Origin of the sequence: Streptomyces sp. NPDC052109 (assembly GCF_040680195.1) — a bacterium.
GTDB lineage: Bacteria > Actinomycetota > Actinomycetes > Streptomycetales > Streptomycetaceae > Streptomyces.
In genome coordinates this window covers 115344-167790 of sequence record NZ_JBFAWF010000020.1, presented here as the reverse complement: position 1 = coordinate 167790, position 52447 = coordinate 115344, and the positions used below count along the sequence as shown (strand labels likewise).

General features: G+C 71.3%; 50 protein-coding genes, 1 pseudogene and 1 riboswitch (1 of these 52 running past the window's edge). Of the genes and pseudogenes, 18 read left to right on the top strand and 33 right to left on the bottom strand.

Annotated features, from left to right (window positions below; genetic code table 11):
* Positions 1-93: 93 nt before the first annotated feature.
* Positions 94-228 (top strand): annotated as a pseudogene (locus AB0L59_RS32095) (IS30 family transposase); the annotation flags it as partial.
* Positions 229-300: 72 nt separating this feature from the next.
* Here AB0L59_RS32095 and AB0L59_RS32090 read toward each other — a convergent pair.
* The 4 genes from AB0L59_RS32090 to AB0L59_RS32075 all read right to left on the bottom strand — a co-directional run bounded on the left by AB0L59_RS32090 (position 301) and on the right by AB0L59_RS32075 (position 3131).
* Positions 301-627 carry an SCO5918 family protein gene (locus tag AB0L59_RS32090; protein ID WP_365590146.1) on the bottom strand — a complete coding sequence of 109 codons (327 nt, stop codon included), beginning with the start codon at positions 625-627 and terminating at the stop codon, positions 301-303.
* A gap of 51 nt (positions 628-678) precedes the next feature.
* Positions 679-1083, bottom strand: coding sequence for a CBS domain-containing protein (locus AB0L59_RS32085; protein ID WP_365590145.1), 405 nt, complete (start codon positions 1081-1083; stop codon positions 679-681).
* Positions 1084-1128: 45 nt separating this feature from the next.
* Positions 1129-2628 (bottom strand): DEAD/DEAH box helicase, encoded by a 1500-nt coding sequence (locus tag AB0L59_RS32080; protein ID WP_365590144.1) that lies wholly within the window; start codon positions 2626-2628, stop codon positions 1129-1131.
* A 299-nt stretch (positions 2629-2927) separates the two neighbouring features.
* On the bottom strand, positions 2928-3131 hold the full coding sequence (locus AB0L59_RS32075; protein ID WP_365590143.1) for a cold-shock protein: 204 nt from the start codon (positions 3129-3131) through the stop codon (positions 2928-2930).
* A gap of 510 nt (positions 3132-3641) precedes the next feature.
* On the opposite strand from AB0L59_RS32075, the gene AB0L59_RS32070 reads away from it, so the two are divergent.
* The 3 genes from AB0L59_RS32070 (at position 3642) to AB0L59_RS32060 (ending at position 4827) form a co-directional block, all read left to right on the top strand.
* Positions 3642-3893, top strand: coding sequence for a hypothetical protein (locus tag AB0L59_RS32070; protein WP_365590142.1), 252 nt, complete (start codon positions 3642-3644; stop codon positions 3891-3893).
* A 151-nt stretch (positions 3894-4044) separates the two neighbouring features.
* The gene (locus AB0L59_RS32065) at positions 4045-4287 is read left to right on the top strand and encodes a leucine zipper domain-containing protein (RefSeq protein WP_365590151.1); all 243 of its coding nucleotides are present in this window, start codon (positions 4045-4047) and stop codon (positions 4285-4287) included.
* Between the two features lie 144 nt (positions 4288-4431).
* Positions 4432-4827 carry an integrase core domain-containing protein gene (locus tag AB0L59_RS32060; protein ID WP_365590141.1) on the top strand — a complete coding sequence of 132 codons (396 nt, stop codon included), beginning with the start codon at positions 4432-4434 and terminating at the stop codon, positions 4825-4827.
* Positions 4828-5170: 343 nt separating this feature from the next.
* Here AB0L59_RS32060 and AB0L59_RS32055 read toward each other — a convergent pair whose 3' ends face one another.
* Together AB0L59_RS32055 and AB0L59_RS32050 are read right to left on the bottom strand one after the other, a co-directional pair.
* On the bottom strand, positions 5171-6499 hold the full coding sequence (locus tag AB0L59_RS32055) for a TRAM domain-containing protein (RefSeq protein WP_365590140.1): 1329 nt from the start codon (positions 6497-6499) through the stop codon (positions 5171-5173).
* A 98-nt stretch (positions 6500-6597) separates the two neighbouring features.
* Positions 6598-8649, bottom strand: coding sequence for an APC family permease (locus tag AB0L59_RS32050; RefSeq protein ID WP_365590139.1), 2052 nt, complete (start codon positions 8647-8649; stop codon positions 6598-6600).
* Positions 8650-8810: 161 nt separating this feature from the next.
* Between AB0L59_RS32050 and AB0L59_RS32045 the strand changes: the two genes are divergently transcribed.
* The 3 genes from AB0L59_RS32045 (at position 8811) to AB0L59_RS32035 (ending at position 10459) form a co-directional block, all read left to right on the top strand.
* Positions 8811-8939, top strand: coding sequence for a hypothetical protein (locus tag AB0L59_RS32045; protein WP_365590152.1), 129 nt, complete (start codon positions 8811-8813; stop codon positions 8937-8939).
* A 177-nt stretch (positions 8940-9116) separates the two neighbouring features.
* The gene (locus tag AB0L59_RS32040) at positions 9117-9788 is read left to right on the top strand and encodes a TrkA family potassium uptake protein (protein ID WP_365590138.1); all 672 of its coding nucleotides are present in this window, start codon (positions 9117-9119) and stop codon (positions 9786-9788) included.
* Positions 9788-10459, top strand: coding sequence for a TrkA family potassium uptake protein (locus AB0L59_RS32035; RefSeq protein WP_365590137.1), 672 nt, complete (start codon positions 9788-9790; stop codon positions 10457-10459). Before AB0L59_RS32040 ends, AB0L59_RS32035 begins: the two co-directional genes overlap by 1 nt.
* Positions 10460-10519: 60 nt before the next feature.
* Here AB0L59_RS32035 and AB0L59_RS32030 read toward each other — a convergent pair whose 3' ends face one another.
* From AB0L59_RS32030 to AB0L59_RS31995, 8 genes are all read right to left on the bottom strand, one after another.
* Positions 10520-11296 carry a DUF3159 domain-containing protein gene (locus AB0L59_RS32030; protein ID WP_365590136.1) on the bottom strand — a complete coding sequence of 259 codons (777 nt, stop codon included), beginning with the start codon at positions 11294-11296 and terminating at the stop codon, positions 10520-10522.
* Between the two features lie 3 nt (positions 11297-11299).
* Entirely contained in the window at positions 11300-11698 is a 399-nt protein-coding gene (locus tag AB0L59_RS32025) for an OB-fold nucleic acid binding domain-containing protein (RefSeq protein ID WP_076095565.1), read from the bottom strand.
* 43 nt (positions 11699-11741) lie between these two features.
* Positions 11742-12428 carry a response regulator gene (locus AB0L59_RS32020; RefSeq protein ID WP_365590135.1) on the bottom strand — a complete coding sequence of 229 codons (687 nt, stop codon included), beginning with the start codon at positions 12426-12428 and terminating at the stop codon, positions 11742-11744.
* Positions 12425-14980, bottom strand: a complete 2556-nt coding sequence (locus AB0L59_RS32015; protein WP_365590134.1) for a sensor histidine kinase KdpD — start codon at positions 14978-14980, stop codon at positions 12425-12427. The genes AB0L59_RS32020 and AB0L59_RS32015 overlap by 4 nt, the downstream gene beginning before the upstream one ends.
* Before the next feature lie 134 nt (positions 14981-15114).
* Positions 15115-15810, bottom strand: coding sequence for an ABC transporter ATP-binding protein (locus AB0L59_RS32010; protein ID WP_365590133.1), 696 nt, complete (start codon positions 15808-15810; stop codon positions 15115-15117).
* Between the two features lie 196 nt (positions 15811-16006).
* Positions 16007-16771 (bottom strand): DUF3710 domain-containing protein, encoded by a 765-nt coding sequence (locus AB0L59_RS32005; RefSeq protein ID WP_365590132.1) that lies wholly within the window; start codon positions 16769-16771, stop codon positions 16007-16009.
* 1 nt (position 16772) lies between these two features.
* Positions 16773-17324 (bottom strand): dUTP diphosphatase, encoded by a 552-nt coding sequence (dut, locus tag AB0L59_RS32000; RefSeq protein ID WP_365590131.1) that lies wholly within the window; start codon positions 17322-17324, stop codon positions 16773-16775.
* Positions 17321-17905 carry a PaaI family thioesterase gene (locus AB0L59_RS31995; protein WP_365590130.1) on the bottom strand — a complete coding sequence of 195 codons (585 nt, stop codon included), beginning with the start codon at positions 17903-17905 and terminating at the stop codon, positions 17321-17323. The genes dut and AB0L59_RS31995 overlap by 4 nt, the downstream gene beginning before the upstream one ends.
* Before the next feature lie 58 nt (positions 17906-17963).
* Here AB0L59_RS31995 and AB0L59_RS31990 point away from each other — a divergent pair, with 58 nt between their 5' ends.
* Positions 17964-18428 carry a DUF3093 domain-containing protein gene (locus AB0L59_RS31990; protein WP_365590129.1) on the top strand — a complete coding sequence of 155 codons (465 nt, stop codon included), beginning with the start codon at positions 17964-17966 and terminating at the stop codon, positions 18426-18428.
* A 15-nt stretch (positions 18429-18443) separates the two neighbouring features.
* Here the strand turns inward: AB0L59_RS31990 and AB0L59_RS31985 are convergent, their stop codons facing one another.
* The 4 genes from AB0L59_RS31985 to AB0L59_RS31970 form a co-directional block, all read right to left on the bottom strand.
* A complete protein-coding gene (locus tag AB0L59_RS31985) occupies positions 18444-19358 on the bottom strand; it encodes a hypothetical protein (RefSeq protein WP_365590128.1) in 915 nt (304 codons plus the stop codon).
* A 13-nt stretch (positions 19359-19371) separates the two neighbouring features.
* Positions 19372-19668, bottom strand: coding sequence for a DUF4193 domain-containing protein (locus tag AB0L59_RS31980; RefSeq protein WP_003997302.1), 297 nt, complete (start codon positions 19666-19668; stop codon positions 19372-19374).
* Positions 19669-20061: 393 nt separating this feature from the next.
* Positions 20062-21309: a HAMP domain-containing sensor histidine kinase gene (locus tag AB0L59_RS31975; RefSeq protein WP_365590127.1), complete on the bottom strand. Its 1248-nt coding sequence runs from the start codon at positions 21307-21309 to the stop codon at positions 20062-20064.
* A gap of 5 nt (positions 21310-21314) precedes the next feature.
* The gene (locus AB0L59_RS31970; RefSeq protein WP_360148195.1) at positions 21315-21968 is read right to left on the bottom strand and encodes a response regulator transcription factor; all 654 of its coding nucleotides are present in this window, start codon (positions 21966-21968) and stop codon (positions 21315-21317) included.
* A gap of 415 nt (positions 21969-22383) precedes the next feature.
* Here AB0L59_RS31970 and AB0L59_RS31965 point away from each other — a divergent pair, with 415 nt between their 5' ends.
* Positions 22384-22557, top strand: coding sequence for a hypothetical protein (locus AB0L59_RS31965; protein WP_023546087.1), 174 nt, complete (start codon positions 22384-22386; stop codon positions 22555-22557).
* A 183-nt stretch (positions 22558-22740) separates the two neighbouring features.
* Here the strand turns inward: AB0L59_RS31965 and AB0L59_RS31960 are convergent, their stop codons facing one another.
* Both AB0L59_RS31960 and AB0L59_RS31955 read right to left on the bottom strand, forming a co-directional pair.
* On the bottom strand, positions 22741-23556 hold the full coding sequence (locus tag AB0L59_RS31960) for an inositol monophosphatase family protein (RefSeq protein ID WP_365590126.1): 816 nt from the start codon (positions 23554-23556) through the stop codon (positions 22741-22743).
* Between the two features lie 8 nt (positions 23557-23564).
* The gene (locus tag AB0L59_RS31955) at positions 23565-24692 is read right to left on the bottom strand and encodes a ferrochelatase (RefSeq protein ID WP_365590125.1); all 1128 of its coding nucleotides are present in this window, start codon (positions 24690-24692) and stop codon (positions 23565-23567) included.
* Positions 24693-24862: 170 nt separating this feature from the next.
* On the opposite strand from AB0L59_RS31955, the gene AB0L59_RS31950 reads away from it, so the two are divergent.
* Positions 24863-26101, top strand: a complete 1239-nt coding sequence (locus AB0L59_RS31950) for an MFS transporter (RefSeq protein ID WP_365590124.1) — start codon at positions 24863-24865, stop codon at positions 26099-26101.
* Entirely contained in the window at positions 26061-27380 is a 1320-nt protein-coding gene (locus AB0L59_RS31945; protein ID WP_365590123.1) for a D-arabinono-1,4-lactone oxidase, read from the top strand. Before AB0L59_RS31950 ends, AB0L59_RS31945 begins: the two co-directional genes overlap by 41 nt.
* On the opposite strand, the gene AB0L59_RS31940 is transcribed toward AB0L59_RS31945, so the two are convergent.
* On the bottom strand, positions 27304-28032 hold the full coding sequence (locus AB0L59_RS31940; protein ID WP_365590122.1) for a hypothetical protein: 729 nt from the start codon (positions 28030-28032) through the stop codon (positions 27304-27306). The two genes, AB0L59_RS31945 and AB0L59_RS31940, sit on opposite strands and share 77 nt — an antisense overlap.
* A gap of 481 nt (positions 28033-28513) precedes the next feature.
* Here AB0L59_RS31940 and sepH point away from each other — a divergent pair, with 481 nt between their 5' ends.
* Positions 28514-29554 carry a septation protein SepH gene (sepH, locus tag AB0L59_RS31935; protein WP_365590121.1) on the top strand — a complete coding sequence of 347 codons (1041 nt, stop codon included), beginning with the start codon at positions 28514-28516 and terminating at the stop codon, positions 29552-29554.
* Positions 29555-29697: 143 nt separating this feature from the next.
* Here sepH and AB0L59_RS31930 read toward each other — a convergent pair whose 3' ends face one another.
* Positions 29698-30549 carry a sulfurtransferase gene (locus AB0L59_RS31930; protein WP_365590120.1) on the bottom strand — a complete coding sequence of 284 codons (852 nt, stop codon included), beginning with the start codon at positions 30547-30549 and terminating at the stop codon, positions 29698-29700.
* Positions 30550-30872: 323 nt separating this feature from the next.
* Here AB0L59_RS31930 and AB0L59_RS31925 point away from each other — a divergent pair, with 323 nt between their 5' ends.
* Positions 30873-31664 carry a VOC family protein gene (locus tag AB0L59_RS31925; RefSeq protein ID WP_365590119.1) on the top strand — a complete coding sequence of 264 codons (792 nt, stop codon included), beginning with the start codon at positions 30873-30875 and terminating at the stop codon, positions 31662-31664.
* Positions 31665-31828: 164 nt separating this feature from the next.
* Here AB0L59_RS31925 and AB0L59_RS31920 read toward each other — a convergent pair whose 3' ends face one another.
* From AB0L59_RS31920 to AB0L59_RS31900, 5 genes are read right to left on the bottom strand one after another with little or no spacing between them, the layout of a single operon-like run.
* Positions 31829-32479: a thymidine kinase gene (locus AB0L59_RS31920; protein WP_365590118.1), complete on the bottom strand. Its 651-nt coding sequence runs from the start codon at positions 32477-32479 to the stop codon at positions 31829-31831.
* Positions 32480-32519: 40 nt separating this feature from the next.
* The gene (locus AB0L59_RS31915) at positions 32520-33710 is read right to left on the bottom strand and encodes a nucleotide pyrophosphatase/phosphodiesterase family protein (RefSeq protein ID WP_365590117.1); all 1191 of its coding nucleotides are present in this window, start codon (positions 33708-33710) and stop codon (positions 32520-32522) included.
* On the bottom strand, positions 33710-34306 hold the full coding sequence (locus AB0L59_RS31910; RefSeq protein ID WP_365590116.1) for a DUF5998 family protein: 597 nt from the start codon (positions 34304-34306) through the stop codon (positions 33710-33712). The genes AB0L59_RS31915 and AB0L59_RS31910 overlap by 1 nt, the downstream gene beginning before the upstream one ends.
* Before the next feature lies 1 nt (position 34307).
* Positions 34308-34721, bottom strand: a complete 414-nt coding sequence (locus tag AB0L59_RS31905) for a hypothetical protein (RefSeq protein ID WP_365590115.1) — start codon at positions 34719-34721, stop codon at positions 34308-34310.
* Between the two features lie 17 nt (positions 34722-34738).
* The gene (locus AB0L59_RS31900) at positions 34739-37561 is read right to left on the bottom strand and encodes a GNAT family N-acetyltransferase (protein ID WP_365590114.1); all 2823 of its coding nucleotides are present in this window, start codon (positions 37559-37561) and stop codon (positions 34739-34741) included.
* A 178-nt stretch (positions 37562-37739) separates the two neighbouring features.
* On the opposite strand from AB0L59_RS31900, the gene AB0L59_RS31895 reads away from it, so the two are divergent.
* The gene (locus AB0L59_RS31895; RefSeq protein WP_365590113.1) at positions 37740-38021 is read left to right on the top strand and encodes an HPr family phosphocarrier protein; all 282 of its coding nucleotides are present in this window, start codon (positions 37740-37742) and stop codon (positions 38019-38021) included.
* Positions 38022-38166: 145 nt separating this feature from the next.
* On the opposite strand, the gene AB0L59_RS31890 is transcribed toward AB0L59_RS31895, so the two are convergent.
* From AB0L59_RS31890 to AB0L59_RS31875, 4 genes are all read right to left on the bottom strand, one after another.
* Positions 38167-38853 carry a GntR family transcriptional regulator gene (locus AB0L59_RS31890; protein WP_365590112.1) on the bottom strand — a complete coding sequence of 229 codons (687 nt, stop codon included), beginning with the start codon at positions 38851-38853 and terminating at the stop codon, positions 38167-38169.
* Positions 38854-39058: 205 nt separating this feature from the next.
* Positions 39059-39802 (bottom strand): M23 family metallopeptidase, encoded by a 744-nt coding sequence (locus AB0L59_RS31885; RefSeq protein WP_365590111.1) that lies wholly within the window; start codon positions 39800-39802, stop codon positions 39059-39061.
* Between the two features lie 12 nt (positions 39803-39814).
* A riboswitch (cyclic di-AMP (ydaO/yuaA leader) is annotated at positions 39815-39978 on the bottom strand.
* Between the two features lie 242 nt (positions 39979-40220).
* Complete coding sequence (locus AB0L59_RS31880; protein WP_365590110.1) at positions 40221-41609, bottom strand: pitrilysin family protein; 1389 nt, start codon at positions 41607-41609, stop codon at positions 40221-40223.
* Positions 41606-43000, bottom strand: coding sequence for a pitrilysin family protein (locus AB0L59_RS31875; protein WP_365590109.1), 1395 nt, complete (start codon positions 42998-43000; stop codon positions 41606-41608). The genes AB0L59_RS31880 and AB0L59_RS31875 overlap by 4 nt, the downstream gene beginning before the upstream one ends.
* Before the next feature lie 260 nt (positions 43001-43260).
* On the opposite strand from AB0L59_RS31875, the gene AB0L59_RS31870 reads away from it, so the two are divergent.
* Positions 43261-45720 (top strand): DNA topoisomerase IV subunit A, encoded by a 2460-nt coding sequence (locus tag AB0L59_RS31870; RefSeq protein WP_365590108.1) that lies wholly within the window; start codon positions 43261-43263, stop codon positions 45718-45720.
* Here AB0L59_RS31870 and AB0L59_RS31865 read toward each other — a convergent pair.
* Together AB0L59_RS31865 and AB0L59_RS31860 are read right to left on the bottom strand one after the other, a co-directional pair.
* The gene (locus AB0L59_RS31865; RefSeq protein ID WP_365590150.1) at positions 45717-46781 is read right to left on the bottom strand and encodes a GTP-binding protein; all 1065 of its coding nucleotides are present in this window, start codon (positions 46779-46781) and stop codon (positions 45717-45719) included. The genes AB0L59_RS31870 and AB0L59_RS31865 overlap by 4 nt on opposite strands.
* 603 nt (positions 46782-47384) lie before the next feature.
* A complete protein-coding gene (locus AB0L59_RS31860; protein WP_365590149.1) occupies positions 47385-48548 on the bottom strand; it encodes a citrate synthase/methylcitrate synthase in 1164 nt (387 codons plus the stop codon).
* Between the two features lie 115 nt (positions 48549-48663).
* On the opposite strand from AB0L59_RS31860, the gene AB0L59_RS31855 reads away from it, so the two are divergent.
* From AB0L59_RS31855 to AB0L59_RS31845, 3 genes are all read left to right on the top strand, one after another.
* Positions 48664-49920, top strand: coding sequence for a citrate synthase (locus AB0L59_RS31855; protein WP_365590107.1), 1257 nt, complete (start codon positions 48664-48666; stop codon positions 49918-49920).
* Positions 49921-50057: 137 nt separating this feature from the next.
* A complete protein-coding gene (locus AB0L59_RS31850) occupies positions 50058-50999 on the top strand; it encodes a sucrase ferredoxin (RefSeq protein ID WP_365590106.1) in 942 nt (313 codons plus the stop codon).
* A 159-nt stretch (positions 51000-51158) separates the two neighbouring features.
* Positions 51159-52447: the 5' portion of a sensor histidine kinase gene (locus AB0L59_RS31845; protein ID WP_365590105.1), read on the top strand. The gene runs 388 nt beyond the window's last position; the window shows 1289 of its 1677 coding nt (coding positions 1-1289); its start codon is at positions 51159-51161; its stop codon lies beyond the right edge, outside the window.

Sequence of the window (52447 nt, the reverse complement as noted above, 5' to 3'; positions counted from 1 at the left end):
CCGACGGCCGACTCTTCGGACAAGTCACTTCCCGGACCCGCCGAAACCGAGCCTACGCCACCGCACCAGACACCTTGACAAACACAGAGGCACCCCCAGGGCACCGACCTGTCCCGCCACACCCGCGAGGCCCTGGACGCAGTCGCCACCGAACTCAACAGCCGCCCACGTAAAAGGCTCGGCTGGGAGACCCCAGCCGAGCGTCTGGCCAAACTGCTCGCGGCTTGATCAACTCACCGCGGTGTTGCTGCGACCCCTGGTATTCGCCCACGCCGGTGGGGCCTCACTGCTCTGTTCGGCTCACACCTGTCCGTAAGTCAGGCGGACACGGGGAGTGCCGAGCGCTGCGGAAGCCGACTCGTACGGGCCGGCCAGGGGCGCAGATGCGGCGGTAGGGCGGGTGCGGCAGGTGAAACCGAGTTGGGTCATGGCCCTGAGGACTTCGCCGGTGCTGAAATCGCGGCGGTCCTGGCGGGTGACGACCTGGCCGACCTGCTTGGCGGGGTAGTGGCGTCGTCCGATGATGACGAACTCACCGGTGACCGGCTCAGGTGTGACGCCCTTCATCGATTCCACCACGCCGCTCTTCGTCAGGTCGAACGGGAAGCGGGCGATGACACAGCGCATGATGCCTCCAGGGAGAAGAGAAGACGAGGGCCGGGTAGGGGTGAGGGCGGTTCAGCGGGAGAGGGCGACGACGCCCAGAGCGTTGCCGTGTCCGTCGACCACGGGCGGGGCCCCGAGCCGGCGGCGGCGCATCGCACGCTCGGCTTCGGCCCTCGGGGCCAGCGGCGCGGCGAAGGGCCCGATGACGTCGGCGATGTCACGCAGGCGGATCCGGTCCGTGTATCCGGAACCGTCACGAACGGCCGTGAGCCGGTCCCGGGTGACCAGGCCGGTGCCCATACCGTCCTCGTCGCAGACGACCAGATGACCTGTACGGGCGGCGGCCATCACGGACAGTGCCACCTCCACGGTCATGTCCTCCCAGACCTGCGGTCCGGCCGCGTCCATGGTGTCGGCCACCGTGCTGTGCGCGGGGTGGGCGCTCGCCGGGCGGAACTGCGAATGGTCCAGCGTCAAAGGGTGCCTCCTGCGGAGTTGGGCCGGCTTCCTGATCACAAGGTTCTATGCCGCCGCACCGGCGGTGGACTGCCGTACGGGCGCGCGGCGGGCCGCCGAGACGTGGCGGCGTCGGCCGCGTGAGGTGGCGACGCGCTTCTTGGGGCGTTCGACCACCGGTGCGGTGATGACGACCGGGATGCCGGAGGGGGCCTGGGCGCCGGTGATGCGGTGCAGGGCCTCTTCGCCGACGCGGACCTGGGTGGTCTGCGGGACGATGCCGGCCGCTGCCATGAGGCGGGTCATGCTGCGGCGCTGGTTGGGGGTGACCAGGGTGACGACGCTGCCGGACTCTCCTGCGCGGGCGGTACGGCCGCCGCGGTGGAGGTAGTCCTTGTGGTCGGTCGGCGGGTCGACATTGACGACGAGGTCGAGGTTGTCGACGTGGATGCCGCGCGCCGCGACGTTGGTCGCTACCAGCACGTTGACGTGTCCGGTCTTGAACTGTGCCAGCGTGCGGGTGCGCTGTGGCTGTGACTTCCCGCCGTGCAGGGCGGCGGCCCGTACCCCGCTGTTCAGGAGGTGCTCGGTGAGGCCGTCGACGGCGTGCTTGGTGTCGAGGAACATGATCACGCGGCCGTCGCGTGCGGCGATCTGGGTGGTTGCCGTGTGCTTGTCCGCGCCGTGAACGTGGAGCACGTGGTGCTCCATCGTCGTGACCGCGCCGGCCGAGGGGTCGACGGAGTGCACGACGGGGTCGCTGAGGTAGCGGCGCACGAGCAGGTCGACGTTGCGGTCGAGAGTGGCGGAGAACAGCATGCGCTGGCCTTCGGGGCGGACCTGGTCGAGAAGGGCGGTGACCTGCGGCATGAAGCCCATGTCGGCCATCTGGTCGGCCTCGTCGAGGACGGTGATGGAAACCTGGTTCAGCCGGCAGTCGCCGCGGTCGATGAGATCTTTGAGGCGTCCCGGTGTGGCGACGACGACCTCGGCGCCACCGCGCAGCGCGCTCGCCTGCCGGCCGATCGGCATTCCGCCCACCACCGTGGCCAGCCGCAGCCTCACGGAGCGGGCGTACGGGGCGAGCGCGTCGGTGACCTGCTGCGCCAGCTCACGCGTGGGTACGAGGATCAGCCCCAGCGGCTGCCTGGCCTCGGCGCGCTGCCCGGCCGTACGGGCCAGCAACGCCAGCCCGAATGCGAGGGTCTTGCCGGAGCCGGTGCGGCCACGGCCCAGTACGTCGCGGCCGGCGAGGGAATTCGGCAAGGTCGCGGCCTGGATCGGGAAGGGTACGGTCACGCCTTGCGAGCTGAGCGCGCCGAGCAGCGCCCCGGGCATGTCGAGATCGGCGAAGCCCTCCACGGCGGGGAGCGCGGGAGTGATCGTCCTGGGCAGCGCGAACTCCCCCTGGACCGCGGCGGGCCGGCGGCCGTAACCACCGGAACGGCTCGACCCGGCGGAGCGGCTCCTGGCCGACGAACCGAATCGGCTGCTGCCACCCCTTCCGGATTCGGCACTGCCGTTACGGGTGCGGGTGAAGCGGTCGTTCGTGCGTGTGCGGTTCATGCGGAACCTTCCTCGATGCGGCACATATCAGGGAATTCCCGCAGCGATCAGCAGCACAGAGAATTGCAAGAATGGACCGGTGGAATGCGAAAGCGAATCTGCCCGACGAAAAATCCATGCGGGCACAGGAGATGGAATGAGTGGCGCGAAGCGGACGCAATGTTCGGGAGTCCACCGCGCTGAGCCTACGGGTTTCCTGGTTGTCGTCCGCAGGCGAAACCACTGCGGGAAAATGCGAGTAGCTGAGGCCCGCACCCCGAAGGACGCGGGCCCCAGCTACAAGTACGCGACAGTCAGCGTCAGGCGGGAACGATGTTCTCGGCCGTCGGGCCCTTCTGGCCCTGCGCGATGTCGAAGGTCACCTTCTGGCCCTCCAGCAGTTCGCGGAAGCCCTGGGCGGCAATGTTCGAGTAGTGGGCGAACACATCAGCGCCGCCGCCGTCCTGCTCGATGAAGCCGAAGCCCTTTTCCGCGTTGAACCACTTCACGGTACCAACAGCCATGTCATTTCTCCTTTGGGGCAGTGCATCGGGATCCGCACTGCGCGGTCCCCGTGTCGCCGCGATGATCACCCCGCCCGGAAAAAGAACCGGATAACAAGCGCTTCCAGTGGCACAGATGCCGACCGGAGGGCACTTGAAGTATTGGGAACCACAACTGCAACTGACATCGACAGTAGCACGCCGCAGCGGCCTGTGTACGGTGAAGAATCCCGCTCCACTTAATGCGATAGAGAATCTGTCTGCCTCTTCCGTTGAAATCTCAGCTCGCGGGCACAGATATTGACCCAGCCGGAGGGTAACGTTTCGGGAAGCATTGGGGGCGCGCCGAGCGTATGAGCTGGTCTTCAGCCATGCCTTCGCGGGAGAGACGGTGCTGTGGCCCGCCGTACGAGCCTCAGTACCGGATGGCGAGGAACTGACGACCCGGTCGAGGAAGAACATCAGCAGATCAACGATGTCGTCGCGGACATCGAACGCCTTCGTGCCAGCGATCCCGGGCGGGAGGAAAGGGTGCAGCGGGCCTTCGCGCTGATACGGCAGGACATCAGGGGCGAGGAAGACCTCCTCCTCTCCCGGCTGCAGGACACGATGGACACCGGCCGGCTACGCACACTCGGCACCACCTGGGCGGCGGTACGACAGACCGCCGCGATGCATCCGCACCCCGTCATCCCCCGGCGGCCTCCCGGGAACGCCCTGCTGGGTGTACCGCTGAGCGACGCCCTGGGCATCGGCAGCTCCGCCTCACGACGCAGGTTGTGATCGCGGCCTGGCCTGGATGCTCGCTACCGCTTTCGTGGCCGTCGCGGCACAGCGCCCCAAGCGGAACTGAGCGCCCGGAACCGTGGCCAAGAGGTTGGTGACTCGCGTCGATAGTTGATCAAGAGAAGACCTCCGGGCGTAGTGGAGATGCCTGTCCAAGGAGCTGGGAGCGTCGCACCAGTGCGCACACCGATGGGAGGCGCGTTCCCGGGCCGAGGGATGGGACGGCCTGCACGACCGATCCAGCCGGCCCCCGCACCTGCCTGAGGCGTACTGCCGAGCACGTCGGGGCCACGGTGCTCGACGCGCGGCGCGATCACCGGGGGCCAGGCTGCCTCGCCGCGGACACCGGCGTCCCCGCACAGACCGTCACTCGCATCCTGCGCCGCCATGAGATCCCGCACCTGGCATCCTGCGACCCGCTGAGCGGACACCCCATCCGTGCCGAACGCCGCAGTCATGCCCGCTACGTACGCGACCGGTCCGGCGACCTCGTCCACGACGTCAAGAAGATCGGACGGAGCCCGGACGGCGAAGGATGGCGAGCCCATGGCCGGGAAGCCGGGAAACGTACGCGCAAAAGCAGGCCCGGATCGGCTACGACTACGTACATGGGGCTGTCGATGATCACTCCCGCCGGGCCTATGCCGAGATCGATGCCGATGAGAGCATCACCGACAATGCCTGGACCTACCCCAAGAGCACTGCCTTCCGCCAGGCTGTAGCCGACCTGGGCGCCGAGCACGGGTTCATCCGCCCGCACTGCCCCTGGACAAACGGCAAGGTCGAACGCTTCAACCCCACTCTGCAAACGGAATGGGCCTACCGCCAGGTGTTCACCAGCAACACCGAACGCGACCACTCGCTGGCGCCGTGCCGTCAGTACGCCTGGGTAGCGGGGCAAGCGGTGAAAAGGGCCTCGTCAGCGCTCTGATCGGAGAGCACCGCCTCGGCGATGCCGCACTCGGAGGCCCGGAGTCTCTCATCAGCGTGGCCGGCTCTGGTCCGGTCGCCGCCCGACTCGACGCACGAACCGCACAGTCCACCCCCTCACCCACAACCTGACGCACCATCAGAGCGAGCGTCACATGAGCGTCGGCACTGCCTGGCGCGGACCCTGCGAAGGCCGGGAGCACCACGCGCCCACTTTCCTCGTCACTGATCGAAGCCGCAGGTCAGGGGCGTACCTCCGGCTTGCGACCTGCTTCACGTCATGCGCCCACCGAAACATGTCGACGCGACCGGCCCGGATCCTGGGAAATCAAGAAAACAGCAGGTCAGAGGCCCTTTGCAGCAGGCTCAAGGATCGCCACGCACTCCACGTGATGCGTCATGGGAAACAGATCGAACGCCCGAAGCGTCCGCACCCGGTACCCGCCCTCCCTGAAGTACGCCAGGTCACGTGCCAGCGCGGCGGGGTCGCAGGCGACGTAGGCGATGCGGCGGGCGCCCAGGGAGGTGAGGTGGGAGACCGTCTGGCGGCCGGCGCCGGCGCGGGGTGGGTCCAGGACGATCAGGTCGACCTCGGTGATGCCCGTGCGCGGCAGGACCGACTCGACCTTGCCCTGTTCGATGCGGACCCGGGGGAAGTCGGCGAGGTTGTGCCGGGCGTCCTCCACCGCCCGCTTGCCGGACTCGATGCCGAGGACCGCGCCCTGCTCACCGAGGCGGTCGGCCAACGCCCCCGCGAACAACCCCACTCCGCAGTAGAGGTCCAGTGCCATCTCGCCCTTGCGGGGCAGCAGGCCCTGCATGACCGCCGTCACCAGGGTGTCCGCGGCCTTCGGATGGACCTGCCAGAAACCGCCGCCGCCGACCCGGTGCGTACGGCCGTCGGCGCGTTCGCGGACGAAGGGGCGGCCGTGGACACGGTGCACCCCGCCGGACTTCTCGTCGACCCTCAGGACCGACACCGGCTTGTCCAGTTCGACCAGCGGGAGCCGGGCGCCCGGGCGCGGGGTCAGGATCACCTGGCGGTCCTGCGAGCCCGTCGCCGCGATCGCCTCCACCGACTCCATGCCGGTCCAGTCCCGCCGCTCGATGCCCAGCTCGCTGACGCCCTCCGCCGCGATCATGCAGTGGTCGATGCGCTCGACCTCGTGCGAACGGTGACGGCGCAGGCCCGCGTGCCCCTCGGCGTCGACGGCGTACTGCACCCGCGTGCGCCACTGCGGGACCTGACCCGCGGGCAGCTTGTCGCCCTCGGCCGGCACCACCGTGCCGTCCCAGCCGGCCTCCTCGGGCGTGAGGCCCGCGAGGCGCTTGAGCTGCTCGGCGATCACCTCGCCCTTGAGGCGGCGCTGGGCACCCGGCTTGGCGTGCTGCCAGTCGCAGCCGCCGCAGCGGCCGGGGCCGGCGAAGGGGCAGGGGGCCTCGATGCGGTCCTTGGACGCCGCCAGGATGCGTACGGCGTCCGCGCGCAGGAAGCGCGCTCCCTCCTCGCCCTCGGTCACCCGGGCCACCACCCGCTCGCCGGGCAGCGCGTGCCGGACGAACAGCACCTGCCCCTCGGACGTACGGGCGATGCAGTGACCGCCGTGGGCGACGGGGCCGATCTCGACCTCGTACTCCTCCCCGACCAGCGACTTCTTCGGTTCTGCCTGCATGGCGGGGGTGACTCCAGATCGAGAACGGGAAACGGCCGGACAACAGCCCACCAGTTTACGTGGCTGCCGTCCGGCCGCTCACCACGGGCGGTCCGGGCTCAGTCCTTGACCGGCGACGGCTCCTTCGGCCGCTCCGCCGCCGGACCGCGTCGCACCGCACCCGGCGCGCTCCACTCCTGCCGCCTGCGGGCCCGCACCTTCGCGGCTTCGGAGGACGCCAGCTGGTAGGGCACGGAGGTGACCATCACGCCGGGCGTGAACAGCAGACGGCCCTTCAGGCGCAGGGCGCTCTGGTTGTGCAGCAGGTGCTCGTACCAGTGGCCGACCACGTACTCCGGGATGATCACCGAGACCGCGTCGCGCGGGGACTCCTTGCGCAGGCTCTTGACGTATTCGATCACCGGGCGGGTGATCTCGCGGTACGGCGAGTCCAGGACCTTCAGCGGTACGTCTATGCCGCGCCGCTCCCATTCCTCGCGCAGCGCCTTGGTCTCCGCCGGGTCGACGTTGACCGTCAGGGCCTCCAGCGTGTCCGAGCGCATCAGCTTGGCGTAGGCCAGGGCACGGAGGGTGGGGCGGTGGATCTTGGAGATCAGCACCACCGAGTGGACCCGCGACGGGCGGACCATCTCATCGGCCGGGTCGTCCGGAGCGGTGAGTTCCTCGGCGACGCGGTCGTAGTGCTTACGGATCCCGGTCATCGTCGCGTAGAAGATGCCCATGCCGAGCACGGCCACCCAGGCGCCGTGCGTGAACTTGGTGACCAGCACCACGACCAGAACAAGGCCGGTCAGGAAGGCGCCGAACGCGTTGATCGCGCGGGAGCGCAGCATGTGGCGGCGCTTGGCCTGGTCCTTCTCGACTCTCAGATGCCGGTTCCAGTGCCGGACCATGCCGGTCTGGCTCAGCGTGAAGGACACGAACACGCCGACGATGTACAGCTGGATCAGGCGCGTGGAGTCCGCGCCGTAGATGACGGTCAGCAGGGCCGCGGCGCCCGCGAGCAGCACGATGCCGTTGGAGAAGGCGAGGCGGTCGCCGCGGGTGTGCAGCTGGCGGGGCAGATAGCGGTCCTGGGCGAGGATCGAGCCGAGCAGCGGGAAGCCGTTGTACGCCGTGTTGGCCGCGAGGAACAGGACGAGGGCCGTCGCCGTCGCGAGGACGACGAACAGGAAGCTGCCCTTGCCGAAGACGGCCTCGGCGACCTGGGAGATCACCGGGTTCTGGACGAAGCCGGAGCCGATCGCATGGCCGTTGTGGATCAGGTCCGTGGCCGGGTTCTCGGCCATGCGGACCTTGGTCGTCATGGCGAGGGCGATGATGCCGCAGAACATGGTGACGGCCAGCAGGCCCATCATCGCGAGGGTGGTCGCGGCGTTCTTCGACTTGGGCTTGCGGAAGGCCGGGACGCCGTTGGAGATGGCCTCCACACCGGTCAGCGCGGCACAGCCGGAGGAGAAGGCGCGCAGCAGCAGGAAGATCAGCGCGAAGCCCGCGAGGCCCTGGTGCTCGGCCCTGATGTGGAAGTCGGCGGTCGGCGCGCGCATGGTGTCACCGAGGATCAGGCCGCGGACGGCACCCCACGCGATCATGACGAAGACGCCGCCGACGAACACGTACGTCGGGATCGCGAAGAGCTTGCCGGACTCCTTCACGCCGCGCAGGTTCATCAGCGTGAGCAGCACGATCACGACCACCGCGCACAGCACCTTGTGCTCGACCACGAAGGGGATCGCGGAGCCGAGGTTCTCGATGCCGGAGGCGATGGAGACGGCGACGGTCATGACGTAGTCCACGAGCAGGGCGCTGGCGACCGTGAGGCCGGCCTTGGCGCCCAGGTTCGTGGTGGCGACCTCGTAGTCGCCGCCACCGCTCGGGTACGCGTGCACGTTCTGCCGGTAGGAGGCGACCACGGTGAACATCAGCACGACCACCGCGAGGGCGATCCACGGGCTGAAGTGGTACGCCGACACGCCCGCGATGGACAGGACCAGCAGGACCTCCCCCGGCGCGTAGGCGACGGAGGACAGCGGGTCGGAGGCGAAGACGGGGAGTGCGATGCGCTTCGGCAGGAGCGTTTCGCCCAGCCGGTCACTGCGCAGTGCGCGCCCGATCAGGATCCGTTTGGGCACGTCGGTCAGTTTGGACACGACAGAGGATCGTAGGCCTTCGAACAGGCAGCCGCCCACCCGGCGTCCCAGATCTGCCTCACGAGTGAAATCAGGGGCGCACGTTACTGCGGATTCCGTGGTCCGCGCGCTCCCCGTGCCTAGATGGCAGATCCCGCATGTCATCGCACCTCGGAGGACCCATGCCCGCCACCGCGGAGCTGATCGGGGCGACCGTCGCCCTGCTCGGCCTCGGAATCCTGACCCTGTGCAGCGTGCGCAGCATCACTCGCCGGCGCCCGCCCCCGGTGATCGCCGACGCGGAACACTGACGCCGCCACGGGCGTGTGCGCGTGGTCGCTGACGCTGCCGACGCGCATGATCGCGGACGGTGATCACGGCGAACCCGCGCACGGGGGTGCCCACCCCCCGGCGCCCGTGTGTAGCTTTGGGCGTCGGTCTGAGACCCTGATGCTGAGCAGTAACTTTTGGACATCGGAAGGACGGTCGTGCACATCGTCATCATGGGCTGCGGACGAGTGGGCTCCGCTCTCGCCCAGACCCTGGAGCAACAGGGCCACACGGTCGCCGTGATCGACCAGGATCCCACCGCCTTCCGCCGGCTCGGCCCGGGATTCGGCGGCCGCCGGGTCACCGGTGTCGGCTTCGACCAGGACACCCTGCGCGAGGCGGGCATCGAGGAGGCCGGCGCCTTTGCCGCCGTCTCCAGCGGTGACAACTCCAACATCATCTCCGCCCGTGTGGCCCGCGAGATGTTCGGCGTGGAGAACGTGGCCGCCCGTATCTACGACCCCCGCCGCGCCGAGGTCTACCAGCGCCTGGGCATCCCCACCGTGGCCACGGTCCGCTGGACCGCCGACCAGATGCTGCGCCGGCTGCTGCCCTCCGGTGCCGAGCCGCTGTGGCGCGACCCCACCGGCGGGGTGCAGCTCGCCGAGGTGCACGCCTCCACGAAGTGGGTCGGCCACAAGATCAGCAAGCTGCAGGAGGAGACGGGCGTCCGCGTGGCGTTCCTGACCCGCCTGGGCGAGGCGATCCTGCCGACCTCGCAGACGGTCCTGCAGGAGGGCGACCTCGTGCATGTGATGATGCGGTCGGACGACGTCGAGAAGGTCGAGGCGGCGTTCGCCCAGGGCCCGGAAGAGGAGAGCGGTCACTGATGAGGGTCGCCATTGCCGGAGCCGGCGCCGTCGGCCGCTCGATCGCGGGCGAACTGCTGGAGAACGGCCACGAGGTCCTGCTCATCGACAAGGCCCCGACCGCCATCTCGGTGGAACGGGTGCCCCAGGCGGAGTGGCTGCTGGCCGACGCCTGCGAGATCACGTCCCTGGACGAGGCGGCGCTGCAGCGCTGCAACGTCGTCATCGCCGCGACCGGCGACGACAAGGTCAACCTGGTCGTGTCGCTGCTCGCCAAGACGGAGTACGGCGTCCCGCGCGTCGTCGCCCGCGTCAACAATCCGAAGAACGAGTGGCTGTTCAACGAGGCCTGGGGCGTGGACGTGGCCGTCTCCACCCCGCGCCTGATGTCCGCCCTGGTCGAGGAGGCGGTGAGCGTCGGCGACCTGGTCCGCCTGCTCCGCTTCAGCCACGGCGACGCCAACCTCGTCGAGCTGACCCTGCCCGAGGAGTCGGCCCTGGCCGGCACCCAGGTCGGCGACGTCCAGTGGCCCGAGGACACCTCCCTGGTCACGATCATCCGCGGCACCCGTGTGCTGACCCCGTCCAAGGAGGACTCCTTGGAGCCGGGCGACGAACTCCTCTTCGTGGCCGCCCAGGCCCGCGAGGAGCAGTTGGAGGAGCTGCTGTCGGTGCGGCGGGAAGAAGGCTGAGCCCGCGCGAAAGGGCGCCCTTGATGCCAAGGGCGCCCTTTCGCGTCGTACGGCGGCTGTCTACGCTCCTCGGCGGTGCCGTCCGCCCGCCTGCTCGCCGCTCTCGGCGGCCAGCGCGGCCTTGCGCTCCTGCTCCGCCTTCTCCTCCGCCTCCATCTCGGCGAAGACGTCGATCGGCGCGGGCGCCTTCGCGAGGAAGACCCAGGTGAGCCAGACCGCCAGCAGGAACGGCGGGATCTTCAGGGCGATCAGGACCCAGCCGAGCTTGGCGGTGTCGGACCACCAGTAGAGCGGGAAGAGGATCGCGCACTTGGCGAGCAGGATCAGGCCCCAGGCCCAACTCGCCTTGGCATAGGCCTTCTTGCGGCCGGGGTTGCGGGTGCGCCAGGAGAGGTTCTCCTTGAAGACCGGGCCGAGGATCAGACCGATCAGGGGCACACCGGCGAGGGTCGTGATGATGTACGCCAGCGCCAGGCCCAGCGTGTAGAGCATGCCGGGCAGGTAGAAGTCCTTGGCGTTGCCGGTGAACATCGCGAAGACCACACCGAAGGCCACGCCGAACACACCACTGAAGGCGTGCTTGACGGTGTCCCTCCTGGCGAGCCGGATCACGACGAGCACCAGCGACACGGCGAGCGCGGCGAGCGCCGACATGTGGAGGTTCTTGTTGACCGTGAAGATCGCGACGAAGAGGAGGCCCGGCACGACCGTCTCGACCATGCCGCGGACACCGCCGAACGCCTCGAACAGGGCGGCCTCGGTCACCGCTCGGGCGTCGCCGGCCGTGTCGGGCGGACTCTGGTCGGTGCCTTGGGTCGGCTTGTCGAGGGACGTCACCGGCTACTCCCGTCCGAGGGGTCGCAGTTCGTACTTGGGGTTGAACAGCACCCGGCGGCCCCGGCTCATGGAGATCCGGCCCGATGCGATCAGCTTGCGCCCCGGTTCTATGCCCACGATGGAACGCCTGCCGAGCCACACCACGTCCAGCGCGGCGGAGCCGTCGAAAAGCTCGGCCTCCAGGGCCGGGACGCCGGCACGCGGACGCAGGGTGACCGTGCGCAAGGTACCAGTTACGGTGACGATCTGCCGGTCGTGGCAGTCACCGATCTTCGTACAGCCCGCCGTCTCGGCGTCCTCGCGCAGCTCCTCGGACTCCAGGTCCTCCTGCGACGAGGAGAGCCGGTCGAGCATGCGGCGAAACCGGCCGGCCGGCTTTTCGGAACGAGGAACAGCACTCATACCTGAAGCGTACCGGGGCGCACCGACGGCACCGTAGCGCAGCTCACTTCTCGAACCGGTAGCCCATTCCGGGCTCGGTGATGAAGTGCTCGGGGTGCGACGGGTCCGCCTCCAGCTTGCGGCGCAACTGGGCCATGTACACGCGCAGGTAGTTCGTCTCCGTCCCGTACGACGGCCCCCACACCTCCTGCAGCAGCTGCTTCTGGCTGACGAGCCGGCCGGTGTTGCGGACCAGCACCTCCAGCAGGTGCCACTCGGTCGGGGTGAGCCGGACGTCCTTGCCGGCGCGGTTGACCTTCTTGGCGGCCAGGTCGACGGTGAAGCCGTCGGTCTCGACGGTCGTCAGGTCCTCCTCCCCGGGCCCGACGGGCTCGGCCCGGCGTACGGCGGCCCGCAGCCGGGCCAGCAGCTCGTCCATGCCGAAGGGCTTGGTGACGTAGTCGTCGGCGCCCGCGTCCAGCGCCTCCACCTTCTCGTCCGAGGAGTGCCGGGCGGAGAGCACCAGGATGGGCACCCGGGTCCAGCCGCGCAGGCCCCTGATCACCTCGACGCCGTCCATGTCGGGCAGACCCAGGTCGAGCACGACCGCGTCGGGGTGCCGGGAGGCGGCGAGTTCGAGGGCGGTACGGCCGTCGGGGGCGGCGTCGACCTCGTACTTGCGCGCCTTGAGGTTGATCACGAGGGCGCGCACGATCTGCGGCTCGTCGTCGACCACGAGCACCCGGGTCATAGGGTCTGCCTTTCTGGTTCTGCGATGTCCGTGCCCACGTCCAGGGGCGCAGGACCCGATCCTGCCGCCCGCAGGCTCAGCACCATGGTGAGCCCGCCGCCCGGCGTGTCCTCGGCGTTCAGAGTGCCGCCCATGGCCTCCGCGAAGCCCCGGGCGACCGCGAGACCGAGCCCGACACCGGCGCCGCGCGGGGCGTCACCGTACCGCTGGAACGGCTCGAATATCCGGTCCTTGGCCTCGTCCGGCACGCCGGGCCCGCGGTCCACGACCCGCACTTCGACCCGGTCGGCGATGGCGCTCGCGGAGACCAGCACCGACCGCCCCCTGGGGCTGTACTTGACGGCGTTCTCCACCAGGTTGGCCACGGACCGCTCCAGCAGCCCTGGGTCGACCTCGACCATCGGCAGGCTCTCGGGCACGTCCAGCTCGACGCTGTCCTCGGGCACGCCGACCAGGGCCATCGGGACCACTTCGTCCACGTCGATCTCGCGGATCAGCGGGGTGACCGTACCGGTCTGCAGGCGGGACATGTCGAGGAGGTTGCCGACGAGGTGGTCGAGCCGGTCGGCGCCCTCCTCGATGCCCTGCAGCAGCTCCGCCCGGTCCTCCTCGGACCAGGCCACGTCGTCCGAGCGCAGTGAGGAGACGGCTGCCTTGATGGCGGCCAGCGGGGTGCGCAGGTCGTGGCTGACGGCGGCCAGCAGGGCGGTGCGGATCCGGTTGCCCTCGGCGAGCGTGCGGGCCTGGTCGGCCTCCTCCTGCAGGCGCCGGCGGTCCAGGGCGACGGCGGCCTGCGCGGCGAAGGCGGCGAGCACCCGGCGGTCCTCGGCGGGCAGCACCCGGCCGGTGAGCGCGAGCGCCATGTGGTCGCCGACGGGCATGTCGACGTCGGCGTCCTCGGGCCGGTCCAGCGAGCGCCCGAATCCCGCGCGCCCGGCGCAGGTCCACGGCTCGACGTCGCTCGCGCGCTCCAGCAGCGCGGCCGACTCCATCGCGAAGGTCTCCCGGACCCGCTCCAGCAGCTCCTCCAGGCTGGTCTCGCCGCGCAGCACGTTCCCGGCGAGGAAGGAGAGTATCTCCGACTCGGCACGCAACCGGGCGGCCTGGTGGGTGCGCCGGGCGGCGAGGTCCACCACCGAGGCGACCGACATGCCGACGCCGAAGAAGATCGCGATGGCGACGATGTTCTTGGGGTCGGCGATGGTCAGCCGGTGCAGGGGCGGGGTGTAGAAGTAGTTCAGCAGCAGCGAACCGAAGGCCGCCGAGGCCAGGGCGGGCAGCAGGCCGCCGAGCAGCGCGGCGGCGACGGTGACCGCCAGGAACAGCAGCATGTCGTTGGCGAGACCGAGGTCGACGGTGTTCAGCAGCACCGCGAGGACCGCCGGGCCCACGAGGCCCACGGCCCAGCCCCAGATGATCCGGGCCCGCCCGAGCCGTCCGCCACGGGCCACGGGCAGTCCGCGCCCCTTGGCGACCTCCTCGTGGGTGACGATGTGCACGTCGAGGTCCGGGCCGGACTCGCGGGCGACCGTGGCGCCGACGCCGGGCCCGAAGACGTACTGCCAGGCCTTGCGGCGCGAGGAGCCCAGCACGATCTGGGTGGCGTTCACGCCGCGGGCGAAGTCCAGCAGGGCGGCCGGTATGTCGTCGCCGACGACGTGGTGGAAGGTGCCGCCGAGGTCCTCCACCAGGGTGCGCTGAACGGCCAGTTCCTTCGGGGAGGCCGAGGTCAGGCCGTCGCTGCGGGCTATGTAGACGGCGAGCACCTCACCGCCGGCGCCCTTCTCGGCGAGCCGGGCCGCCCGGCGGATCAGGGTGCGGCCTTCGGGGCCGCCGGTCAGCCCCACCACGATCCGCTCGCGGGAGCCCCAGATCTTGGAGACGCGGTGCTCGCTGCGGTACTCGTTCAGGTACTCGTCGACCCGGTCGGCCACCCAGAGCAGGGCCAGCTCGCGCAGGGCGGTGAGGTTGCCGGGCCGGAAGTAGTTGGACAGGGCCGCGTCGACCTTGTCCGGCTTGTAGATGTTGCCGTGCGCCATGCGGCGGCGCAGCGCCTGCGGGGACATGTCGACCAGTTCGATCTGGTCGGCCCGCCGTACCACCTCGTCCGGGACCGTCTCGCGCTGCCGCACTCCGGTGATCGACTCCACGACGTCGCCGAGTGACTCCAGGTGCTGGATGTTGACGGTCGAGACCACGTCGATGCCGGCGGCGAGCAGCTCCTCGACGTCCTGCCAGCGCTTGGCGTTGCGCGAGCCGGGGACGTTCGTGTGGGCGAGCTCGTCCACCAGGGCGACGGCGGGCGCACGGCGCAGGACCGCGTCGACGTCCATCTCGCCGAACATGGCGTCCCGGTACTCCAGCTGCCTGCGCGGCACCTGCTCCAGGCCGTGCAGCATCACCTCGGTGCGCGGCCGGTCGTAGTGCTCGACGAAGGCCACGACGCAGTCGGTGCCCCGCTCCACGCGGCGGTGCGCCTCGGACAGCATCGCGTAGGTCTTGCCCACGCCCGGTGCCGCGCCGAGGTAGATCCGAAGCTTGCCGCGTGCCATGGCTCCATTGTCTTCCCGTAACTGCCGCCTACGCAGCGTCGACCTTACGGCCAACAATCACGGCAAAGGGGACGGAGGGGCGGACGGCGGGCAACTTTGACGCAACCCTGATGACGACGCCGTGACGCGCCGGTTCAGTGCTCGACGATCTCTCCGTCGCTCAACTCCAGCACCCGGTCGGCCAGGTCCAGCAGCGTCGCGTCATGGGTGGCGACCAGCGCGGTGGCCTGCTCGCTGCGGACGACGGCCCGCAGCAGCTCCATGACGGCGTGCCCGGTCTCGGCGTCGAGCTGGCCGGTCGGTTCGTCGGCGACGATCAGGGCCGGGCGGTTGGCGAGGGCGCGGGCGATGGCGACCCGCTGCTGCTGGCCGCCTGACAGCTCGCCGGGCCGCTGGGCCGCGTGCCCGGCCAGACCGACGAGGGACAGCAGCAGCTCGACGCGCTCCTCGCGCTCGCGCGGGTCGGCCCGGCGCAGCCGCAGCGGTACGCCGACGTTCTCGGCGGCGGTGAGGATCGGGATGAGCCCGAAGGACTGGAAGACGAACCCGATCCGGTCCCGTCGCAGCCCCAGCAGCTCGTTCTCCCCCAGCTCCCCGAGTCGCAGACCGTCGACCTCCACCTGACCCCGGTCGGGTGTGTCGAGACCCCCGACGATGTTCAGCAGGGTGGTCTTGCCGGACCCGGAGCGCCCCTTCAGCGCGACCAGCTCTCCCCGCCGCACCTCGAGCGAGACCCCGCGCAACGCATGCACGGCCGCGGCCCCCCGCCCGTACGACTTGTGCACGTCCTCGACGCGCACCATGGTGTCGGTGACCACCTGACCGCCCATTCCGCCTCCCCCGTGGACCGGGCGCCAGTATCACCGCTCAGGGCGGCGCCCCGAAAGGGCGCGGGGAACGGCGCGGCAATCCACAGCGGGCCGATGTCCGGCGAGGGAGCACCGCCCCGACGGCGGGACCCCGCAGAAAAGCGGGCCGCGCCCCGACGGCGCGGCCCGTACATCCCTGCTGAACCAGGCGGAGCGCCTAGCGGACCTCCGTGATCTCCGGCCCCCGCTGCAGCTGCCCCATCCCGCCGGAGAAGCGCGAGCCCTCCTCCTGCTGGACGCCCTCGGGGACCATCTGCGCGTCGTTGGGCAGCTTCAGGACGATCGGGTCGCGGGGCGCCATCGGGCCTTCGCCACGGACCACGACCGTGTCGCGGAAGATCTGCTCCAGCAGGCCGGCGGCCTGCGGCTGCACCGCGCCCTGCCCGGAGATCACACCGCGCAGGAACCAGCGCGGGCCGTCCACACCGACGAACCGCACGACCTGGAAGCCGCCGGTGCCGTCGGGCAGCTGCACGGGCACCTGCGCCCGCAGCTCCCACCCCAGGGGGCCCTCGACCTCGTCGACGATGCCACCCTGCTGGGTGATGCCGGCCGCGATCTCGTCGCGGACCTCACCCCAGATGCCCTCGCGCTTGGGCGCGGCGAAGGCCTGGAGCTGAACGGCGCTGTCGCGCAGCACGACGGTCGCCGCGACGATGGCGTCCCCGGCGACCTCGACGCGCAGCTCCATGCCGTCGACGCCGGGGACGAACAGTCCGCCGAGGTCGACGCGGCCCTCGGCGGGATCGCGCACCTCGCTGCTGTCCCACGGCCCGTCGGGCCGGGGCTCGGGCTCCAGCCGAACGCGCTCGCGCCCGCCCTCTTCTTCCTCGTCCGCCTCGGTGTCGACGCTGTCGACGACCTGCTCGGCCTCGCCGGCCGCGTCCTCGGCGGCACCCTTCTTGTTGCGACGTCCGAACACGTCACTGTCCTTCCCGGTCGGATACGACCGAAGCGTATCGATTCCCACCCGTCGAACCGCCATCGACGGCCCGACCGCTTGTGCCGCTCTCGCCGCCCACCGCGGCATGGCCACCGGTGGACCCGAAGCCCCCTTCGGCCCGCGCCGAGTCGGGAAGCTCCGCCACCTCCTGGAAGCGGACCCTCTCGACCTGCTGGACGACCAGTTGGGCAATCCGGTCGAAGCGCTCGAACCGCACGCACGCGCGCGGGTCGAGATTCACCACGATCACCTTGATCTCCCCACGGTACCCGGCATCAACCGTCCCTGGGGCATTCACGAGGGCGACACCGCAGCGGGCGGCGAGGCCGGAGCGTGGGTGCACGAAGGCCGCGTATCCCTCGGGCAGGGCGATCGACACGCCCGTGGGCAGTACGGCCCGCTCCCCGGGCTGCAGCTCGCAGGCCTCGGTGGTGCGCAGATCGGCCCCGGCGTCCCCGGGGTGCTCGTACGCCGGAAGGGGTACGTCGGGGTCGACGCGCCGGATCAGCACGTCGAGGGGGCTACGGCTCACGGGTTCACCTCGAAGGCGCGGGCGCGCCGGATCTGGTCCGGGTCGCTCATGGCCGCCTGGATCTCCTCCTCGCGGCCGTGGTCGATGAAGTGGTCGACCTTGACCTCGATGAAGAGGGCGTCGGCGCGCACGGCGACCCGCCCGCCGGGGCCGCCGATGCGTCCGGTGGCGGTGGAGTAGATCTTCCGTCCGGCGACGGCGGTGACCTCGGCCTCCAGGTACAGCGTGGTCCCCACCGGGACGGGCCGCACGAAGTCGGTCTCCAGCCGGCCGGTGACGGCGATGGTGCGCAGCAGCCAGTTCAGCGAGCCGAGCGTCTCGTCCAGGGCCGTGGCCAGCACTCCGCCGTGCGCGAGGCCCGGGGCGCCCTGGTGGGCGGGCTGGACGGTGAACTCGGCGGTCAGGGAGACGCCCTCGCCGGCCCGGGCCTCCAGGTGCAGCCCGTGCGACTGCCCGGGGCCGCACCCGAAACAGTGTTCGTAGTGGGCGCCGAGGAGTTCCCCGGGCGCGGGCGCGTCGGGGTGCCGTACCGGTTTCACCGCGTCGGCAGGGGGCTGAAGGCTTGCGGAACTACCACTCACAGGCGCAGACCTTACCCGCGCGTCGGGGAGTTTCGGATCCCGTGCCAAGCTTGGCTCCATGCAGCTCTCCGCCACCCCCTACGAAGAACGCCTCACCGCCCCCCGCTCGTGGTGGCTGATCAGCTTCCTCGTGGGCGTCTCGTTCGCCCTGATCCTGCTCCCGTTCGGCACCCTGCCGCTGCTCGGTGGTCTGGTCGGCGGTACGGCCGCGGCGGCGGTGGTCGCCAGCGCGTACGGCTCCCCGCGCATCCGTGTCGTGGGCGACTCGCTGATCGCGGGCGAGGCGAGGATCCCGGTGTCGGCGCTGGGCGGGTCGGAGGTGCTGGACCCGGAGGAGGCCCGGGCCTGGCGGACGTACAAGGCCGATACCCGCGCGTTCCTGCTGCTGCGCGCCTACATCCCGACGGCGCTGCGGGTGGAGGTCACCGACCCCGAGGACCCGACGCCGTACCTGTATCTGTCCACGCGGGAGCCGGAGAGGCTGGCGGCGGCGATCGATGCGGCGCGCAAGGCGAACGCGTAGGGCCGCGGCGGGCGCCTAGACCTCGTCGGGAAGCTCGCCCAGCGTCAGCGGCTCGGCCGGTTTCTCCAGCGGCGGCAGCTCTTCCAGCTCCTCCCAGGGGACCTGGACCTTGCGGAGGTCGGCCCGGATGCGTTCGGCGAGCTTCCTGGTGTCCCGGCGGTTCAGGACCGCCCCGACCGCGGCGCCCACCATGAACGGCATGAGGTTGGGCAGGTTGCGGACCATCCGCTTCATGATCTGCTGGCGCAGCTCGCGCTTCATGCGGCCGCCGAGGGCCGCGTCGTACGTCGCCGGCTTCATCATGTCGATGCCGCGCTCCCCCGACCAGGAGGACAGATACGCGGTGCTTCGGGTCTTGAGGTTTCCGGGCGGCCGTACGCCGTAGACCTCGTGCAGCTCGGCGATGAGCTTCAGCTCGATCGCCGCGACCCCGGTGATCTCCGCGGCCAGCTCGGTCGGCATGGCCGGCGGCACGGGCAGCATCGCCGCCGCCCCGATCCCGGCTCCGACCGTCGAGGTGCCGGCCATCGCCCCCGCCACCAGCTTGTCCGCGAGCTCCTCCGGCCCCGAGCCGGGGAACTGCCTGCGCAGGGTCGCGAGGTCGCGTACGGGGACACGCGGGGCGATCTCGATGATCCGGTCCGCGAGGTAGGCCAGACCCGCGCGAGCGCGGCTGCCGCCCCTGCGGGCCCCTTCCCGGGCCAGGTCCCGGGCTCTGTCACGCATCACCGCCGCCCGTCGCCGAGCGACGGGCGCGGGCTGCCGCACCGGCGCCGGGTGGTCTGCCCGGTGTGTCGCCGGTTCGAGCGGGGCCACCGCTTCCGGTGAGCCCCGCTCGTCGTCACGCGCGCCGTGCGAGCCGTCCAACGGCCCTTCGTCCGCCTTCCCGAGGGAGAAGCGGCGCTTCCGTGGAGGGGTCGAGCCAGACACGGCCGACCCGTCCTCAGTCGCAGTCGCGGCAGATCGGCTGACCGTTCTTCTCGCGGGCCAGCTGGCTGCGGTGGTGCACCAGGAAGCAGCTCATGCAGGTGAACTCGTCCTGCTGCTTCGGCAGCACCCGGACGGCCAGCTCCTCGTTCGAGAGGTCGGCGCCGGGCAGTTCGAGGCCTTCGGCGGCCTCGAACTCGTCGACGTCCACCGACGAGGTGGACTTGTCGTTCCGCCGGGCCTTCAGCTCTTCAAGGCTGTCCGAGTCGACGTCGTCGTCGGTCTTGCGTGGAGTGTCGTAATCGGTTGCCATATCGCTCTCCCCCTCTGGGTGTCTGCGGTGTCTCCAGCGCACGTAACGCGTGAGAGGCCGGACTTGTGCCCGACCTGAGGCGGAGATTTTGCCTCACATCAAGGTCTGTTACTCAATCGACACCCAACCCGATCCCTCGAGAGTGATCGGCTTGGCTGGCGGTGAGGACCGTACACGGTTCGAATGCCGCACCTCAAAGGCGCCTCACCGTGTACTTCCCGTGATCAAGAGCCTTGAAAACCAGGACTTTCCCGGCTTTCCGTCATCTGTCATGATCACAGAACGTACATGGCTGGAAATCCGTCCATGTGATTGATCACACAGCGAGCAGCCCATTCGGCGGCAGAAAAATTTCGCGCACAGCGAACAGGCGCCGCGTGTGTCGGTTCCGGATCACAGCGGCAGGGTGACACGCATCACCAGGCCGCCGCCCTCGCGGGGCTGCGCCCCGATGTGGCCGCCGTGTGCGCGGGCCACGGACCGGACGATGGACAGGCCGAGGCCGACGCCCTTGTCGCTGTTCGTGCGCTCCGTACGGAGTCGCCGGAAGGGCTCGAAGAGGTTGTCGATCTCGTACGCCGGCACCACCGGCCCGGTGTTCGTGACGGTCAGCACCGCCTGCCCGTGCTGGACCTCGGTGGTCACCTCGACCCAGCCGTCCTCGGCCACGTTGTACCTGACCGCGTTCTGCACCAGGTTCAGCGCGATGCGCTCCAGCAGGACGCCGTTGCCCTGGACCACGACCGGCTTGCGCTCGCCGCGGATCTTCACACCCTTGGCCTCGGCCTCCGCATGCACCTGGTCGATGGCCTGGGTGGCGACCTCGGCCAGGTCGACGGGCTTGCGCTCGACGATCTGGTTGTCGCTGCGGGCGAGCAGCAGCAGGCCCTCCACGAGCTGCTCGCTGCGCTCGTTGGTGGCCAGCAGCGTCTTGCCCAGCTGCTGCAGCTCCACCGGTGCGTTCGGGTCCGACAGGTGCACCTCGAGGAGCGTTCTGTTGATCGCGAGCGGCGTGCGCAGCTCGTGGGAGGCGTTCCCGACGAAGCGCTGCTGGGCGGTGAAGGCCCGTTGCAGCCGCTCCAGCATGTCGTCGAAGGTGTCCGCCAGCTCCTTCAGCTCGTCGTCCGGGCCGTCCAGCTCGATCCGGCGGGACAGGTCGGAACCGGCCACCGCGCGGGCGGTGCGCGTGATCCTGCCGAGCGGGGACAGCACGCGGCCGGCCATCGCGTAGCCGAACGCGAAGGCGATCACGGCGAGGCCCAGCAGGGCCAGCAGCGAGCGGCTGAGCAGGTTGTCCAGAGCCGCCTGGCGCTGCTGGTCCACGCAGTGGGCGATCGCGTCGTTGAAGTCCGACAGCGGCAGGCTGGTGGTGTTGATCGCCGGGCACTGATTGCTGGAGACCTTGAGATTGTCGAAGCTGACGATCTTGAACAGCGGCTGGTTGCCGGTGCTGATCGCCTGTGCGGCCAGCAGGTAGATGATCGACAGCAGCAGGATGCCGGCGATCAGGAACATGCCGCCGTACAGCAGCGTGAGCCGTATCCGGATGGTCGGGCGCAGCCACGGGAAGGGCGGTTGCGGTCTGCTGGGGTCCCAGGTGGGCTTCGGTGGCGCCTGGGGCGGCGCGGGGGTCGCGGCCACGGGGATCAGATCCGGTAGCCGGAGCCGGGCACGGTGACGATGACGGGCGGCTCGCCGAGCTTGCGGCGCAGCGTCATCACCGTCACACGCACCACGTTGGTGAACGGGTCGGTGTTCTCGTCCCAGGCCTTCTCCAGCAGCTGCTCGGCCGAGACGACCGCGCCCTCGCTGCGCATGAGCACCTCCAGCACCGCGAACTCCTTGGGCGCCAGCTGGATCTCCTTGCCGTCGCGGAAGACCTCGCGGCGGTTCGGGTCCAGCTTGATGCCGGCGCGCTCCAGGACCGGCGGCAGGGGAACGCTCGTACGACGGCCGAGGGCGCGCACGCGCGCGATCAGCTCGCTGAACGCGAAGGGCTTGGGCAGGTAGTCGTCGGCGCCGATCTCCAGGCCCTCGACCCGGTCGCTGACGTCGCCGGACGCCGTGAGCATGAGCACGCGCGTGGGCATGCCCAGTTCGACGACCTTGCGGCAGACGTCGTCGCCGTGCACCAGCGGGAGGTCGCGGTCGAGGACGACCACGTCATAGTCGTTGACGCCGATGCGCTCCAGGGCGGCCGCACCGTCGTACACGACGTCGACGGCCATGGCCTCCCGGCGCAGTCCGGTGGCCACCGCATCGGCGAGCAGCTGCTCGTCCTCGACGACGAGTACGCGCACGTCGCAAGTCCTTCCTCTGTCCACCCGCGTAGCGCACCGTGGGCTCGCGCGGGCAGGGGTGTTCGTGGGGTGTGACCTCCATCCTGCCCTTTTCGGCCGTAAGTCGGCTGTAAGACGGGTTGCGGACCGTAGGGATCAGCGCCCGGGGACGGGAATACGAGATTTTCTCCTCCGGTTGAGGTTTCCGGGTGAGGGAGCGGGGGGAGGACGGCTTTACACCCCGCGATCACGCTCTGCATGTGCCGCAGCACCATGCGGTACTCCGCGATCCGCTTCCGCAGAGTGGGCGCGGGTGTCCGGCACCGTCGCCGCCCAGCAGGGCAGCGCTGGGCACCCGTGAGAGACGTGATCGCCCCTTTCCCAACCGGCACACCCCCGTGCCACCGACCCACGACCCAGGACGAGGGGGCGCAGCATGGACGCTTTCACCGCAGGACTTCTGCAGCGCATAAGGGCGACCGAGTCCGACCTGTCGCGGGCTCGTGACGAGGGTGACGACTTCCTCGTCGAAGTGGAGCAGGCAGAGCTCGACGACCTGCGACGCCTCGCCGCCGAACACGGTGTGGAGGTCGGCGCGTCACGCGTCTGATCGGCCCGAAAGCGCAAGAAGGGACCCCGGCGAATCCAGCGCCGGGGTCCCTTTGCGTCTGGCGGTCCCTCTCGGCAGCCTCATGCCACCGGTGCCGCTCGGCCCGCCGGTACTGCTCTATTTCCGCAACGGCGCTCAGCCGCGGCGGGGGAACCGGCGGTGGCGGTGGCGCTCAGCCCCCGCTCAGTCGTGCCACGCCCCGAACTCCTCCAGCAAGCCCTGCAGCGGCTCGAACACCCCCGGCGACCCGGCGACCGTCAGATCCCGCGACGGTCGCTTCCCGGGCCGTCCGCCGACCAGCGCGCCCGCCTCCCGGGCGATGAGGTCACCCGCGGCGAAGTCCCACGCGTTCAGCCCTCGCTCGTAGTACCCGTCGAGCCGGCCGCAGGCCACGTCGCACAGGTCGACCGCCGCCGAGCCGCTGCGCCGGATGTCCCGCAGCAGGGGGATCAGCCGGCCGGCCACCTCGGCCTGGTGGGTGCGGACCTCGGCGACGTAGTTGAAGCCGGTGGAGACCAGCGCCTGGTCCAGCGGGGGCGCGGGCCGGCAGGCGAGCGCCCGCTCGCCCTCCCATGCGCCGGTGGCCCAGGCACCGCCGCCCCGTACCGCGTGGTAGGTCTCACCGCGCATCGGAGCCGCCACGACCCCGGCGACCGTCTCGCCATCCTGCTCGGCCGCGATGGACACCGCCCAGGTCGGCAGCCCGTACAGGTAGTTCACCGTGCCGTCGAGCGGGTCGATCACCCAGCGGATGCCGCTGGTGCCGTCGATGGAGGCGCCCTCCTCGCCCAGGAAGCCGTCGTCGGGCCGACTGGCGGAGATCAGATCGGTGATCAGTTTCTCCGCCGCGATGTCCATCTCGGTGACGACGTCGATCGGGCTGGACTTGGTCCTCGCCACGGCCAGATCGGCCGGGCGGCCGTCCCTCAGCAGCTCTCCGGCCCGGCGGGCGGCCACCTGGGCCAGCTCCAGCAGTTCCCGGTGCAGGGCGTCGGTCACGGGTCTCCTCACGCGTAGGGGCTGTCGGCGCCGGCGGCGGCCGGGTGCGGCGCACGGGCCGGGCAGCAGCCGATCGGGCAGAGGTTGTGGCTCGCGCCCAGCGCGCCCAGGGCGCACGGGGTGACCTCCTGGCCACGCTCCGCAGTGGCGCGCTCCACGACCAGCTCACGGACGGCGGCGGCGAACCGGGGGTCGGCGCCCACGGTGGCCGAGCGGCGCACGGGCAGGCCCAGCTCCTCGGCCTTGGCCTTGGCCTCGGTGTCGAGGTCGTAGAGGACCTCCATGTGGTCGGAGACGAAGCCGATCGGGGCCATGACCACGGCCGGGACGCCCTGAGCGTGCCGCTCCTCCAGGTGGTCGCAGATGTCCGGCTCCAGCCACGGGATGTGCGGGGCGCCGGAGCGGGACTGGTAGACGAGCCGCCAGGGGTGGTCGACGCCGGTGCGCTCGCGGACGGCGTCGGCGATCAGCTGCGCCACGTCCAGATGCTGCTCGACGTAGGCACCGCCCTCCCCGTGGGTCTCGACGGGGCCGGAGGTGTCGGCGGCGGACGTCGGGATGGAGTGCGTGGTGAAGGCGATGTGGGCGCCCTCGCGGACGTCCTCGGGGAGGTCGGCGAGCGAGCGCAGCACTCCGTCGATCATGGGTTCGACGAAACCGGGATGGTTGAAGTAGTGCCGCAGCTTGTCGATCCTCGGCAGCTGGAGCCCCTCGGCCCCGATCGTGGCCAGCGCGTCGGCGAGGTTCTCGCGGTACTGGCGGCAGCCCGAGTAGGAGGCGTAGGCGCTGGTGGCGAGCACCAGGATGCGGCGGCGGCCTGCGGCGACCATCTCGCGCAGGGTGTCCGTGAGATACGGCGCCCAGTTGCGGTTGCCCCAGTAGATGGGCAGGTCCAGGCCGTGCTCGGCGAAGTCCTTGCGCAGGACGTCCAGCAGGGCGCGGTTCTGGTCGTTGATGGGACTGACCCCGCCGAACAGGAAGTAGTGCTGCCCGACTTCCTTCAGGCGTTCCTTCGGGATGCCGCGCCCGCGCGTGACGTTCTCCAGGAACGGGACCACGTCGTCCGGGCCTTCGGGGCCGCCGAAGGAGAGCAGGAGCAGGGCGTCGTACGGGGTGGCATCGAGCGCGTCTGGCATGACTCGATCCTGCCACCCGGTACTGACAGCCGGGAAACGGCGGGATGACGAGTCGGGTTCCAGTGGGTTTATGCCGGTTTTTTCCAAGACCGTCCGGGGTGGAACCGGGTGCCCTGACCGTAAGCTGTATCAGCCGCATTCGCGCCTTACCGAGCCGCTTCGGAGACCACGTGCCCAGCCCCTACAGAGCCCTGTTCGCCGAACCCGGCACCAGGGCGTTCTCCGCCGCGGGATTCCTCGGCCGGATGCCGCTGTCGATGATGGGCATCGGCGTGGTCACGATGGTCTCCCAGCTGACCGGGCGGTACGGGCTCGCGGGCGCGCTGTCGGCCACCGTCGCGCTGTCCGCCGCGGCCATCGGGCCGCAGATCTCCCGGCTGGTCGACCAGCACGGTCAGCGCCGGGTGCTGCGCCCCGCGACCCTGGTGGCTCTCACGGCGGCGGCCGGGCTGCTGCTCGCCGCGCATCTGAAGGGGCCGGACTGGGTGCTGTTCGTGTGCGCGGCCGGGATCGGCTCGGTGCCGAGCCTGGGCGCGATGATCCGGGCCCGCTGGGCGGCGCTGTACCGGGGCACCGACAAGCTGCACACCGCCTACTCGTTCGAGTCGGTCGTCGACGAGATCTGCTTCATCTTCGGCCCGATCATCTCCATCGGACTGTCCACGGCGTGGTTCCCGGAAGCCGGGCCGCTGCTTGCCGCGTGCTTCCTGGCGACCGGCGTGTTCTGGCTCACCTCCCAGCGCGCCACCGAGCCGGAGCCGCACCCCCGCGCGCACCACGGCGGCGGTACGGCGTTGCGCTCGGCCGGGCTGCAGGTGCTGGTGGCCACCTTCGCTGCGACCGGCGCGATCTTCGGATCGGTGGACGTGGTCACCGTCGCCTTCGCCGACGAGCGCGGCCACAAGGGCATGGCGAGCGTGGTCCTGGCGCTGTACGCGGCCGGTTCCTGCGTGGCCGGGGCGGTCTTCGGGCTGCTGCGGTGCACCGGGGCGCCGCAACGCCGCTGGTTGCTGGGCGTGTCGGCGATGGCCGTGAGTATGATCCCCCTCCTACTGGTCGGAAACCTGCCGCTTCTGGCCGTGGCGCTGTTCGTTGCGGGGCTGTCCATCGCACCGACGATGATCACGACGATGTCCCTCATCGAAGAGCACGTACCTCGCGCGCAGCTCACCGAGGGCATGACCTGGGTGAGCACCGGCCTCGCGGTCGGGGTCGCGCTCGGATCGTCAGTGGCCGGCTGGGTGATCGACGCAGCCGGGGCGCGGGCCGGGTACGGGGTTCCGGCCGTGTCCGGGGCCGTCGCGGTCGCGGTCGGTTTCCTCGGGTACCGCCGGCTGCGCAGGCCGGCCGCGGGTCGGGGAGGCACCGTTGAGCAGCACAGCGAGCGGGAAGAACGGCACGTGGCGTAACTGGGGCGGGAACGTCTCCGCCCGGCCCGCCCGGCAGGTCACGCCGGCGTCGGTGGAGGAGCTGGCCGCGGCGGTGCGCCGGGCCGCCGAGGACGGCCTGAAGGTGAAGGCGGTCGGAACCGGCCATTCCTTCACGTCGATCGCGGCCACCGATGGAGTGTTGATCCGTCCTCAACTGTTGACCGGTATCCGGAACATTGACCGGAGCGCCATGACGGTCACGGTCGAGGCCGGCACACCGCTCAAGAGAGTCAATGTGGCACTGGCGCGCGAGGGCCTGTCGCTCACCAACATGGGCGACATCATGGAGCAGACCGTCTCCGGGGCCACCAGCACCGGCACGCACGGCACGGGCCGCGAGTCCGCCTCCATCGCCGCCCAGATCAAAGGGCTCGAGCTCGTCACGGCGGACGGCTCGGTGCTGACGTGCTCCGAGAAGGAGAACCCGGACGTCTTCGCGGCCGCCCGAATAGGCCTCGGTGCCCTCGGCGTCGTCACCGCGATCACGTTCGCCGTGGAGCCGCTGTTCCTGCTCACCGCGCGCGAGGAGCCGATGCCGTTCGAGCGGGTCCTCGCCGAGTTCGATCAACTGTGGGCGGAGAACGAGCACTTCGAGTTCTACTGGTTCCCGCACACCGGCAACACCAACACCAAGCGGAACAACCGCAGCGCCGGTCCCGAACAGCCCGTGGGGCAGCTGGCCGGCTGGTTCGAGGACGAGTTCCTCTCCAACGGCGTCTTCCAGGTGGCCCAGTGGGTCGGCCGAACCGCCCCGGCGGCCATTCCCGCCATAGCGCAGATCTCCAGCAAGGCCCTGTCCGCGCGGACGTACACGGACATCCCCTACAAGGTCTTCACCTCGCCGCGCCGCGTGCGCTTCGTGGAGATGGAGTACTCCGTCCCGCGCGCGGCCCTGGTGGAGACGCTGCGCGAACTGAAAGCCATGGTCGACCGCTCGGGGCTGCGGATCAGCTTCCCCGTCGAGGTGCGCACCGCCCCGGCCGACGACATCACCCTGTCCACCGCCTCCGGCCGAGACAGCGCCTACGTCGCCGTCCACATGTTCCGGGGCACGCCCTACCAGGCCTACTTCACCGCCGCCGAACGGATCTTCACCGCGCACGAGGGCCGGCCGCACTGGGGCAAGGTGCACACCCGCGACGCCGAGTACTTCACGCGCGTGTACCCGCGCTTCGGCGAGTTCACTGCGCTGAGGGACCGGCTTGACCCGGAACGGCTGTTCCAGAACGACTACTTGCGGAGGGTTCTGGGGTCGTAGGCGCCACGGCGGACCCGCTGGGCGTGGGGGTCGGGGACGGGCTGGGACCGTCGCTCGGCTCCCCGCCCGGGGAGTCGCCCGGTGTCGGCGTCGCGCTGCGGGCCGCATCGCCTCCGGCGCCGGGCGCGTGCCCACGGGACGGCGCACCCGAAGGACCCGGTGCCTGGCTGGACTCGGTGGGAGAACCGGACGTGCCGGAGGAGGACGAGCCCCGTCCGGTCACCGCGTCGCTGACCGTCGTACCCGAGCCGCCGCTGAAGCTGCTGCCGGACACCAGTTCATACGTCGTGATGCCGGCCATGGTCACCCCGAACACGAAGGCGGCCGCGACCACGGGCCGCCGCCAGCTCCTCACACGCGCGCGGTAGACGGTCCCCTCGGTGAACTCGCCCGGCGGCAGTGGCACTTGGTCCCTGGGCCGGCCCGCGACCGTCGCCTCCCTCAGCTGCTCCCCGGTCCGCCTGAAGAAGTGCTGGAACAGCGTGCCGCCGCAGGTGGCGACGGCGCTGACGACCCCGGCGCCGAGGATCGTGCCGTACACCCCGAAATACGAGGCCATCTTGGCCGCCACGACAGCGGCCAGGGCGCTGCCCGCGACCTGGGGGACGCTCAGGTCGATCCGCTTGCGACCCACGTCGGGCGTTTCACGCATACCCGGAACTTCCCCGCCTTTCCCGCACTTGCTCGACATTGGTCCATCGACTGCATGAGATAGGGACGTACAGCAGAAACCATTAGTTCCGTTTCTGTGGATTGCGTGAACTTCGCCACGTTCATGATCGGCGAAACCGGTTGCCGGGGGCCAAGTCGCAAGCCTTGCGAGAAGTTGGGCGGCGCGCCCATCCACGCACATGGTCCAAATGGAGTACTGTTGCGAGCCCTGGGTCCGGTCTCCCACCAGGGTGTCCGCGGCCTTGCAGGACCGCCGGGAGGGGGGCTCGTTGCACAGGGTGACGGATTTGGTCACTTAGCGTTGCGAACAGGTAACCGTGCCATAACGGCGGCCCAGGGCCCGTGCCCGACACGCCGGGCAACTCGGCAAGGTTGTGGCAGGCTGCACCCGGGCAGGCCACACTCGACTAGCGGAAGCAGCGACGCACGTGACGTCGGCAGGCACCACCCGGGAGGTCCCCATGCCCGAACTGCGTGTCGTGGCCGTCTCGAATGACGGCACACGGCTGGTGCTCAAGGCTGCCGACGCAACGGAGTACACCCTTCCGATCGACGAACGGCTGCGCGCCGCCGTACGCGGCGACCGGCCGCGCCTCGGCCAGATCGAGATCGAGGTCGAGAGCCATCTGCGCCCGCGTGACATCCAGGCGCGTATACGTGCGGGTGCCACCGCGGAAGAGGTCGCCCAGCTCGCCGGCATCCCCGTCGACCGGGTACGGCGCTTCGAGGGCCCGGTGCTGGCCGAGCGCGCCTTCATGGCCGAGCGCGCCCGCAAGACCCCGGTCCGCCGCCCCGGCGAGAACTCCGGCCCGCTGCTCGGTGAGGCCGTCCAGGAGCGGCTGCTGCTGCGCGGCGCCGAGAAGGACACCGTGCAGTGGGACTCCTGGCGCCGCGACGACGGCACCTGGGAGGTCCTCCTCGTCTACCGGGTCGCGGGCGAACCGCACTCGGCGAGCTGGACGTACGACCCGCCCCGGCGGCTCGTACAGGCCGTGGACGACGAGGCGCGCTCACTGATCGGCGAGTCCGACGACCTCGCCGTGCCCGAGCCGAGCTTCCCGTTCGTCCCCCGCATCGCGCGTCTCCCGCGCGAGCGTTCGATGGACCGCGCGCTCGACCGGGGTGAGCGGGAGCGGCCGAGCCTGCCCGCGCAGCCGTCCGAGCCGGCCGAGGAGAGCACGGGCGAACGCGACTCGCTGACCAGCCTGCTGGAGGCGGTACCGAGCTTCCGGGGCGACCTGGTCGTTCCGGAGCGCCCGGCGGAGACTCCGGAGGAGCCCACCGACGAACCGGCCGCCGAGGAACCGCCGGCCCCCGCCGCCTCGGCCGGTTCGGCCTACGCGGACGTCCTCATGCCCCGCTCCGTGGGCAGTCACCGCGACCGGCTCATCGGCGCCACCGACCGCCAGGCCGAGGCCGACGGCGTCCGCCCCGGCCGCCGCGCCGCGGTGCCGAGCTGGGACGAGATCGTGTTCGGCACGCGCCGCAAGAAGCAGGAGTAACCGCCCGTACGGAAACGGAAAAGTGTGGGCACGCATGCGTGCCCACACTTCCGGTTGCGCGCTCACGTGCCCGCTGTACGTCTGCACGCGTGCGTGCCTCCTCTTGCGCCCGCCCGCGTGCGTGCCCCTTCTTCCGGCTGCCGCTACTGCGGATCCGCGCCGACCGCCACCGGCCGGGACGGGTCCGAGGACCACTCGGACCAGGAACCGACGTACAGGGCCGCCGGAATGCCGGCCACCGCGAGCGCGAGGACCTCGTGGGCGCCGGAGACGCCCGAACCGCAGTACACGCCCACTTCCGTGTCCCCGGAGACACCCAGGGCCTTGAAGCGGTCCCTCAGCTCCGCCGCGGGCAGGAAGCGGCCGTCGGGGCCCACGTTCTCCGTCGTCGGCGCCGACACCGCGCCCGGGATGTGCCCGCCGATCCGGTCGATCGGCTCCACCTCACCGCGGTACCGCTCCCCCGCGCGTGCGTCCAGCAGTACGCCCACCCGGGCCAGGGCCGCGGCACCGTCCGCGTCCAGCAGCCCCGCCGCGGCCGGGTCCGGCTGGAAGTCGCCCTCGGCCACCTCCGGTACCCCGGTGGACAGCTCCCCCTCCCAGGACGGCAATCCGCCGTCGAGGACCCGCACGTCCGGGTGACCCGTCCAGCGCAGCAGCCACCACGCGCGAGCCGCCGCCCAGCCCTGACCGCCGTCGTACACGACGACCGGGCGCTCGGCCGACACACCGGCGCGGCGCATCGCCGCACCGAACTCCTCGATGTCCGGCAGCGGATGCCGGCCCCGTTCCCCGGGCGGGCCGGCCAGCTCCCGGTCCAGGTCGACGAAGGCCGCGCCGGGGATGTGCCCGGACGTGTACTCGGCCCGCCCGTCGAAGGCCGGCGCGCCCGCCGCCTTCGCCACGCTCAGCTGCCAGCGCACGTCCAGCAGCACCGGCGGGCGGTCCCCGGTCAGCTCGTGTGCGAGATCGGATGCGGTGATGATGGCTGTCATGGCGTCCATGCATACGCCAGGGGTGGCCGCGGCGTCCAGGTCCGGCTACTCTGCTCGGCCGGACGCGCTCGATCACGAGGCGTACGGGATCGAGCACGTGCTGTACAACCGGCCGACACCTGCCGGCCGTCGTCAGGAAGCGACGAAAGGCGGCAGATCGGGCATCCTCCCGGAGGTGTCGCCGAGCGGCGGCGCGCTACGGCCCGCTGCGGCGTGGAGGATGCGGGCAACCGGCACGGGCGTACCCGCAGCCGGGCGTGGACACCCCTTCCGGGGAGCGGAAGCGACACGGCCACCGTGAGGGGCCGGGGAGAGAGTGATCGATGACCGAGGCACGGGAGCCGGCCGGCCCGCACGCGCGGCGTGCGCCCGGCACGCCCTGCTGGGTGAGCCTGATGGCGCACGGGCTGGCCGCCACCGAGGAGTTCTACGGTGAGCTGTTCGGCTGGGAGTTCCGCCCGGGCTCGCAGCAGCTCGGCCCGTACGTGCGGGCGGTGCTGGACGGGCACGAGGTGGCGGGCATGGGCCAGCTGCCGCCGGACCGTCGGCTGCCGATCGCCTGGACGCCGTACCTCGCCTCGGAGGATGTGGACCAGACGGCCGACACGGTGCGGGAGTGCGGCGGCACGGTGGCGGTCGGTCCGCTGGACGCCGCCGAGGCCGGGCGCATGGCCATCGCCGCGGACCCCTCCGGCGCCGTGTTCGGCATCTGGCAGGGCGCCAGGCACCTCGCCACCGTGATCACCGGGGTCCCCGGGACGCCCGCCTGGAACGAGCTGGTGACCTTCGAGACGGAGAGCGTCGCCAAGTTCTACGCGACGGTGTTCGGTTACGAGCAGGAGCCGGTGGTGTCCGCCGACTTCGACTACGTGACCCTGCACCTCGCCGGCCGTCCCGTGGCCGGACTGCACGGTGTGGGCCATGCCCTGCCCCGCGATCGCGGGCCGCACTGGCAGACGTACTTCGAGGTCGCCGACGCCGACGCGACGGTACGGCAGGTCGCGGACCTCGGCGGCCGCCTCATCAGGCAGCCGCACGACAGCCCGCACGGCCGGGTGGCGACGGTGGCGGACCCGGAGGGCGCGGAGTTCTCGGTGATCCAGAACCCGCACTGAGCCCTCGGGGGCGGGGTGAGCTGGTCCCTCCGGGCGGGTTGAGCCGGTACCTCGGGCGCGGATCAGACGGTCCCTCAAGGCGGTTCAGACGGTCGCCCGGGCCGGACCGGCCGGGTCCTCGGCGCGGGTCCCTCGGTGCGGGAGGTGCTGGTTCCCTGGCCGGGTCAGTTGGGCGAGACCGGCAGGACGTCTGGCGAGAGGGCCGCGGCGCGGGCCGTCGCGGCGGTCATCCGGCGGCGGTGATGACGGCGGCACAGCACCTCGTAGCCGACCTCGCCCGCCGCCTGGTTGACGTCCCCGACGACCACCTGGGCGCCCTCGACGACCATCTCGCCGCCTATCGTGCGGGCGTTGTGCGTGGCACGGGCGCCGCACCAGCACAGCGCCTCCACCTGGAGCACCTCGATGCGGTCGGCCAGCTCCACCAGCCGCTGCGAGCCGGGGAAGAGCTTGGAGCGGAAGTCGGTGGTGATACCGAAGGCGTACACGTCCAGGCCGAGATCGTCCACCACGCGCGCGAGCTGGTCGATCTGACCGGGCGCGAGGAACTGCGCCTCGTCCGCGATCACGTAGTCGGCCCGGCGGCCCTGCGAGAGGTGCTCCACGAGATAGGCGTACAGGTCCTGGTCGTCGGCGACCTCCACCGCGTCGGTGACCAGGCCGAGCCGGGAGGACAGTTTGCCCTCGCCCGCCCGGTCGTTGCGGGTGAAGATCATTCCGACGAGCCCGCGCGCGGAGCGGTTGTGCTCGATCTGCAGAGCCAGCGTCGACTTCCCGCAGTCCATCGTTCCGGAGAAGAACACCAGCTCGGGCATGAGGAGTTGAGCACCTTTCGGCGAGTAGTCACAGGGGGCGTCAGGAGCGTACTTCGAGCAGCGGGACCAGCTGCTCGGCAGGCGTCATCGAACCGTGGTTGCCGACCAGCGCCGACTCCTTCGGCTCCCGCTCGGACGCGATGATCAGGACGTCGTCGTGCGCGGCCGCGACCACGTCGCCGAGCCGCGCGTACACCCGCTCGTCGATGTGCGGCCCGAACCAGCCCGCCGCGATCGCCTCGTCCCGCGAGGCCACCCAGAACTGCTCGCCGAGCACCTCGCGCCAGACGGTCAGTACGTCGTTCTGGGCGCCCGGCACCGCGTACACGTGCCGCGCGCGGCCCTCGCCGCCCAGCAGGGCGACCCCGGCGCGCAGCTCCCAGTCGGTGTCGAAGTCGATGCGGTGCTCGTCGTCGAACGGGACGTCGACCATGCCGTGGTCGGCGGTGACGTAGAGCGCGCTGCGGGGCGGCAGTTGTTCGGCGAGGCGCTGGGCGAGCCGGTCGACGTACATCAGCTGGCCGCGCCAGGTGTCGGAGGCGACGCCGTACCGGTGTCCGGCGCCGTCCAGCTCGGAGTAGTACGTGTAGACCAGCGAGCGGTCCCCGGCGGCCAGTTGCTCGGCCGCGAGGTCCATGCGCTCCTCGCCGCTGAGCCGTCCGTGGAAGCTGCCGCCGCTGAGCGCGATCTTGGTGAGCGGGGTGTGCTCGAAGATCGGCGAGGTCACCTGGGCGGCGTGCACCCCGGCGTCCTGGGCCAGCTGGAAGACCGTCGGGTACGGCTGCCAGGCGCGCGGATCGGTGTACGGCTGCCAGCGGAGCTGGTTCATCAGCCCCCCGGTGGCCGGGTTGCGCACGGTGTAGCCGGGCAGGCCGTGGACGCCGGGGGGCAGGCCGGTGCCGACGGAGGCGAGGGAGACGGCGGTGGTCGCGGGGTAGCCGGCGGTGAGCGGACGACCGGTGCCGCCGCGCGAGGTGCCGAGCAGCGAGACCAGGAAGGGCGCCTCGTCCCGGTGGGCCAGCAGCTGCTCCCAGCCGAGCCCGTCGATCAGGAGGACGCACACCCGGTCCGCCGGGGTCAGTTCGCCGATCGTGGCGGTCAGACCGGGGACGCCCATGCCGGCGGCCAGGGTGGGCAGCAGGTCGGCGAGGGAGCCGGTGCCGTACTCGGGCAGCGGCGCGGTGTCCAGGGCGAGAGGTTCCGGGTGGTCCCAGGCGGAGAGCTGGGACATCAGCGGGTGAGGTCCGCGGTCGCCTCCGAGATGGCCTGGGCGAAGGCGAGCGCCTGGCGCACCGTCTCCGGGCCGTCCCCGGCCTCGCTGACGCGCAGGCTGAGGTCGTCCGCCGTGGAGCTGCCCGTGTAGCCGTGGTCGGCGTCGCAGTTGGGGTCGCCGCAGGCGGCGGGCTCCAGGTCGATGCGGCTCACCGCGCCCCAGCCGATGGTCAGCACGACCTCGCGGGGCGGCGTGCCCGGCGTGTACTGCTCCGGGTTCGCGACGACGCGGCTGACCACGACCGACGAGATCCGGCCGAGCTTCACGGACTCCGTGGAGGTGGTGGCGTACGGCGTCGGGGAGGTGCTGTCGGCGGCCTGCTCGTCGGTGTGGCTGACGATGAAGCGGTTGTCGGTGAGGACCAGCACCGTGACATGCCGGCGGACCTCGTTCTGGTCGAAGGTCGTCTCCTGGTGGACCAGGTACGACCGGATGGGCTCGCCGCCCACAGCGGCCTCCACCGCCTCGGCCACGAGGGCCGGGTAGTAGCCGCTGCGCTCGATCGCCGCGCGCAGCCCCTGGGTCGTCGTACTGGTCTTGGCCATGGCGTCCATCCTAATCCGTGGGCAAGGGGGGTCCGGGCCAGTCGGGAGGACCGGGGGCGGCCTGTGCACACGCGCGCAGGGGCCTGCGGACCAGCCCCGCGAGGATGTCCAGCCCCTCCGCCGCGATCAGGCAGGAGACGGGTTCGGGTCCGCCGGCGTCGGCCTCGAACGCGACCACCACGGGCGGTGATTCACCGAGCGTCCGCGGCAGCCGTGCCGCCTCCTCGGCGGTCGGCCCGCGGAAGACGGGGCCCTGGAAGACGGAGGCGCAGGAGACGAAGACCGGATCGGCGAAGATCACCTCCAGTCCGTGGTGGTACGTGAGGTCGTACCCGGCGGCCGGTCGCAGTCGCCCGCCGTCCCGGACGATCACTACCCGGTCCCACCAGCTGCCCCCGGGCGGCCGCCGGCCGGCGATCTCCATGCCGCCCCCTTACCCGGTCAGTAGGCCGGCATCGTGCGCGGGCCGAGGTCGTCGCGGGCGGGCGGGGGCGCGAGCCGCACCGTGGCACCGAGGACGCTCACGCCGTGCGGTGCGACCACGACGGGCTCCAGGGTGACGGCGACCACCTCCGGGTGATCGTCGACCAGCCGGGACACCCGCAGCAGCAGCTCCTCCAGCGCCGGGGTGTCGACGGGCGTGGACCCGCGCCAGCCGAACAGCAGCGGTGCGGTGCGGATCGACCGCACCAGCGAGGTCGCCTCCCGGTCGGTGACCGGGACCAGCCGGTGCGCCATGTCCCCGAGCAGCTGCGAGGGGGCCCCGGCGAGCCCGAAGGACAGCACGGCCCCGGCCGCCGGGTCGATCACGGCCCGTACGACGGTGTCGACCCCGCGCGGTGCCATGCCCTGCACCACCGGCCGCAGCTCCTCCGGCTTCCCGAACAAATCGATCAACTCTGCGTACGCCCGGCGCAGTTGCTCCTCGTCCGCGAGGTCCAGGCGTACGCCGCCGAGGTCGGCGCGGTGCCTGAGGTGCGGGGCGGTGGCCTTGAGGGCGACCGGATAGCCGAGGGCGCGGGCGGCTTCGGCGGCGTCGTCGGGGGTGGGGGCGGACAGCGCGCGCCGCACCTGGATGCCGTACTCGCCGAGCAGCTCGCAGGTCTCCGCGTCCGAGATCGTGAGCCCTTCCCCACGCGCCAGCAGCTCACCGATCAGCCGCGCGGCACCCTTCTCGTGGATGTCGTCGTACTCGGGCACCTTTCCGGGCTCGGCCGCCTCCCGCCGCCACTGCCCGTAACGGACGGCTTCGGCGAGGGCCCGAACGGCGCGTTCGGCGGCGGGGTAGGCGGGGATGAGGTGCGTGCCCTCGGGGGGAGCGTCCGCCGGCGCGGTGGGCAGTCGTTTCGGGGTGCGGACCTCGGTGCCGGGTCCCTTCTCCACGGCGGCCGGTGCCGTACTGGCAGCAGCCGACAGCGCCTCCGCAAGCCCACCGAGCTCCACATGCACCACCAGCACGGGCTTGCCCGGCACGGCGGCCGCAGCGGACCGCAACGCCTCCGCCAGCTCCGCGTCCCCCGGCGAGGCCTCCCCGATCGCGGGGATCGCCGTCACGACGACGGCGTCGTTCGTGTCGTCGGCCAGTGCCCGCGTCAACGCCCGGTGGAAGTCCTCCGCCGTCGCCCCGGTGGTCAGGTCCAGCGGACTCGAGGGCCGCAGTCCCTCGGCGAGACACCGGTCGTACGTCAGCATCCCCAGCGACTCCGAGTTCCCGAGGATCGCCACGCGCGGCCCCGCGGGCAGCGGCTGGCGCGCGAGCAGCAGTCCCGCGTCGACCAGCTCGGTGATCGTGTCGACCCGGATCACACCGGCCTGCCGCAGCAGCGCGGAGACGGTGGCGTGCGGCAGCCGGGTGGCCCGTACCGCGTGTCCCTGCGGCGCGGAGCCGACCCCCTGCACCACGACCAGCGGCTTCGCCGCCGCCGTCCGCCGTGCGAGGCGCGCGAACTTGCGCGGGTTGCCGATGGACTCCAGGTACATGAGGACGACGTCGGTCTCCGCGTCGTCGTACCAGTACTGCAGGACGTCGTTGCCGGAGACGTCCGCGCGGTTGCCGGCGGACACGAAGGTGGACACGCCCGTGACCCCGGTGACCCCTCCCCCGCGCCGGTGCAGCCGGGACAGCAGGGCGATGCCGATGGCGCCGGACTGGGCGAACATCCCGATGCGGCCGGGGCGGGGCATCTCCGGGGCGAGGGAGGCGTTCAGCCGGACGTCGGGCGCGGTGTTGATGATCCCGAAGGCGTTCGGGCCGATGATCCGCATGCCGTACGCGCGCGCGTGCTGGACGAGCGCCCGCTGCCGCTCGCGCCCCTCGGGCCCGCTCTCGGCGTATCCGGCGGAGAGCACGACGAGCCCCTGCACCCCGTGCTCCCCGCACTCGGCGACCACTGCGGGCACGTACTCGGCCGGCACGGCGACCACGGCCAGGTCGACGGGGCCCTCGATGTCCCGCACGCACTGGTAGGCCGGCACTCCGTCGACCTCGGCGAGGTCCTGGGGAAAGGCCTTGTTCACGGCGTGCAGCCGGCCGCCGTAACCGGCGTCGCGGAGGTTGCCGAGGACGCTGCGGCCGACCCCGCCGGGGGCGCGGCCCACGCCGACGACCGCCACGGAGCCGGGCCTGAGCAGCCGCCGTACCGAGCGGGCCTCGGCGCGCTGCTCCCGCGCGCGCTGGACGGCGAGGGAGCGGTCGGTCGGCTCGAGATCGAACTCCAGGCGTACGACGCCGTCCTCGAAGCTGCGCTTCTGGGTGTAGCCGGCGTCCGTGAACACCTTGATCATCTTGGTGTTGGCGGGCAGCACCTCCGCGGCGAAGCGGCGGATGCCGCGCTCGCGGGCGACGGCCGCGATGTGCTCCAGCAGGGCGGAGGCGACCCCGCGGCCCTGGTGGGCGTCCTGCACGAGGAAGGCGACCTCGGCCTCGTCGGCGGGCGCGGAGGCGGGCATGCCGTCGGCGCCGATGCGGTCATAGCGTACGGTGGCGATGAACTCGCCGCCGATGGTGGCCGCGAGTCCCACCCGGTCCACAAAGTCGTGGTGCGTGAAGCGGTGGACGTCCTTGGCGGAGAGCCTGGGGTACGGCGCGAAGAAGCGGTAGTACTTCGACTCGTCCGAGACCTGCTCGTAGAAGCTGACCAGGCGGTCGGCGTCATCAACGGTGATGGGCCGGATGCGCGCGGTGCCCCCGTCGCGCAGCACCACGTCCGCCTCCCAGTGGGCGGGGTACTCGTGCCGGTCCTGCCGGTCCGCCGAGGTCTGCATGGGCCCCAGGGTACGGCTCGCGTACGACAACGGCGCGGGGCAGTCTGTGGAGGACGACACGACGGATCGAGGCCGCGGTCCGACGACGCTCCGGGACAGGACGAAGGTCCGATCCGGGCATGCTTCACGATATGGGAAACTGGTCTAGACAACCCTGAAGACTGAAGGGCAGCAACACATGGCTGAGCGCCGCGTCAACGTCGGCTGGGCCGAGGGCCTCCACGCCCGCCCCGCTTCCATCTTCGTCCGAGCCGCCACGGCCGCAGGCGTCCCGGTGACGATCGCCAAGGCTGACGGCAACCCCGTCAACGCGGCCTCCATGCTGGCTGTCCTGGGCCTGGGCGCCCAGGGTGGCGAGGAGATCGTCCTGGCCTCCGACTCCGAGGGCGCGGACGCCGCCCTGGACCGGCTGGCCAAGCTGGTCGCCGAGGGCCTCGAGGAACTGCCCGAGACGGTCTGAACACCAGCACGCTGATACACGAAGCCGCGTCGCCCTTTTCGGGCGGCGCGGCTTCTCCTTTCCGGCCCATTGCGCGCACGCCGGAATAAGAGGCAGCGGAATTAGGGTGCTGCCCAATTACTCTTCTTTGTATACGGCGCCCGTGTTAATGCCGAAGGCTCGACATGTTTACGGCATGTTGCGAAGTCCTCACCCGCTCGACGGCGCCGGGAAAACGCAGCCGGTGCGCGGCGGTCGCACGCTCGGCGTGCAGCGCCGTGACCGCCCGCGCGCGCTCTCCGTCGCCGCGCGCCACGGCGTCCACGATGGCGCCGTGCTCCGACCAGGACTCCGCCGGGCTGGACGGCGCGTCCACCGCGTACATCCAGGCGATCTTGTGCCGCAGCTGGGTGAGCATCGCGGTCAGCGAAGGGCTGCCGCAGGCCTGGGCGAGCGTCTCGTGGAACCAGCTGCCCAGCGAGCGCAGATCCTCGCTGTGCCCTCTGCGGGCCCGCTCCTGACCCAGCCTGACCAGGCCCCGCAGCACCTTCAGATGGGCCTCGGTGCGGCGCTGGGCGGCCCGGGCGGCCCCGAGGGGCTCCAGGAGCATGCGCATCTCCAGCAGGTCGGCGGCCTCCTGCTCGGTCGGTTCGGCCACGCACGCGCCCGCGTGCCGCCGCGTCACCACGAAGCCCTCGGCCTCCAGGGTGCGCAGGGCCTCGCGCACGGGAACGCGCGAGACGCCGTAGCGGCGGGCCAGGACTTCCTCGGTGAGGCGGCCGCCGCGCTCGTGGACACCCGCGACGATGTCGTCCCGGATCGCCGTGCACACCGAGTGCGCCGGAATACGCATGACCGACCTCCGCCTTAATCCCCGTGAAACGTCGACGATGGACGTGTGTTCCGTGACTCTATTCCAAAAGGCCGGAATTTCCGACGGCGGGCCGGAACACATGGATATTTTTTGGTCAGCGGGCCGGAGGGACACCGCCGGAAAACGGCGAAAACCCCGGCTCGGTGAGCCGGGGTCGCCGAGGCGAGGCGGTACCGCTGTCGGGTCAGACGTTCACGCCGTGCTTGCGGAGGTAGGCGACGGGGTCGACGTCCGAGCCGTAGTCGGGGGTCGTGCGGGCCTCGAAGTGGAGGTGCGGGCCGGTGGTGTTGCCGGTCGAGCCGGACAGGCCGATCCGGCGGCCGGGGGTGACCTGCTCGCCGACCGTGACGGCGATGGACGACAGGTGGCCGTACTGGGTGTACATGCCGTCGGCCATCCGGATCACGATCTGGTTGCCGTACGCGCCGCCCCAGCCCGTGGAGACGACGGTGCCGGAGCCGACCGCGTGGACGGGCGTGCCGCCGGCCGCGTGGAAGTCGATGCCGGTGTGCGAGCCGGAGGACCACAGGGAGCTGCTGGCCTTGTAACCCGTGGAGACGTACGAGTCCGCGACCGGAGCGACGAAGGCGTTCAGGCGCCTGCGCTCGGCCTCGCGGGCGGCACGGGCCTTGGCCTCACGGATCTCCCGGGCCCTCTTGGCCGCGGCCTCCTCCGCCGCCTTCTGCTCGGCGGCCCGCCTCTGGGCGATGGCCTGCGCGTCGATCTGCTCGGCGATGTCGTCGCCGACGCTGACCACGGGGACGAGGCCGGTCTGCTCGGCGGAGTTCTCGGCGGCGAACGCCGGGGAGGCCACGAGGCCGCCGATGACACCGGTGGTGGTGAGGGCCGCGACACCGGCCGCCCGAGCGGTGGTGCGCTTGACGCGGCCGGGCTTGCGGTGCTTCCCGGTGGCGCACATGAACGCCATGAAGTGGCTGGTCCTTTCCTTCCCTCTCGCCTACCGGGTTAGCTGACGGGTTCGGAGCAGGAAGGTCTCCTACGGGCTCACTCGCGGCTCGCGCCGGCGCCCGATTCACCCCAGGGACTGCGTGGGTCCCCGGCTCCCCTGGCTCGCGCCGTACGGGGACTCGGCGATGGCTGTCCGGTGCCGCGGGCGCGGCGTACTGCCCGACGAACAGCCCGGACGACGCTACGGAAGCCCACTCGCCCATCCCAAACCGATCCGGCCTTTTGTAGCGCATCCCACAGGGCAGACAGGCAACCTCCGCCGCAAATCGGGCATCTGAGGAAGGGAGTGGAACAGCTGGGGCCCTGACGCCCGTAGGCGGTCAGGGCCCCACGCGCGTGCACCCGCTCGGGCGCACCCGGCCGCTGCGACGGCTGCCCTACTCGGCCGCCACCACGGTCACTTCACCGATGCCGAGCGCCTCCACCGGCGCCTTGATGTGGGAGGCGTCACCGACGAGGACCGTCACCAGGCGGTCCACCGGGAAGGCGTTCACGACGGCCGCCGTGGCCTCCACCGTGCCCGTCGCCGCCAGCTGCTGATAGAGCGTCGCCTGGAAGTCGTCGGGCAGGTGCTGCTCGACCTGGTCGGCCAGCGTGCTCGCGACGGCCGCCGCGGTCTCGTACTTCAGCGGCGCCACCCCGACGAGGTTCTGCACGGCCACGTCCCGCTCGGCGTCGGTCAGGCCCTCGGCGGCGAGGGTGCGCAGCACCTTCCACAGGTCGTCCAGCGCGGGACCGGTGTTGGGCGTGTCCACGGAGCCGCTGATGGCGAGCATCGAGGCACCGGTGCCGTCGGGGGCGGACCTGAGAACCTGCCCGAACGCGCGCACACCGTACGTGTAGCCCTTCTCCTCGCGCAGGACGCGGTCCAGGCGGGAGGTGAGGGTGCCGCCGAGGCAGTAGGTGCCGAGCACCTGGGCGGGCCACACGCGGTCGTGCCGGTCGGGCCCGACGCGACCGATGAGCAGCTGCGTCTGGACCGCGCCGGGCCGGTCCACGATGACCACGCGGCCGGTGTCGTCGGCAGTCACCGGCGGCACGGGCCGGGGCTGGCCGGCGGTGCCGGTCCAGGCGCCCAGGGTGTCGCCGAGCAGCGCGTCCAGGTCGACGCCGGTGAGGTCGCCGACCACGACCGCGGTGGCCGTGGCGGGGCGGACGTACCGGTCGTAGAAGGCGCGCACGGCGGCGGCGTCGATCTTCTCGACCGTCTCCTCGGTGCCCTGGCGCGGGCGTGACATGCGAGAGGCCACCGGGAACAGCTCCTTGGAGAGCTCCTTGGCGGCCCGGCGGGAGGGGTTGGCCAGCTCGTGCGGGATCTCGTCCAGGCGGTTGCGGACCAGCCGCTCGACCTCGCTCTCGGCGAAGGCGGGTGCACGCAGGGCGTCGGCGAGCAGGCCGAGGCCCTTGGCCAGGCGGGAGGCCGGGACCTCCAGGCTGAGCCGGACGCCCGGGTGGTCGGCGTGCGCGTCCAGCGTGGCGCCCGCGCGCTCCAGCTCGGCGGCGAACTCCTCGGCGGAGTGCTTGTCGGTGCCCTCGGAGAAGGCCCGAGCCATGATCGTGGCGACGCCGTCCAGACCGGCCGGCTCGGCGTCCAGGGGCGCCTCCAGCAGCACCTCGACGGCGACGACCTGCTGGCCGGGGCGGTGGCAGCGCAGCACGGTCAGGCCGTTGTCCAGCGCGGCGCGCTCGGGCGCGGGAAACGCCCACGGCTTGGCCGCGCCGGGCTGCGGCTGGGGGTGGAAGTCCATGGTGGCGAGCTCGGTCACTTGGCCGTCTCCTCGTTCTCGGTACCGGCCTCTACGGTGGCTTCCTGCTCGGGGTCCTCGGGGACGTCGGCGTCCTCGACCTCCTCCGGGGACTTCGGTTCGTAGACCAGGACCGCCCGGTTGTCGGGCCGCAGTCGGGCCTTGGCGATCTCCTGGACCTCCTCCCGGGTCACCTCCAGGACGCGCTTGACGGCGGTGAGGGCGAGCTGCGGGTCCCCGAACAGGACGGCGAACCGGCACAGTTCGTCGGCGCGGCCGGCGACCGTGCCGAGCCGGTCCAGCCACTCGCGCTCCAACTGGGCCTGGGCGCGCTCCATCTCCTCGGGCGTGGGGCCCTCCTCGGCGAACCGGGCCAGCTCCTCGTCGATGGCGGTCTCGATGACCGGCACCTCGACGTCACCGGAGGTCTTCACGTCCAGCCAGCCCATGGAGGGCGCGCCGGCCAGCCGCAGCAGGCCGAAGCCGGCCGCGACGGCCGTACGGTCGCGACGGACCAGCCGGTTGTAGATGCGGGAGGACTCGCCGCCGCCCAGGATGGTCAGGGCGAGGTCGGCGGCGTCGCACGCGCGGGTGCCGTCCTCCGGGAGCCGGTAGGCGGCCATCAGGGCGCGCGCCGGGACCTCCTCGACGACGACCTCGCGCTTCTGCTCGCCGATGACGTCCGGCAGGCTGCCGTCGCGCGGCTCGGGCTTGCCGTCGTGGGCAGGGATCGAGCCGAAGTACTTCTCGATCCAGGCGAGGGTCTGCTGGGGGTCGATGTCGCCGACCACGGAGAGCACCGCGTTGTTCGGCGCGTAGTAGGTACGGAAGAACCGGCGGGCGTCCTCCAGGGTGGCCGCGTCCAGGTCCGCCATCGAGCCGATCGGCGTGTGGTGGTACGGGTGGCCCTCCGGGTACGACATGCCGGTCAGCTTCTCGAACGCGGTGCCGTAGGGGACGTTGTCGTAGCGCTGACGGCGCTCGTTCTTGACGACGTCCCGCTGGTTCTCCATGGACTCGTCGTCCAGGGCGGCCAGCAGCGAGCCCATGCGGTCGGCCTCCAGCCAGAGGGCGAGCTCCAGCTGGTGGGCGGGCATGGTCTCGAAGTAGTTGGTGCGCTCGAAGCTGGTGGTGCCGTTGAGGGAGCCGCCGGCGCCCTGCACGAGCTCGAAGTGGCCGTTGCCCTTGACCTGCGCGGAGCCCTGGAACATCAGGTGCTCGAAAAGGTGAGCCAGGCCGGTACGCCCCTTGACTTCGTGGCGGGAGCCGACGTCGTACCAGAGGCAGACCGCCGCCACCGGGGTCAGGTGGTCCTCGGAGAGCACCACGCGCAGACCGTTGGCCAGGCGATGCTCGGTCGCTGCCAGGCCCCCGGAGCCTGCCTCGGCTGTGGTCGTGTGACCCATGGGCATGTACATCCCTTCGCGAGCGGAGACGGTTGTGCAAACCGCGGTTTTCCTGCCGTTCCTGCCACTGTATGCAACGCGTGCCGGGCGTCGGCGAAGTTCCCGCGGGACGTACGCCCACAGCGGATCCCGTAGCCTGCCCCGGACCCGCCCCGGGATGCCCGGGAAGCCCGCCAGGACCGGGTCGTGGCACGTGTTGTCAGTGCCTCGGTCCACAATGGTCGGCGTCAGATCCGTCAAACGCTTCAGCAAGGAGCCAGGCAGCGATGGCCCGCCGCAGCACGAAGACCCCGCCGCCCGACGATTCGTTCGAGGAGAGAATCCTCGACATCGACGTCGTGGACGAGATGCGTGGCTCCTACCTCGAGTACGCGTACTCGGTCATCTACTCGCGCGCCCTGCCGGACGCCCGTGACGGCCTCAAGCCGGTGCACCGCCGGATCGTGTACCAGATGAACGAGATGGGCCTGCGCCCCGACCGCGGCTATGTGAAGTGCGCGCGTGTCGTCGGCGAGGTCATGGGCAAGCTGCACCCGCACGGCGACGCGTCGATCTACGACGCCCTGGTGCGCATGGCCCAGCCGTTCTCCATGCGCGTGCCGCTCGTCGACGGCCACGGCAACTTCGGCTCGCTGGGCAACGACGACCCGCCCGCCGCCATGCGGTACACCGAGTGCCGCCAGGCCGAGGCGACGAGCCTGATGACCGAGTCGATCGACGAGGACACGGTCGACTTCGCGCCGAACTACGACGGCCAGGAGCAGGAGCCGGTGGCGCTGCCCGCCGCCTTCCCGAACCTGCTGGTCAACGGCTCCTCGGGCATCGCGGTCGGCATGGCGACGAACATGCCGCCGCACAACCTGCGCGAGGTCATCGCCGCCGCCCGCCATCTGATCAGGCAACCGAACGCGGATCTGGACGCGCTGATGAAGCACGTCCCGGGCCCGGATCTGCCCACGGGCGGCCGGATCGTCGGCCTGGACGGCATCCGGGACGCGTACGCGACGGGCCGCGGCACCTTCAAGATGCGCGCGACGGTCTCGGTCGAGACGGTCACCGCGCGCCGCAAGGGTCTGGTCATCACCGAACTGCCCTTCACGGTCGGCCCCGAGAAGGTCATCGCGAAGATCAAGGACCTGGTCAACGCGAAGAAGGTCCAGGGCATCGCCGACGTCAAGGACCTCACCGACCGCGAGCACGGCCTGCGCCTGGTCATCGAGGTCAAGAACGGCTTCGTGCCGGAGGCGATCCTGGAGCAGCTGTACAAGCTGACCCCGATGGAGGAGTCCTTCGGCATCAACAACGTGGCGCTGGTGGACGGCCAGCCGCTCACCCTGGGCCTGAAGGAGCTGCTGGAGGTCTACCTCGACCACCGCTTCGACGTGGTCCGGCGCCGCAGCGAGTTCCGCCGCGGCAAGAGGCGCGACCGGCTGCACCTGGTCGAGGGTCTGCTCACCGCGCTGGTCGACATCGACGAGGTCATCCGGCTGATCCGGTCCAGCGACAACTCGGCGCAGGCCAAGGAGCGCCTGATGCAGCGCTTCTCGCTGAGCGAGGTGCAGACGCAGTACATCCTCGACACGCCGCTGCGTCGGCTCACCAAGTACGACCGCATCGAGCTGGAGGCGGAGAAGGACAAGCTCACCGCTGAGATCGCGGAGCTGACCCGGATCCTGGAGTCCGACGCGGAGCTGCGCAAGCTGGTCTCGGCGGAACTGGCCGCCGTGGCCAAGAAGTTCGGCACCGACCGGCGTACGGTCCTGCTGGAGTCCGCGGGCACCTCGGTGGCCGCAGTGCCGCTGCAGGTGGCCGACGACCCGTGCCGGGTGCTGCTGTCCTCGACGGGGCTGCTGGCCCGTACGGCGACCGCCGAGCCGTACCCGGAGCAGGCGGGTGCCAAGCGCGTCAAGCACGACGTGATCGTCTCGGCGGTCCCGGCCACCCAGCGCGGCGAGATCGGCGCGGTGACCTCGGCGGGCCGCCTGCTGCGGATCAACGTGGTCGACCTGCCCCAGCTGCCGGAGACGGCGACGGCGCCGAATCTTTCCGGCGGCGCGCCGCTGGCGGAGTTCGTCTCCCTGGAGGACGACGAGACGGTGGTCTGCCTGACCACACTGGACGAGTCCTCCCCGGGCCTGGCGCTCGGCACCGAGCAGGGTGTCGTCAAGCGTGTGGTGCCCGACTATCCGTCCAACAAGGACGAGTTGGAGGTCATCACGCTCAAGGAGGGCGACCGGATCGTCGGCGCGGTGGAGCTGAGTACCGGGGAGGAGGACCTGGTCTTCATCACCGACGACGCGCAGCTGCTGCGCTTCCAGGCGTCGATCGTGCGCCCACAGGGCCGCCCGGCGGGCGGTATGGCGGGCATCAAGCTCGCCGAGGGCGCGAAGGTCATCTCCTTCACGGCCGTCGACCCGGCGGCCGACGCGGTGGTGTTCACGGTGGCGGGCTCGCGTGGCACGCTGGACGACTCCGTGCAGACGACGGCCAAGGTGACCCCGTTCGACCAGTACCCGCGCAAGGGCCGGGCCACGGGCGGCGTGCGCTGCCAGCGGTTCCTGAAGGGCGAGGACTGCCTGTCGCTGGCCTGGGCGGGCCCGACTCCCGCGCATGCGGCGCAGAAGGACGGCACCCCGGCGGAGCTGCCGGAGCTGGACCCGCGCCGGGACGGCTCGGGCACATCGCTGCAGAAGACGGTCTGGGTGGTCGCGGGGCCGGTGTTCTAGGGCTCGTACGGCTCCTGGTCCGGCTCCTCCTCGGAGCCCTGGACGTACCGCAGGACGCCCCACATGCCGTGCTCGTCGGCGTGTGGGGCGTCCTGTTTGCATCCCTCCAGCTCCTTGTCGAGGGCGCCCGCGTCGATGCCGGAGCCGATCAGCACGAGCTGGGTGGGACCGGCGTCGGCGGGGCCCCAGGGCTCGGGGTAGAAGCGCAGGAACCGGCCGACGGCGTGCACGGCGTACCGGTTGAGGGTGTCGTACGCGCCGAAGTCGACGTACCCCTTGATCCGGTACAGCCCCTCGGGTCGGCTGTCCAGGAACCTCATCAGCCGGCGCGGGTCCATGGGCACGTCGGAGGTGAACGACAGGCTGTCGTAGCCGGTGTGCAGGTGACCGGCGTGGTCGTGCGTGCCGTGATCGTGCAGGTCGTCGAAGGACAGCTGCCCGATGCGCTCCTCGCTCGGCCGGCAGTCGAAGAGGAACTCCGGGTCGATCCGGCCGTAGGTGGCGGGGACGACGGCGGCGCGGTCGGTGAGGGAGCGCACCAGGCCGAGCACCCGCTCACCGTCCGCGGCCCGGTCGAGCTTGTTGACCACGACCAGGTCGGCGAGGGCCAGGTGCCGGTCGATCTCGGGGTGCCGCGCGCGCGTGTCGTCGAGTTCGGCGGCGTCCACGACCTCGACCAGTCCGCCGTAGACGACTCTCGGGTGCTCGCCGGCCAGCACCATCCGCACGAGTTCCTGCGGCTCGGCGAGTCCGCTGGCCTCGATGACGATCACGTCGATGCCGGTGCCCGGGTCGGCGAGCCGGTTCAGGTAGAGGTCGAGTTCGCTCGCGTCCACGGCACAGCACAGGCAGCCGTTGCCGAGGGAGACGGTGGAGTCGCCGAGGGCGCCCGCGACGGCCATCGCGTCGATCTCGACGGCTCCGAAGTCGTTGACGATCGCCCCGATACGGCTGCCCCCGCTGCGGTGCAGCAGGTGGTTGAGGAGCGTGGTCTTGCCGGAGCCCAGGAATCCGGCGAGGACGACGACGGGGATCTGCTGCGGGTTGTGGTTGTTGCCCAAGGGGCGGCCTCTCTCGCGCTGCGGACTGCGGGACCAGGATAGGAAGTCCTCGCGGCCGTCCGTCCCACTGTCCTGGGCCTGGCCGACCGGCGAGACGTGTCCCGTCGTCTTCGTGCGCATCGCGATCATTCCGGTCAGCCGGGTGTACCGTGCCGCACCCGTATTCGCCTCCCCGGCACGCCTCGTCGGCGTCGCCCTGCCGCGGCCCCTCAGGGCGACCATCTCCGCATGGAGAACGAGGAGGCGCGCCTTCCGGCCCACCGCGGCTGATACGTCTCACCCTCAGCGAGCCTGCGCACCGGACCGGCCGGCGCCCGCCGAACACCCTCGCGACGCGTGAGCCGTGGAAGCAGATCCTGCTCTCCGATCCGATCGTGAGCACGCGGAGCAGCGCCGGCCAACGCGGCCTTCGCGGACGGGCGGGAGATGCGCGCGTGGCACCGCTGTTTCACCCAGATCCGGACCAGGCCGCTTCACCCAGGGCCGGACCAGGCGGCAGCGGCGGTTCACCGCCCTTACCGAGGACGCTTCCCGGGGCGCCGGCGGCCGCCGGGCCTCCCGTACCGGCCCGGCACTGCTGCATCACCTCGGAGGAGTGATCCGTCACGCCGGCGCGGGCACCGCCACCGGTGGCTCCGGTCCCACATACCGCGCCACCGGACGGATGATCTTCGAGTCGGCCGCCTGTTCCAGGATGTTGGCGCTCCAGCCGACCACTCTGGCCGCGGCGAAGGTCGGGGTGAACATCTCGCGCGGCAGGCCGCACAGTTCCATGACCACACCGGCGTAGAACTCGACGTTCGTGTGCAGTTCACGGCCGGACTTCAACTCCGCCAGGATCGCCTCGACCTGACGCTCGACCTCGACCGCGAACGCGACGCGTGGGCCGCCGAAGCCGAGGGCGATCTCGCGCAGCATCCGCGAACGGGGGTCCTCGGTGCGGTAGACGGCGTGCCCGAAGCCCATGATGCGATCGCCGGCGAGCACCCGTTCCCGGATCCAGGAGTCGATGCGGTCCGGGGTCCCGATGGCGTCCAGGGTGTCGAGGGCACGGCTGGGCGCCCCGCCGTGCAGCGGCCCGGACAGTGCCCCCACGGCCCCGACCAGGCAGGCGGCAACATCGGCGCCCGTGGACGCGATGACCCGGGCGGTGAAGGTTGACGCATTGAAACCGTGATCAATGGTTGAGATCAGATATTGCTCGACCGCACGGGCCTGCCGCGGATCCGGGACCGAACCGGTCAACATGTACAGGTAGTTGGCCGCGTACGACAGATCCTCACGCGGCTCCACCGGGTCGAGGCCCTGCCCCAGCCGGTAGAGCGCGGTGAGGAGGGTCGGTACGGCCGCGCAGGCGGCGACGGTGTCGGCGCGGCGCCGATCGGGCTCGATGTCGTAGACCGGCCTGAACCCCTTGGCCGCGCCGAGCAGTGACAGCGCCGTGCGCATACCGGCCAGCGGACCGGACAGACGGCTCGCGGCGGCGATCGCCGGCAGGACGGACCGGACCTCCTCGGGCAGCCGGCGCAACCCCGCCGTCTCGGCGGTGAAGGCGGCCCGGCGCCGGGGGTCCGGCAGGGTGCCGTGGACCAGGAGGTGCCAGACGTCCTCGAAGCCGCGGGTCTGCGCGAGTTCGACGGCCGAGTACTGGCGGTAGTGGTAGAAGCCCTCGAGCCCTCGCACGTCCCCGATCTCGGTGTCGGTGACGACGACTCCCGCGAGTCCGCGCGGCACATCGACGCGGGGCGCGGTCCTGTTGATGGACATGGTGTGTTCCTCCCTGGACTTGATCCGACTGTCCATGCTTGACTAATTCCTTGTCAATATTGATTCGATCAACACATACCGATCAAGATGTTCAGAGACGGCTACGGTGACCCCCATGCGCGATCACGAACCCGCTCCCGGCCGTCCCGGACGAAGGCTGACCACCAAGGAGACAGCCGAACTGCTCGGCGTGAAGCCGGAGACGGTGTACGCGTACGTGAGCCGCGGCCTGCTCAGCAGCAGACGCGAGCCCGGCGGCCGTGCCAGCACGTTCGAGGCCAAGGAGGTCGAGGCGCTCGCCCGGCGGAATCGGCGCGAGGCGGCCGGAACCCCTGGCTCGGGCGGGGACCTGTCCGTCCGCACCCGCATCACGCTGATCGAGCAGGACCGGTACTACTTCCGGGGCGTGGACGCCGTCCAGCTGGCCGCCCGTCACCCGTACGAGGAGGTCGCGGAGTGGCTGTGGACGGGCCGGCTGACGCCGGGCGTGACCTTTGCCGCGCCGGGCCCCACCGTCGAGGTCGCCCGTCGCGCGGTCAACGCCCTGTCCGAGCACGCCTCGCCCACCGACCGGCTGCGCGTGGCGGCGATCGCCGCGGCGGCCGAGGACCCGCTGCGCTTCGACCTCTCCGAGGACGCCGTGCTGAACACCGCGCGGATCCTGATCCCCACGCTGGTCGACGCGCTGCCGCCGGCCCTGCACGACCACAAGGACGACGGCCCGCTCGCGCACCGGCTCTGGGGCCGGCTGACCGGCCGCCCCGCCGACGCGGCGTCCCTGCGCGTCCTGGACACCGCCCTGGCCCTGCTCGCCGACCACGACCTGGCCGCCTCCACGCTCGCGGTCCGGGTCGCCGCCTCGGCACGCGCGCACGCCTACGCGGCCGTGTCGGCCGGGCTCGGCGTCCTGGAGGGCCCGCTGCACGGCGCCGCGAGCGGCATGGCCCACCGCATGCTGCTCGACGTGCTCGACCAGGGCACAGCCGTTCCGGTGATCGCCGACGAACTGCGTGCGGGCCGCCGCGTCCCCGGGCTCGGCCACCGGCTGTACACCGGCGAGGATCCCCGCGCGAGCGCGCTGTTCGGCCTGCTGGAGGAGGTGCCGCGCGCGGAGTCCGCCCTGCTCGCGGCCCGGGACATCGTGGCCACCACCGCCCGCCACACCTCACTGCACGCCAACGTCGACCTGGCCCTGGCGGTGTTCACCGCGTCCAGCGGCATGCCCGCCACGGCAGGCGAGACGATCTTCGCGGTCGCACGGACGGCGGGCTGGATCGCACACGCCCTGGAGGAGTACGGCGAACGCCCCCTGCGTATGCGCCCCGTCGGTCACTACGTGGGCCCGCGACCTCCGCAGCCCCTGCCGGAGTAGGCCACCGGCCCCTGCCTGAGCGGACCGCCGGCCTCTTCTGGAGCCGGCAGTCCGACCGTGGTCCCCGACCCCTCCCGGAGGCGAACACAACCACGGCCGGAAGTCGCCCCGGAGAGAGTCAGGTTAGGCTCGCCTCTGTGAGTAGGTGTGCGACCGTCTCCCGGAGCCTCGACGAGCCCGTTTCCGGTACGGCGGCCACGGCGACGACGTGGCTGCTGCTGGAACAGCCCGGCCCGTGGGGCGCCAAGGCGCTCACTTCGAGCCACCTGGACCCCACGCTGGGCCGGGCGCTGGAGGCGGCCGCAGCGGGAACCGGCGTACGGGTCGCGCTCATCCGGCACCCCGGGCGCCATGCCGACCCCGGCACGCCCGCCGCCCGTCAGGTGTACGCCGCCCACACCGTGCCCGGCCATGTCTGGCTGCACAGCGCCAAGATCCGCGATCCCCGGCTTCTGCTCGGCCTCGACTTCGCCGCCCTGGGAGCAGGCGACCCCCGTTCCTTCGGCGCCGCGCTCGGCGGACGGCCGTACCACGGCGACCCGCTCGCGCTCGTGTGCACGAACGGCAAGCGCGACCGTTGCTGCGCCCTCCTGGGCCGCCCCCTCGCCACCGAACTGGTGACCTCGGGAGTGCGCGGAGTCTGGGAGGTCACCCATCTGGGTGGACATCGCTTCTCGCCGACGGTGCTCGTCCTGCCGTACGGCTACGCCTACGGCCGCGCCGAGGCGCACACGGTCAAGGAGGCGCTGCACGGTATCCGGGACGGGCGCGTGGTGGTCGAGGGGTGCCGCGGCTGCTCGGCCTGGGAACGGCCCGGTCAGGCGGCCGAGCTGGCCGTCCGGTCCGCCGCGGGCGAGTACCGTGCTGGGGTCCTGAGCGTCGTACGGACCGCCGACGAGGCCGCGCACTGGGAGGTCACCGTCGCGCACACCGACGGCCGCCGCTGGCGGGTGACGGTGGCGCAGGGCGCCTCCCTGCCGCCCCGCCCGGAGAGCTGCGGCGCGGCGGTGCTGGGCGCCCCCGCGCGGATGGACGTGGTGGCCGTGCGCGAGCTCAGGCCGACGGCGCTGGCGAGCTGAGCGGTCGCCTCTTCGAAGAACGACGCTTCGATCGAGAACGACCGCTCCGATCAAGAGCACCCCCTCTTTCCGGGACGACCGCCTCGTTCAAGAACTGGTCAAGAGATCCCCACCACACCCCCTGGGGCCCGTCGGGTCTTCCCACGTAACGTCGTGCGTATGAGCCCCACTCCCCCCGCGCGCCGTCTGCGCCTCGGTCTGCCACGGCGGGTGTTCTCGCAGGTGCTGCTGATGCAGCTGGCGATCGCCGCGGGGGTCGCGGTGCTCGCGACCGGACTGTTCCTTGCGCCGCTGAGCAAGCAGCTGGACCAGGAGGCGATGCACCGCGCGCTGGCCATCGCCGAGACCACGGCCCAGGACCCGCAGATCGCCGAGGGCGTCCTGACCACCCCGCCGACCAGCGGCGGCCCGGTGCAGAAGGAGACCGAGCGGATCCGGCACGCCACCCACGCCGAGTACATCGTGGTGATGGACCGCAGGGGCGTGCGCTGGTCGCACACGACCCCCTCGGAGATCGGTGACTTCGTCTCGACCTCACCGAAGGTGGCGCTGGCCGGCAACGAGGTCATGCAGATCGACACCGGTACCCTGGGCCGCGCCGCCCGCGGCAAGGTGCCGCTGTACGACACCCACCACCGCATCATCGGGGCGGTCTCGGTCGGTATCGCCTACGACAGCGTGCGGGCGCGCCTGATCAGCGCGATTCCGGGGCTGTTCGCGTACGCCGGGGGTGCGCTGGCGGTGGGCGCGCTGGCCGCCTGGCTGATTTCCCGCCGGGTCCAGCGGCAGACCCGTGACCTGGCCTTCTCCGACATCTCGGCGCTGCTCGCGGAGCGCGAGGCGATGCTGCACGGCATCCGCGAGGGCGTGGTGGCCCTCGACCGGGGCGGCCGCATCCGCCTGCTCAACGACGAGGCACGGCGGCTGCTCGGCATCGGCGACGAGGCCGTCGGGCTGCCCCCCGACGAGGCGCTCGGCGCGGGCCGTACGACGGACGTGCTGGCCGGCCGGGTGAGCGGCACCGATCTGCTCACCGTGCGCGGCCAGCGCGTGCTGGTCGCCAACCGGATGCCCACCGACGACGGCGGCGCCGTGGCCACCCTCCGCGACCGCACCGAACTGGAGCAGCTGGGGCGCGAACTGGATTCCACGCGCGGCCTGATCGACGCCCTGCGCGCCCAGGACCACGAGCACGCCAATCGCATGCACACCCTGCTCGGACTGCTGGAACTGGAGATGTACGACGACGCGGTCGAGTTCGTCGGCGAGGTGGTCGGCGACCACCGGGTCACCGCCGAGCAGGTCACGGAGAAGATCCAGGATCCCCTGCTGGCCGCGCTGTTGGTCGGCAAGGCGACCGTCGCCGCCGAGCGCGGGGTCGCGCTGTGGGTGTCGGAGCGCACCCGCCTGCCGGACCGGCTGATCGATCCGCGGGGGCTGGTCACGGT

What these genes read in the sequence shown, in the direction of transcription:
- AB0L59_RS32090 (WP_365590146.1), bottom strand. Translation starts at nt 627, where the DNA reads ATGCGCTGTGTCATCGCCCGCTTCCCGTTCGACCTGACGAAGAGCGGC.
- AB0L59_RS32080 (WP_365590144.1), bottom strand. Translation starts at nt 2,628, where the DNA reads ATGAACCGCACACGCACGAACGACCGCTTCACCCGCACCCGTAACGGC.
- AB0L59_RS32075 (WP_365590143.1), bottom strand. Translation starts at nt 3,131, where the DNA reads ATGGCTGTTGGTACCGTGAAGTGGTTCAACGCGGAAAAGGGCTTCGGC.
- AB0L59_RS32060 (WP_365590141.1), top strand. Translation starts at nt 4,432, where the DNA reads ATGGCGAGCCCATGGCCGGGAAGCCGGGAAACGTACGCGCAAAAGCAG.
- AB0L59_RS32055 (WP_365590140.1), bottom strand. Translation starts at nt 6,499, where the DNA reads ATGCAGGCAGAACCGAAGAAGTCGCTGGTCGGGGAGGAGTACGAGGTC.
- AB0L59_RS32045 (WP_365590152.1), top strand. Translation starts at nt 8,811, where the DNA reads ATGCCCGCCACCGCGGAGCTGATCGGGGCGACCGTCGCCCTGCTCGGC.
- AB0L59_RS32035 (WP_365590137.1), top strand. Translation starts at nt 9,788, where the DNA reads ATGAGGGTCGCCATTGCCGGAGCCGGCGCCGTCGGCCGCTCGATCGCG.
- AB0L59_RS32025 (WP_076095565.1), bottom strand. Translation starts at nt 11,698, where the DNA reads ATGAGTGCTGTTCCTCGTTCCGAAAAGCCGGCCGGCCGGTTTCGCCGC.
- AB0L59_RS32020 (WP_365590135.1), bottom strand. Translation starts at nt 12,428, where the DNA reads ATGACCCGGGTGCTCGTGGTCGACGACGAGCCGCAGATCGTGCGCGCC.
- AB0L59_RS32015 (WP_365590134.1), bottom strand. Translation starts at nt 14,980, where the DNA reads ATGGCACGCGGCAAGCTTCGGATCTACCTCGGCGCGGCACCGGGCGTG.
- AB0L59_RS32010 (WP_365590133.1), bottom strand. Translation starts at nt 15,810, where the DNA reads ATGGGCGGTCAGGTGGTCACCGACACCATGGTGCGCGTCGAGGACGTG.
- AB0L59_RS31990 (WP_365590129.1), top strand. Translation starts at nt 17,964, where the DNA reads ATGCAGCTCTCCGCCACCCCCTACGAAGAACGCCTCACCGCCCCCCGC.
- AB0L59_RS31980 (WP_003997302.1), bottom strand. Translation starts at nt 19,668, where the DNA reads ATGGCAACCGATTACGACACTCCACGCAAGACCGACGACGACGTCGAC.
- AB0L59_RS31965 (WP_023546087.1), top strand. Translation starts at nt 22,384, where the DNA reads ATGGACGCTTTCACCGCAGGACTTCTGCAGCGCATAAGGGCGACCGAG.
- AB0L59_RS31955 (WP_365590125.1), bottom strand. Translation starts at nt 24,692, where the DNA reads ATGCCAGACGCGCTCGATGCCACCCCGTACGACGCCCTGCTCCTGCTC.
- AB0L59_RS31940 (WP_365590122.1), bottom strand. Translation starts at nt 28,032, where the DNA reads ATGCGTGAAACGCCCGACGTGGGTCGCAAGCGGATCGACCTGAGCGTC.
- sepH (WP_365590121.1), top strand. Translation starts at nt 28,514, where the DNA reads ATGCCCGAACTGCGTGTCGTGGCCGTCTCGAATGACGGCACACGGCTG.
- AB0L59_RS31930 (WP_365590120.1), bottom strand. Translation starts at nt 30,549, where the DNA reads ATGACAGCCATCATCACCGCATCCGATCTCGCACACGAGCTGACCGGG.
- AB0L59_RS31925 (WP_365590119.1), top strand. Translation starts at nt 30,873, where the DNA reads ATGACCGAGGCACGGGAGCCGGCCGGCCCGCACGCGCGGCGTGCGCCC.
- AB0L59_RS31920 (WP_365590118.1), bottom strand. Translation starts at nt 32,479, where the DNA reads ATGCCCGAGCTGGTGTTCTTCTCCGGAACGATGGACTGCGGGAAGTCG.
- AB0L59_RS31915 (WP_365590117.1), bottom strand. Translation starts at nt 33,710, where the DNA reads ATGTCCCAGCTCTCCGCCTGGGACCACCCGGAACCTCTCGCCCTGGAC.
- AB0L59_RS31910 (WP_365590116.1), bottom strand. Translation starts at nt 34,306, where the DNA reads ATGGACGCCATGGCCAAGACCAGTACGACGACCCAGGGGCTGCGCGCG.
- AB0L59_RS31905 (WP_365590115.1), bottom strand. Translation starts at nt 34,721, where the DNA reads ATGGAGATCGCCGGCCGGCGGCCGCCCGGGGGCAGCTGGTGGGACCGG.
- AB0L59_RS31900 (WP_365590114.1), bottom strand. Translation starts at nt 37,561, where the DNA reads ATGCAGACCTCGGCGGACCGGCAGGACCGGCACGAGTACCCCGCCCAC.
- AB0L59_RS31895 (WP_365590113.1), top strand. Translation starts at nt 37,740, where the DNA reads ATGGCTGAGCGCCGCGTCAACGTCGGCTGGGCCGAGGGCCTCCACGCC.
- AB0L59_RS31890 (WP_365590112.1), bottom strand. Translation starts at nt 38,853, where the DNA reads ATGCGTATTCCGGCGCACTCGGTGTGCACGGCGATCCGGGACGACATC.
- AB0L59_RS31885 (WP_365590111.1), bottom strand. Translation starts at nt 39,802, where the DNA reads ATGGCGTTCATGTGCGCCACCGGGAAGCACCGCAAGCCCGGCCGCGTC.
- AB0L59_RS31875 (WP_365590109.1), bottom strand. Translation starts at nt 43,000, where the DNA reads ATGCCCATGGGTCACACGACCACAGCCGAGGCAGGCTCCGGGGGCCTG.
- AB0L59_RS31870 (WP_365590108.1), top strand. Translation starts at nt 43,261, where the DNA reads ATGGCCCGCCGCAGCACGAAGACCCCGCCGCCCGACGATTCGTTCGAG.
- AB0L59_RS31860 (WP_365590149.1), bottom strand. Translation starts at nt 48,548, where the DNA reads ATGTCCATCAACAGGACCGCGCCCCGCGTCGATGTGCCGCGCGGACTC.
- AB0L59_RS31855 (WP_365590107.1), top strand. Translation starts at nt 48,664, where the DNA reads ATGCGCGATCACGAACCCGCTCCCGGCCGTCCCGGACGAAGGCTGACC.